Below are 57,671 nucleotides of genomic sequence, written 5' to 3' on the forward strand. Positions count from 1 at the left end.
CAACGGAGAAGCAGGCCTCCTGGACGTCGCCTTCGCCGCCCTGGACTGCATCCCCGGCATGAAGGGCCTCACCAGCCTCCGCGGCCTCGCCAAGGGCATGAAGGGCCTCAAAACCGGAATGAAGGGCCTGGCCCTCGGCGCCAAGGGCCTCGGTAAGGGCACCCGTGCGATGGGTCGGCAGATGAAGAAGCTTTTCACCTGCGGAGACCCCATCGACATGGCCACTGGCGAGATGGTCATGTCTGCCACCGACGTGGCTCTACCCGGTGTCCTGCCTCTTCTTCTGGAACGCCACCACCGCACCTCCACAAAGGCTGGCCGATGGTTCGGGCCGAGCTGGACCTCAACGCTTGATCAGCGTCTCATTCTCGACAAAGACGGCGTTCGGTTCATCAGCGACGACGGAATGGTCCTTCATTACCCGGTCCCGAACCCTGACGAGCCGGTCCAACCTGTCGAGGGGCCGCGCTGGCCACTGTTTTGGGATGGCGTCCCGGGGTCTGCAATGACCCTCCGCCAGCCGGAAAATAATCTCGTTCTGAACTTCAAGTCGGTGCCAGGGTGCTCGTCGTCCGAGCTTCCTCTTGCAGGCATGTCCGACCGCAATGACAACACCATCGCGATCAGCTACGGACAGAACGGTGAACCGCAAGAACTAGTTCACGATGGCGGCTATCGAGTAGGCGTCTCCACTGATCGAGGTCGTGTCACTGCCTTCACGCTTCTCAATGACGCCGATCAGCCAACACTCCTCCGCTATGCATACGACAACCGAGGGAATCTTGCCGAGATTTACAACTCTTCAGGGATTCCACTAAGGCTATTCTATGACGAACGTCGCCGAATCGATGGCTGGGAGGATCGAAATGGGACCTGGTATCGCTATGAATATGATGACGATGACCATTGTGTTCGTACAACCGGAACGTCCGGCATCCTCGACTACACCTACGTCTATAACACCGAGACGAATACCACCCTCGCTGTAAATTCCTTGGGACACACCACCACCTATCAATTCAGTGAGGCCCTTCAGCTTCATGCCGAAACGGATCCCCTTGGTCACACCACGACGCGCGAGTGGACCCGCTTCGATCAGTTGCTTTCTCTTACCGACCCGCTTGGCCGCACCACCTCGTACAATTACGACCTTGATGGAAATCTAACCTGTGTCACCCACCCCGACGGGGCGGAGGTCGTAGCCGAATACAATGAGTTGGGGCTACCGGCGAGGATTATTGATCCAGACGGTGTGCAGTGGTTGAGAGAGTATGACGGTCACGGGAATCTTACGAGGGAAACAGATCCTATCGGTGCAACGACGGAGTTGGATTACGACGATCGAGGTCATCTGAAGGCAGTGACTGATGCTCTGGGAAACACGCATGGCTTCCTTAATGATGCAGCAGGGTTGATTATTTCCACTACGAGCCCACTATCGGCCGTAACTCGAATCAGACGTGATTCATTCGGCCGTGTGTCATCAGTTTGTGAACCCTCTGAGGAGGAGACGCGATATGGCTGGACACTAGAAGGGGAGTCGGCGTGGCGCATCGACCCCGACGGATCGGAATCGCGTTGGACGTACGATGCTGAAGGAAATCTGCTTGAGCACGTTGACCCGGAATATGGAGTCACGCGATACGAAGTTGGTGGGTTCGATCAGCCCAGTCGCAGAGTAGATCCAGATGGGCGGATGAATGAATTCACCTACGACACCGAACTTCGCCTGACGAGTGTCACGACGCCACTCGGAACCTGGGTATACGAATATGACGCTGTCGGCAATCTTGTCAGAGAGAGCGACTTCAACGGCCGACCCGTTCACTATCAGTACGATGTGGCACGTCAACTCATCGCTCGTATCAACGGTGCCGGACAACGAGTTGAGTACGTATACAACCCGCGCGGTGCTACCGTTGAACAACGCGCCGGCGGGAAAGTCACCTCATTCGAATTTGACGTGAACGGGGTGATGATGCGTGCGTCCAACTCTGAATCAGAAATTGTATTCGAGCGGGACGTCTGTGGTCGCTCGCTAATTGAGACTTGCAATGGCCGCATACTTGAACGTGCCTACGATGGCCTGGGGCGTACAACTCTCCTGCGCACGCCAAGTGGCGTTTCAAACGAATGGACTTGGGGCCCAGGTGATCGTCCCGTGAGTCTTCAAGTTGCCGGACGCACTCTCACATTCGACTACGACACCGCAGGTCGTGAACTGGAACGACGTCTCGACACGGGTGTTACGTTGCGTCAAGAGTGGGGAACCGAGAACAGGCTCACGGCCCAGTCCTTGATCAATCCGGAAGGAGCGATCACCAAGCACCGCCAGTTCAGCTACCGAGCGGACGGTTATCTCACAGGAATCAGTGACTCGGGGAACGAATTCAGAAACTTCGCACTTGATTCCCAAGGGCGAGTTACTGCCGTCGATGCCGAATCATGGAGCGAGGACTATGCCTACGATGCCGCGGGTAACCTAAGCCGGGCCGTATGGGCAGATGGAACTGCCGGTACCGAACCTCAAGGGTCACGCAGATATGAGGGATCGCGTCTCCGGGAGACTCGCCGTGATCGCTATGAGTACGACGGCCAGGGGCGCGTGGTCCGACATGTCCGGAAACTTTTGTCGGGTGGGCGGCACGTCTGGAGCTACACGTGGGATGCGTACGACCGGCTCACGCATGTCATCACTCCGGATGGACGAAGCTGGCGCTACCTGTATGACGCGCTTGGACGTCGCATAGCGAAACAGCTCCTGGCCGATGACGCGGAGACCGTCTCTTCTCAAACCATATTCACTTGGGACGGGAGCCGACTCACAGAGCAAGAGCAGTTCGCGGAGAATTTGGAGAAGAGCACGATCACTTGGGGGTGGGAGCCGGAATCGCATCGCCCAATTACCCAGGTCGAACGCAGAGGTGCACGGGATATCTCGCAGGAGGAGGTCGATGAGCGATTCTTCGAAATTGTCACAGACCTTGTCGGTACTCCAACGGAACTTGTGGACGATGTCGGCGATATAGCTTGGCGTAGTTCGTCCAACATTTGGGGTAGTCCTATTGGGGACTCTCGCTGCAGCCATACTGATTGCCCGCTTCGCTTCCCTGGTCAATACTATGACGCCGAGAGCGGACTCCATTACAATCTGTTTCGCTACTATGACCCAGCCATCGGTCGATATTACACACCCGATTCGCTAGGCCTTGCTCCGGCCCCGAACCCGTACAGCTATCCAGTCAACCCTCTTCTCTGGGCTGATCCGCTCGGACTCACCCCCTGCGTAGCCAAGCAGCTCTCGAAGAGGGCATCTGACATACACGCACAAGCTGGGCATCCGATTGCTAAATCAAAATCTACGGTTGCCGTTATTCGAGCCCGGACCCCTTATGGCGAAATAGATGTCGTGGCTGGCAGCGGTCGTGGCCTCAACAAGACACAGGAGGGTATGCTTCGGAGAGGAGAACTGCTTGCGGATAACATTGACGGAATTCATGCAGAACAAAATGCGATGCTCCACATCATCAAGAACGGCTGGACCCCTGTCGCGGGCGGTGCTTCACGAAGCGTATGCGATGAATTTTGTGCACCACTGATCCGTGCATCTGGCGGGCGAATTACAGGCGACGTATTTCAGCGTGAATCCGGGACAAAGATTAGGACCTTCCTGTGGTAGATCTTCAGCATCGACTCACTGCTTTCGTGGAGAATGCATCACCCATCGCGTGCCAAATTTTTCTGGCAGGCTGTGTCGAGCGCGCATCAACGTCATTCTTCTGGGGTCTGAGCGGCAAAGAAGGACGCTCACAAGATGCCGACGTATATCTTTCGTCGTTGGATTCCTTGTGGCGGATTGGCTCGGAAACAGCAGGAAATTCCGAATATGAAGAGATTCGGCAACGGATCTATGCCTTTCCCGAGCTGATGCAGGAGGATGAGCCATCTGGAGTCGACGCCTACGTCTCAGATGCGCTATCAGCTCTATATTATGCGTACTCCTACATGGCGACTCGCGATACATCATGGGTCGAATATACCTCCTCCTGCCTGGTGGATTCTGCGCACTTCCTGGGTCGGGCGACAGGCAGTGGGGACTCTACTTGGGAATCCGAGGTCGCTGAACAACTCGAATACATCGATCTACTTTCATCCGATGTGGGAGCGGCCATCGCCTCGGTCGCCACGTTGAGGGAGAAGGCGCAGACGGTGGGTCGAGATCGAGTGGCACTTCTTCAGACGCTGAGCTTCAGGTGAACTGCGTCTGGTGATGGTCACGGAAGTCTGGGGGAAGTCAGAGTGTTCGGGTCGACCTCCGTCGATCCGACGGTCAAGATTCAGGCCGTGAACGACGGGTTCGACACCCTCCTGATCCTCAGAAAGCAGGAAACCGTTAACGCGGTGGATGTATCAGGGCCCGATACCGAGGGGGTGGACCTCCGATTGCTGTACGACGGAGTTGATGTATTCCGCACACCAGCAAGCCAGTTGCTCAAAATGTTTGGGGATCGCGGATATCGGATCGACGCCGCCGCCCCGGAGTCTCCTGCCGTCCTGGATCGCACCATCGCCGTCATACGCTGGACCTCGCAGGACGTCCCGTTGGACCCGGATGACGGGGTACCCCTCTACTTCACCTCGGCCCTTGTCTCGAACGAGAACCCGACATGGTGATGGCACGGCACTGGTACGCATCGGCCCCGGTCGTGGACGGCCTGCATCTGTTGGACGTTCCGGGCTTCTGGGCCGCTCATCTCGCGGATCTCAGCGAAGGCTTCCCGACGGAGGCGTTCGGTGTCGATGCCGCGGATGCCGGTGCCGCCCTTGAGCGGCTGCATGACCAGTCGGCCTGGCCGGTGTTCACCGTGCCGCTCGCCGGGGGCTTCGTGATTCTCTTGCATTACAACAGCGGCGAGGAGTTCACGACTACGGACTACTTCCTCATGCATCGGGACTGGTCGGCCTCCCGTGCCCTTGTCCTCACCTCCGGCGACCAGGACCGCATCGGCCCCGGCCTCTGCTGGCCGGAGCTCGCGGCCCTGCTCGACGCCCCAGCAGAAGCCGCCGGAGTCACCGATCCGCACGCTCGGTTGCTCCTTCTTCTCCCCGTGCTGGGAGACGCGGACGCGCCGCTCGCGGCCGTGGACGCCGTCGTCGAAGCGCTGGTCGCGCAAGGTGCCCCGCCCGACTGCGACGGCTTGGCCGCCCAGTTGCTGAAGGGCCACCCCATGTGGGGTGCCGAGACCTGGACGTACGACACCGATGAGCGGAGCTGGATCTGCGACGGCGAGCACAGCCCGCGGCAAGAGCCTCTCGGGGAGCGCTTGCCCGAGGTGCAGCGGGCCGCGCTTGAGACAGTGTTGGGCGGGTGAGGCTTGGAATGGGTGAGGCGCGAAATGGGTGAGATCTTGAAGAAGATGCGGGGGCAGCGGCGGCAGCATTTTGCGGGAGATGTGTTTGTTCTCCAATTGGAGGACGACAGCTACCGTTTCGGCCGAATTGTCAAAGTGGCCGACGACACCCGGGAGGCGCGGTTTCCCGGCGGCATCCTTGCGTACATCTACGACATTCCCTCGGTCGATCAGACCCCTGACCTCGCGCAGCTCACCCCCGACCGGCTGCTCATGCCGCCCTTTTTCACCATGGGCTGGGTTTGGTACAAGGGCTACTTCCGAACAGTGACGCACGCGGAATTGAATCCGGGTGATCTGTTGAAGCAGCACTGTTTCTACGACGCGTACTACAAGGACTACGTCGACGAGAACGATCGCCGTATAGGCGAACGTGCCGACCCCTGCGGCGTCTTCGCTCTCTCCAACTTCGAGTTCTTCCAGCACGAAGTTGACGAGGCGCTTGCCGGTCGGCCCATCGTGGGCCGTCTCGTAGGTCGGCAGCGGGCAGGAGACGAGTAACGCGGGCGGGGGAGTCTCAACCCCCGAGGGGTGCGGGCCTGCTCCCCGCCCGCGTGATCAGCGCGGCGGCTCAGGCTCAGCGCCGCCCCATCCCCCGCTTAACCTTCTTCCCCCCAGCCGACTCGTCCAACGTCTTCCACAGCTTCGACGAGCTCACCGACGTATAAACCCCCGGAGCCCCCTGCGCCCCGCACCCGTCCCCGTAAGAGACCACGCCGATCTGGATCGGGGCCCTGCGGCCGGGGACGTTGCGGAAGATGGGGCCGCCGCTGTCGCCCTGGCAGGAGTCCTTTGTTTCCACGCCCGCGCAGAAGTTGACCTTTGAGTCGTACTCCCCGTAACTCGTGCCGCATTCCGTGTGCGAGAGGATCGGGACCTTTACCTGGCGGAGGCGGTCCGGGGTGTTGGGGAGGTCCGTGTCCGTGTTGCCCCAGCCCGCGACCGTGGCCTTCTGGCCGGGGCGGATCAGGGCGTCCGTGCCCTGGGTGGGGAGCGCGATCGGCGCGATTCCCTTTACCGGCTTGCTCAGTTGGATGAAGGCCACGTCGTACGCCTCCTGGCCCTTCAAGTAGCGGGGGTGGACTACCACCCCGTCCCTCGCCACGTTGCGGATCTGGCCCTGGCCGGACTTGGAAAGGACCGTGCGGCCTACCGCCACCTGGAGCTTCTTCGGCTTCAGGGGCTTGCCCGCGTCGTTCACCAGGCAGTGCGCCGCCGTCATCACCGTGTCCGCGGTGACCAGGCTGCCGCCGCAGAACTGACGGTCAAGCGCGCTGCCGGAGCCCTTGTCCAGCACCGCCGCCATGAACGGGTAGGCGTCGTTGGAGACTTCGGTGCCGCCGATGATCGCGTGCGCGGCGGGGGTGCCGGCGGCCAGCAGGGCGAGCGTCGCCGTGGCTACGCCGGCCGCCGCCGCCATGGATGTGCGTGACGTCGCCGTCGCGGGTGAGGTGCGGCGGACGTACGAAGGAAAGGAAAGTCTCATGGGGGTTGAACTTCTCTTTCGTGCCGAATGTGGGCAGAGCAGAACGGAATAGAATGGAATAGAACGGAACGGAACGGAACAGAACCGGGAAATCACGTGCGGTACGCGACTCCTGCGGATCTCGGCGTTCCGGATGGTGAGAGGGGAGAGCGCGGGGCGGGGTTCATTGCGTGTGGCGGGGAACCAAGAGGGCCCACGCGAGCGCCGTATGCCCGTAGATGGCCGAACTCTGCCCAACCGGGAACCACTCCTGCCCCTCCCCGCGTCATCCGTGCGGCTGATGGAGCAGCTGTTCGTCGGCCGTCGGACAACGGGTGTTCCTCATCACCGCACCTCGCGGCACCTATTGAGCAAAGAGCAAATATTCGCGTACGCACATCATCATCTCCACCTGGAATCCCGGAATGCGTGGGAACCATGGAGTACGGATTGCGCGTGGGTAACGATGGCGGGAGCGGGCCGCAGCAGTCTCAACGCGCCTTGAGGGGCTTATGTGCTGCTGATACGGTGCGATGACTTGACACTGCGCCTGGGGCTGAATAGCCCGCCCGAGGCGGGCGAAGAGAGTCGCGAGTGTCTGAAAATGACCGAATCTTCTTGGGCGTACGGGGAGCAGTTGCGTGAAGATCCAAGAGCGTACGGGGGCGGGCAACAGCCGTTCCGCCGCACCGGTTCAGCCGGCGGTCGGTGAGCGCCTTCCCGCGCCGCCTCGCGAGCGCAAACCGGCACTCGCCGCCCTGGCCGTTCTGCTCATCCTCGTCGGCGCCCTCGGCGCCACCGTCCTCGTGCTGCGCGCGGGAGACCGTGTGGAGGTCGTGAAGGTGACGGCCGAGATCCCGGCGGGCGAGACGGTGAGCGGCGACAACGTCACCTCCGTCATGGTCGCCGACGACGCGAGCATCAACTACATCAAGTGGGATCAGCTCGACCAGTTGAGGAAGCTCAAGGCCACCAACACCATCCCCAAGGGCGCCGTGGCCGTCGGCGAGATGTTCTCCAGCAAGGGCGGCCTTCCCGCGGGCAAGTCCGCGGTCGGCGTCTCCCTCAAGGAGGGGCAGTACCCCGCGTCCGGCCTGAAGGCCGGCGACACCGTGGACGTCTACCAGGTCGGCGACGGCGCCTCCGGGTCCGGCGACAAGGGCAGCAGCGGCTCCGCCGGATCGAGCGCGAGCGACTCGCCCATCGTCTCGGGCGCCCGCGTCAGCACCGTCGCGGACAAGAGCGACGCCACCGTGAGCACCGGCGCCCTCGGCGTCACGCTCCAGGTGGACACCGCCGACGCGGCAGCCGTCACCAGGGCCGCTTCCGCCGGTGCCGTCTCCCTCGTCCAAGTGTCACCCAACGGCAACTAGAGGCGAGTAGAAGAGACATGGCGCTCATTGCTCTCGCTGCCGACAAGGGATCTCCCGGAGTCACCACCGCGGCCGTCGCGCTCGCAGCCGTATGGCCGCGGCGCGTGCTCGTCGCGGAGACCGACCCCGCGGGTGGCGACCTGGTCTACCGCAGTGCCGCCGCGCACGGCGGACCGCTCAACCCCAACACCGGGATGCTCAGCATCGCGGCCACCGCACGCCGCGGCCTCGTGCCCGACCAACTCTGGGACCACACCCAGCCGTTGAGCGGCGGCCTCGAGGTGCTCGTCGGGCTCGGAGTGGCCGAGCAGGCCGCCGGGCTCGCGGGGCTCTGGCCGACGCTCGGCCGTGCCTTCTCGCAGCTCGCCGACTCCCCGAACGCGCCCGCCGACGTCATCGCCGACTGCGGTCGCATCAGCGGGGACACCCCTGCCGTCGAGCTCTTCCCGCAGGCGGCCCTCGTGCTGCTCGTCTCGCGGACCGAGCCCGAGGCCATCGCGCGCGTACGTGACCGTGCCGCCGCCCTGGCCACCAAGCTGCACGGCGGATCGCGCGGCGCCGCGTCGCTCGCGACCCCGCTCATCGGCGTACTCCTGATCGCGGACCCCTCGACGTCCGCCAAGCTCGTCCACCAGGTCAACGACATGCTGATGGCCGCGCAGACCGGCGCCCGCGTAGTCGGCACGCTCGCCGAGGACCCGGCCGGAGCCGAGCAGTTGGCGGGGCGCAAGCGCGGGCGTCTCGACAAGTCCATGCTCATCCGCTCGGCCCGCAAGGTCACCGTCGACCTGTACCAGCAGTACGGCGCCGCCTGGGCCAACCCGAACGCGGGCGTCCAGGGCACGCACGGCGTGCACGGGGCGGGTACGCACGGGGCAGGCCGATGAGCGTTCCCGTCGATCACCAGCTCGTGAAGCGGTTCCGGCAGGACGCCGGTGACCGCATCGCCGAGCAGCGCCGCCTGGACCAGGTCTCCGGCGTCACCCCCATGTCGGGCGAGGACGAGCGGCAGTACGCCCGCGCCGTCATCGCCCAGATCCTGGAGGAGTACGCCCGGATAGAGATCAACGCCGGGCGCACCCCACTGGACGCCGACACCGAGGAGAAGTATGCGGCCGCCGTGCACGCCGCGCTCTTCGGCGTGGGACGGCTCCAGCCGCTGCTCGACGACCCGGACGTCGAGAACATCGACATCAACGGGTACGACCAGGTCTTCGTCGGTTACGCCGACGGCCGCGAGGTCAAGGGCGACCCCGTCGCCGAGACCGACGAGGAGCTCATCGAGCTCATCCAGATCCTCGGCGCCTACTCCGGTCTCTCCTCGCGCCCCTTCGACTCCGCCAACCCGCAGCTCGACCTGCGGCTGCCCGACGGTTCGCGTCTGTCGGCCGTCATGGACGTCACGCGGCGCCCCGCGCTCTCCATCCGACGTGCCCGCATGGGCAAGGTCTTCATGTCGGACCTGGTGGGCAACGGCACGATCACGCCCGAGGTCGCGCACTTCATGGCGTGCGCGGTGCGGGCCCGCAAGAACATCATGATCGCGGGCGCGACGAACGCCGGTAAGACGACGCTGCTGCGGGCGCTCGCCAACGAGATCCCGCCGCACGAGCGTCTGGTGACCGTCGAGCGGGCCCTTGAGCTCGGCCTCGACCAGTACGCCGACCTGCACCCGAACGTCGTCGCGTTCGAGGAGCGCCTGCCCAACTCCGAGGGCCAGGGCCAGATCTCGATGGCGGAGCTCGTGCGCCGATCGCTGCGTATGAACCCGTCGAGGGTCATCGTCGGTGAGGTTCTGGGCGACGAGATCGTGACGATGCTCAACGCGATGTCGCAGGGCAACGACGGCTCGCTCTCCACGATCCACGCCAACAGTTCGAGTGAGGTCTTCAACCGCATCTCGACGTACGCCCTCCAGGCCACCGAGCGGCTGCCCATCGAGGCCAGCCAGATGCTCGTGGCCGGAGCCGTCAACTTCGTCGTCTTCATCCAGCGGCGCAACAACTACCAGACCGGCGGCAAGCTCCAGCGCATGGTGACCTCGGTTCGCGAGGTCAACGGCGTCGACGGCCGCGTCCTGTCCAGCGAGGTCTTCGCGGAGGCCCCGAACGGGCAGATCGTCGCGCACGCGCCGATCGCCTGCATGGACGACCTGGCCGTCTTCGGCTACCGCCCCGCCGGGCAATGGGGGTGAGCACGACATGAACTCACTCGGCTCGATGGGCGGCCTTTTCTCGCTGCCCGTCCTGTACGCACTGGGCTGCGGCATCGCGGTCGGCGGTGGCATCGCGGTCCTCGCGATCGCGCTGCGCGGCCTGCCGGTCAAGCCCGAGCACGAGAAGCAGCGGGCCAGCGAGCGGGCGAGCGAACTCATCCGGTTCGCGGGCCAGCGCGGCTCCATGGCCATCGGCGTGGGCCTCGTGGTGCTGCTGCTCACGCGGTGGGCGGTGGCGGGCATCGCGTCCGGCATCCTCGTCTTCTTCTGGGACAAGCTGTTCGGCGGCGCGAAGGAGGAGCGCGCGCAGATGAAGCGCGTCGAAGCCCTCGCCGCCTGGACGGAGTCCCTGCGCGACACCATCGCGGGCGCGGTCGGCCTTGAGCAGGCGATCCCCGCTTCGGCGCGGGCGGCGGCTCCCGTCCTGCGTCCGCACCTGGACGCCCTGGTGGACCGCCTGCGTGCGCGTACGCCGCTTCCCGAGGCCCTTCAGGTCCTCGCCGACGAGATCGACGACGCGTCGGCGGACATCATCGTGGCCGCCCTCATCCTGAACGCGAAGCTGCGCGGTCCGGGTCTGCGGCAGGTCCTCGGCGCCCTGGCCAAGTCGGCGCGCGAAGAGGTCGACATGCGCCAGCGCGTGATGGCGCAGCGCGCGTCGACGCGGCGTTCGGTGCAGATCGTGGTCGCGGTGTCGATCTCGTTCGTGCTCGGCCTCTCGATCTTCAACCGCGACTTCGTCTCGCCCTACGGCACGGCGGTCGGCCAGCTCGTGCTCGCCTGCGTCTGCGGCCTGTTCGCACTCGGCTTCTGGTGGCTGCGCAAGCTCTCGACGGTGGAGACCCCGGACCGCTTCCTGGTCAAGGACGAGCCGGGCGTGCAGTTCGTACGTCCGCGGGGTCCGGGTGCTTCGGTTGCCGGTGCGGGCGAGCAGGCGCCGCTGACGGGCCAGGCGGGCCCGTACGGCCAGCCTCAGCCGGGTCAGCAGCAGCCGGGTCAGGCCTACGGGAATCCTGAGGGGGTACGTCGATGAGCCTGACGATGCCGATAGTGATCGGCGCCATCATGGGCCTGGGCATCTACGCCCTCGTACGGGCCCTGATGCCTTCCAAGCGCAGCGCGGTCGCGACGGTCGCGCGGATCGATGCGATGCGGGCGCGGGGGGCGGCGTACGAGTCGCATCGCGCCACGTCCGACGAGACCAAGGGCGACGCGGGCCGGTTCGGTTCCGCGCGTGCCCGGGTGGGTGTGCGCGTCGCCGAGTTCTACTTGCAGCAGGGCTGGGAACAGCGCTCGCTGCGGGCGGACCTGGCGGTGCTCGACCGCAGCTGGGAGAAGTTCCTGGCCACGAAGACGCTCCTCGCGGCCACGGGTGTCTTCTTCGGACCGTTCCTGTTCGCTGTCATCTGGACGCTGGGGGTCGGCAACAGCCCGATCATCCCGGTCTGGCTGGCCCTCATGTTCGGCGCACTGTTCTTCTTCCTGCCCGACCTCGAAGTGCGCAGGGACGCCGCGAACAAGCGGCGCGACCTGCGCCGCGTCATCGGCGCCTATCTGGACCTGGTGTCGATGAGCCTGGCGGGCGGGCGGGGACTCCCCGAGGCCCTGATGGCCGCTGCGGAGATCTCGGACGGGTGGGCGACGCGGCGCATCCGCGCGGCGTTGGCCGATGCCCGGATCACCGGCATCAGCCAGTGGCAGGCACTGGGCACCCTCGGCGAGGAACTGGGCGTCGAGGAGCTCAAGGATCTGTCGGCGTCCCTGGCGCTCGTGGCGGACGACGGCGCCAAGGTGCGCGAGTCGCTCGCCTCGCGTGCCGAGACGATGCGGCACCGCGAGATGGCCGAGATCGAAGGCAGCGCGGGCGAGAAGTCCCAGTCGATGCTCGTCGCCCAGCTTCTCCTGTGTGCCGGCTTCCTGGTCTTCCTCATCTTCCCGGCGGCCATGCGCGTGTTCCAGGTCTAGCGAACTCTACGGCGATGGACGGGCCGGCGGACGGCGGCGGCCCGGGACCCTTCCCCCCACTCCTGAAAGGACAACTCACCATGAACGGACGGAACTTCAGCACCGGCAACCCCGGTCTGGACCTCGTGATCACCTTCCTGCAGGGCCGCGTGCAGCGTGCCCGCTCCGGCGAGCTCGACCGTGGTGCGTCCGCGGTCGAGTGGGTCATCATCTCGGCGGTCGTCGTGGCGATCGTCGGCGTGGTCGCCGCGATCATCAACGAAGCCCTCGGTTCGGGCGCCAAGAAGGTCGGCGAATGCATCAAGGGCGCGGACGCAGGCAGCACCTGCTGATCGGTCAGTCGGCCGATCCATCGGTTACCGGGTAGCGAAGGCGGGGACGAGTGCGCGGGTGCGTGAAGCGATGGGTACGCCGCAGGGTGGAGGCAGCCTCCACCCGCGGTGAATCCGGCATGACCGCGATCGAGTTCGTGCTGCTCACTCCGGTCCTCTTCTTCATGATCTTCGCGACGGTGCAGTTCGCGCTGTACTTCTTCGCGGACCATGTCGCCCAGGCCGCGGCCCAGGCGGGCGCACGCAAGGCCCGCGCGACGGCCGACGAGAATCCGGGCGGCTGGCGGGGCAACTCGCGCGACGTGGTCGACGCCTACATCCAGCAGTTGGGGCCGCAGTTGGTGATCGGCCCCGACGTGAAGATGATCGAGCCGAAGGCGAACACCGTCGGGGTGGAGATCACCGCGAAGGTTCCCTCGGTCTTCCCCGGCCTCGACCTGACGGTGCACGCGCAGTCGTCCGGTCCGGTGGAGCGGTTCGTGCAGGACGGGGAGGGCGGCTGATGGAGAACGTACGGGTACGTACTGCTCTGCGTCGGTGCCGCGGCCTCGACTCCGGGACGCGTGACCGGGGGCTCTCGACCATCGAGGTGGTCATCCTCGCCCCCGTGATGATCCTCTTCATCCTGGTCCTTGTGGCCTTCGGCCAGCTCGTCGACGGCCGCGGCGCCATCGACGGGGCGGCGCGCGACGCGGCACGCGCGGGCTCGATCCAGAAGGACGCGGGCACGGCGATGGCCGAGGCGAAGGCGGCCGCGGAGGCCGACCTCGCCGACGTCTGCTCTGGGCCGGTCAGCATCAACAAGACCAGCAACGGCTTCAAGGCCGAGATCGACCCGTTCTTCACGGTCGAAGTGAGCTGCCAGATCCGGGGGTTGGACATGATCGGCCTTGACGTCCCGACGACCCTGAAGGCCAGCTTCAGCTCCTCGCTCGACCCGCTCCGGAGGTCGGCGTGAGCACCACCGCCTCCCTCCTGCGCGCCTGGCTCTCGGCCCGCCGGGAACGCCTCGACGACCGCGGCTCGGGCGCGGGCGCCGTCATCATCTTCGCTCTCGTCTTCCTCTCCCTCTCGGCCTTCGTCATCGACGGCGGCATGTCCATCTCCAAGCGGGAGCGGGCCGCCGACATCGCGGAGCAGGCCGCGCGGTACGCGGCGCAGGACATAGACCGCGAGGGCATATACGAAGGCGCCAAGGGAGCGCCCATCAATTACGAGAACTGCGGCGCACGCGCCCAGGCGTTCGCCCGCGAACTGGGCATGAGCGGCCCCGACGTGGCGGCGACCCACTGCGTGACGGCCAACGCCCAACAGGTCGAGGTCGAGGTCCAGATGACCTACAGCCCGGTCTTCACCGGAATGTTCTACGGCGGCGACGTGACGGTACGGGGCAGCGCGATCGCGGAGAACGAGGTCGGCTGACCGCCGCGCACCTTACGGCCGGGCGTGCTGCGCGGCCGTCATACGGCGTTGTGCAGGGTGAGGCGGTAGCCGTCGGGGTCGGAGACGGTGAACATGCGGCCGAAGGGGCCGTCCGCGGGCTCCGCCTCGGGCTTCGCGCCGCTCTCCGTCACCGCCTTGTGGAGGGCGTCCACGTCGTCCACGGCGATCCACAGCGTCACGCCGCGCCCTGCCGTTCCGGGCTCCGGCGTGATGTCGGTACGCAGCGCCATGAAGACCGGCCGGGAGGCGATGAGCTGGGCTCCGGGCGGGCTGGTCGGGGCGGCGGGCAGGCCCAGGGTTTCGCAGTAGAAGGCGCGGGACTTTCCCAGGTCGCTGACCTGCAGGGATACAAAGTCCACGCCGGTGGGGGCGATGGTGCCGTCGGCCGTGTCGGTGGTGCTCTTGGGGGTGGTGGCCATCGGGACTCTCCAAGGCGATCGGGCGGTCAACCATTAGGGCGCTAATGGTCGCCAACGTAGCATGCGGTCCATGGACGACGCGCACTTCGACCCATCGGTCTCGCTCGGATTCGCCGTCAAGCGCCTGCAGCAGGCCATGCGGCGCGAGATGGACGCCAGGCTGGCCGCACACGGGCTCACCATGCCGCAGTACTCGGCGCTGAACCTGCTGGCCAGGACCCCCGGCATGAGCAACGCGGAGCTGGCAGGGCGGGCCTTCGTCACGCCGCCCACCATGCTGCGCATCATCGACGGCCTGGTCGGCGCACGGCTCGTCCACCGTGCCGACATGACCGGCCGCCACCGCACCCTGTCCCTCACCGAGCAGGGCACCGCCACTCTCGCCAAGGCGTCCGCCGAGGTCGATGGCATCGAGGACACCCTGCGCGCCAAGGTCGACTCATCGGATCCGGAGCAGTGGCGGGAGATCCACGCGTGGCTCACGCGCGCCGCCGAGGCGTTCGAAACCCCGCTTGAGGAAGCCCCCTAGCCGACCGGGCGGCAGAGCAGCGGCTTCTCCAGTTCCGAGCAGGGGCGGTGGCCGTGCACCGGGAGGCTGTCCTTGCCCGCGCCCTCCGTGAGGTAGCGCAGGAATCCCGCGGCCACGGAGTCGGCGGGCGGCTCGCCGTAGGTGTAGGCGAACTCCGTCTGCCAGTACGGGTACGCGCCCGCGTCCGCGCCCTCCACCGTGGCGGGGTAACCGGCGATGCGGACCTGCTGGATGCCCTCGTGGGCGAGCGCGGCGCCCGCCTCGCTGTGGCCGAGGGCTCCGGGGATCGACGCCACGTTCTCCAGGAGGGTGTCGGTGTCGCCGACCTCGCAGCGGCCCGGCTTGCTCCGGTCCATGCCGGCGCAGTCCCCCGAGGTGACCTCGAGGAGTTCCTTGTCGGCGAGGACCTGGTGGACGAGCGTGGAGCGGGTGCCGGAGCCGGGGTGGCGGCTGACGAGGTGGACGGGGACGTTGTTGCCGTTCACCTGGCGCCAGTTGGTGATGTCCCCGGAGTAGATCTGGCGCAGCTGCTTGAGGGAGAGATCCTGGACACCGGCGTCCTTGTTGACGGCGAGGGTGAAGAGGGAGAGAGCGACGGGGCGGGGCAGGAGCTGGGGGCGGCCGTCGCCCTTGGCGCCGTCGGTGAAGGCGAGCCGGTCGGCGAGGCCGGGTCCGGTACTCGCGCTCTCTCCCTTGGCTCTCCTCTTGCCCGCCGCCTCCAGTGAGTCGAGGCCCGCGACGCTGCCTTTGAACGTGTCGTCCGTGATGGTGATGCGGGCGTCCGTGCACTTCGCGACGTACCGCTTCGCCGCGTCGGCGACGGCGGCCCTGAACGCGGTGGATCCGGAGAGGGTCAGCGTGCCCGCGGCGCAGTCCACCGGGGCGGCATGGGCGGGGGCGTCGTCCCTGGTGAAGGAGGTGAAGGACTGGGCGGCGGCGACGAGCACCAGGAGCGCGATGAAGACCATGACGGGCTTCGAGGCGAAGGTGTGGCTCTCGGTCTTCTTGATCCGCCCGCCGCGTACGCCGCCCTTTATGCCCGCGATGACCACGGGGTCGGGGAAGTCCTGGCCGGCCGGGAAGTCCCGGTCGCGTTCCAGGACGGCGAGGACCTTGTAGTGGGTGCCGCGGTTGAGGGGTACGCGGGGCAGCTCGATGTGGCCGTCGTCCATCCGCAGGCCGGTGGCGTCGTCGAAGCAGGGGCGCAGGTAGTCGTGGCTGAGCTCGGTGACGACCATGCCGTCGACGCGGCGGCCGGGGAAGTTGATCCGGATGCCGACCTGGTCGTCGTCGCGTACGACGTAGTCGGTGGCGTCGATATGGGTCCAGCCGCTGTTCTGGATCCTGAGCAGGACGAAGGAGGGGTCGAGGAGGGAGGTGTCGTTCTGCTGCATCTGCCGGAGGACTCCGGCGTGCGGGTGGGTGTCCGCGTTCTTCGCGGTGGTGTCCATCTGTACGCGGTAGCCGAGGCGTTTGCGCCCGGCGAAACCGAACTCCCACAGCGCGGCGCCGACGGGTATCGCGAGGCCGAGGACGGCGACCATCGACTCCCAGGAAAGACCACTCATCACCGAACCGACCCCCGTTTGTCCGTACCCCGTTGTGGGGGTGGGGCCAAATTACGAGGGAGGGGGTGGGGCTACGAGCCAACGCCCGTGCTTTCAGGCAGAGTTCACGCACCGGCCACTCGGGGGCGGGTGGCGTTCACCGGTTGTTGGGGGAGGGGGCGCGGGGCTGCGGCGCGGGGCGTCCGGCGTACAGCGCTCGGCGTCCGGTGTGCCGTGTACGGCGTGCGGTGTGCCGTGTACGGCATGCGGTGGATCAGCGGGGCCGCCGACTGGTCGCCCTCTAGCGGCCCTCTAGTCGCCCTCGCCCTTCCCCTTGCCGCCCTTGCCGCCCTTGTCCTTCACACCCTCGGAGACGTCCTTCGCCAGCTTGTCGTCGAGCTTCTTGAACTCGCGCACGACCGCGTCGGACATGTCGGCAAGGGCGTCCAGCTGCTGGGTGATGTCCTCGCGGCCGTCCTCCCAGTTGGACTCGAAGTCGTCGAGCGCGTCGTACACACCGCCGTCGCCGATGTCGTCCTTGTAGGACTCGAACGTCTTCTTCGTCCGGTTCATCCGATCCTTGACGGACCGCAACCGGCCCCCGTAGTCCTCAAGATCGCTGAGCGGAAGCGCGAGGTCGCTCTTGCCTTTACCACCCATGCCAGTTCCCTCTCAGCTCTGTCGAAGGTGCGCGCTGCGGAACGCCCCGGCCAGGTCGAGGACGGGCCCTGCCCTCCGGAGACGATTATGACCTGCTCCGTGGTTCCGGGGGCGGGGTTATGCGCGTGGGGCGGTGTCCGGCCAGTCTGGGCCGGTCAGTGTTGCCGTCAGGCGGTTCTCCTCCTGGGTCACTGCGACGTCCATGCCGGTTGCGGCGGCTGTGGTGAAGGCCGCTGGTGGGGTGGCGGTGAGGAGGAAGGTGAAGTGGAGGGTGAACGGGGGTGTGTCCTCGGCCGGGATTCCGTCTGCGTCCAGTTGGAGGTTGGCCCGCCACGCCGCCTGGCAGAGGACCGAGACGAAGCAGCCGAGGAATTCGGCGCCCAGTAGGCCGTCCGCCCTGTCGATCAGGATCGCGGCGTCCCGTGAATCACCCCCGTGGCCGTGCCAGTCGTGGAGGCAGTCCACCAGTGCGTCCCAGTTGTGGCCGAAGTAGGGCGGGAAGCCGAGCTGGCGGGCGAAGGTGGCGAACAGGGCTTGCGGGTCACGCAGTTCCTCGCCGTTCAGGCGGATTACTCGGCCGCCCTGCCTCTGGAGCTCGTCCGTCTCGGTGCTCAGCCATGGGTCGTCGTGGCGTGCGAAGACGACCCATGGTGAGCGGCGTTCGGTGAGGGTGGCGTGCGTGCGCATGGCGTGGAGCCCTGATCAGCGGTTGATCGACTGGACTTCCTGGACGTCCATGTCCTGGGTGGTCTCGAAGGTGCCGTCGGGCATCGTGTCGCCTGCGCCGCCCGTGCCTTCCCAGGAGATCTCCCAGGTGATCGACGCCTTCAGCTCGTACGGCTTTCCGTCGGTCGCCCGGAGGTATTTGATGCCGCACGGCGGATCCTGCTTCGGCCTGCCCTTGGCGTAAGGCGTACCGATGCTGCCGTCTTCGTTGATCTTGCATTCGCCGGATGCGGGGAAGGTTTCCGCGTCGTCCGTACCCGGCTCCAGGTGGAGACTCTTCGGCTTTGCCGTGGTCTCTGCCCAGAGCGGGGTGTTCGGGAGTTCCGCGCGGACCTTGACGTCCTTGAATGTCCCCTTGTCCAGCCAGGCCCAAGTAGGCAGATTCACCGTCGACTTGGCTTCGGGCTTCAGCTCCACCTTGGTGTCGGGCACCTTCACCTTGTCGTACGCGTACTCGGCGAGCATCTTGGGCGTCGGCGCGTTCGGGTCGTCCGGAATCTCGCCCGCGTCCACCCAGAACATGATGCGGCCGCAGTCCCAGGACTTGGGGTCGGAGGGGTCGGGAGCGACACCGCGCCAGAAGTAGCCCTTCTTCCCCTCGTTGTAGTCCTTGTAGCCCTCGGCGACGCTGTTCTTGGGGGAGTGGAGGTCGAAGTTGTCCTCCGGCTTCCCGTCGCGGTAGTGGTCGGTCCAGAGGCCGTTGCCGAACCAGGACTGGTGGATGCCGACGTCACCGCCGCCGTCGTTCTCCGCGAAATCCTTGAGCTGCGCGGGGGTGAAGGCCGGCTCGTACCAGCAGGCCGGCGGCTCCCAGTTGGGGTCGATGGGCGCGAGATTGCCCTTCTTGCCGTTGCCTCCCCCGCCGCTCACGTACTTGATCTTGATCTGGGAGGTCTTGGCCGACAGGTTGCCGTTGTTGTCCGCGCCGCCCTCGACCGGGGCGGGAGGTGGCTGCGTGGTGCCGCCGGGGATGTCGTCGGCCCGCGCTGTTCCTGCGGTCCCCAGCGCCAGGGCGGCCACGCCGGCCGCCGCGAGCCACTGTCGTACGCGAAGGTTCCTGGTCATCCGCGGCATTCCTTGACCCTCCCCTGGACCTCGATCGTCTGCGCTTTCCACACCTTGGCGTCACCCTGCGGCGGGCTCATGAGCACGCTGTACTTCTGGTAGCTGTCCAGCGATTCCTTGCCGTAATGAATCTTTTCGCCCTTGATGTCCTTGCTGAACGACTTCGCCTGGTTCCGGCAGAACGTGACGAGGACGGCCTTGCCGTCGCCCAGCTCGGTCGCCTCGGACTTGAAGTAGCGGTCCGTTCCCGTGGGGACCCAGCCGCCCTTGATCCAGGTGTTGATCTGGGTCTTCGCGTACTTGGCGGCCTGCGCGGACGAGTAGTACTTGTAGGCGGGGTCGTCCGCGTCCTGCTGCGCGATGCCGTGCTTCAAGGCGCGGATGTAGTTGGCTGCGTTGTCGACCGCCGCAGCGTGCTTCGGGTCCGACGGCTTGCTGAAGTCGAAGATCAGCTTCAGGTCCTTGGGCACGCTGACGTCCGGTCCTTCGCCATCGGTCGAGGGTGAGGCCGACGGCTTGCTCGATCCCTGCCCCGCACCCTCGATCTTGTCCGAGGAGTCCTCGCTCCCGCCGCTTCCACAAGCGGTCAACAGCAGAGCCGCGCCTGCCACCAGCGAGGTCACGACGGGCATAGTGCGACGGGCCACGGTTGCAGTCCCCCAGAGTTCGGCATGTGTGCAGGCGAGAATGAAGCTGAATGACGCTACCAGGCGTGGGTTACCAGCACTGGTGGGCCTTGTGAAGGTTCTCGCGTTCTGTGCGGTGACGGAAGCGAACGGTTCCAAAGTGCTACGGGGGCGCAGCGATTCCGTGCCGGAACTGTGACTCGCGGGGATGAATGCTGTCCGGGGCGGGGAATCGCGGCCCGGAAGCTCTACAGGGGGAGCGGTACGTACGTGGCAACTCGGGGAGAAACGGGCAACTGGAGAAGCCCGGTGGTGCCACAGACTGCCCCGGAAGCCGCTGCCCCTGTCTGACCTTCGGACCCTTCCGTACCATCGCCTCAGTACGCTCAGCTGATCTCCCTTGATCCCTATCCGCTCCCTCTCAGAGGACAACAGGACACCCGCCATGGCGCGCACCACTTCAAGTTCGACAGGCGGCCCTTCGGCTCCACGGAATCGGACGCCGCAGCCGCTGCCCCGGCGTCGACGTACGGCCGGGGACTTCGTCAAGGCGTTCCTCGCCTTTGTCGCGTTGGCCGTGCTCGTCTTCGGCGTGCCTGGCGCCCTCGCGTTCACCGTGGGGTGGCCGCTTCCGGGCGGTGCGCCCTCTCTCGACTGGTTGCAGCAGGAGATCACGGTCGGGACGTTCATCAACGTACTGACCGTCGTCGTCTGGCTCGCCTGGGCCCAGTTCACCGCCTGCGTGCTGGTCGAGGTCAAGGCCGCGCTCTCCGGCGTGGGCATGCCGGGCCGCGTACCCGGCGCCGGAGGCAGCCAGATCCTCGCCCGGCAACTCGTCGCCGCCCTGCTCCTGGTGGGCGCCACCGCCGCCAGCTTCGCGCCGGGCCTCTCGCAGTTCGGGCAGTCCCTGGAAGGGAATCAGAAGCCCGCGTCCGCCGCCTCCGCCCAGCAGACCCCCGGCGGTCTCTTCGGGCAGGAGCAGGCCGGGAGCGCCGCCAGTGCCGTCGCCGAGCAGGCCGAGCAGGCCGCCGCGCACGCGGGCGGCAGCACCGCCAAGGACGGGGACACCAAGTACTACCGGATCCAGCCGCCCGAGGGGCGTCACCACGATTCGATGTGGGAGATCGCCGAGCGGCACCTGGGAGACGGCCGCCGGTACAAGGAGATCTACCAGCTCAACAAGGACCGTGAGCAGCCCGACGGGTCCCGCCTGTCCGAGGCCAGCCTCATCCGGCCCGGCTGGATCATGGAGATGCCCGCGGACGCGCACGGCGGCGAACTCGTCGAGATGCCCGACGAGGCGCCCAAGGTCTCGCAGGACGTGAAGGAGCAGATCTCCGACTACGCCAAGTCCGGGGACCACCAGCAGGGCGGTGGCGCCAAGGAACAGGGCGGCGGCCAGCAGGGCGGCGGAGCCAAGGAGCAAGGCGGTGGCTCCGTCGACCGTGACACCGCGCACATCACCATCCCCGAGCAGCGCCCCTCCGAAGGCGCCGGCGCCGGGCACGGCCAGCAGGAAGCTCCCGTCGCGAGCAGCGGCAGCGAGTCCGAAGGGTTCTCCTTCGGGCTGCCCGAAGCGCTCATCGGTGCCCCTCTCCTGGCCGCCGGTCTCCTCGGCGCCCTCGGCCGCCGTCGCCGCCACGCGCTGTGGCAGTCGGCCATGGGCGCCGTCGGCGGACGCCGCGGCATGGAGCCGCCGACGCCGACCGGGGACGCGGCCGACGTGCAGGACGCGCTGCTCGTGGGCGCCGACCCCGAAGGCGTACGGCTTCTCGATCTGTCGCTGAGGGGGCTCGCCGCGTCCCTCGCCGAGGAATCGCGCGCCCTGCCCACCGTCTACGCCGCCTGGCTCAGCAACGGCGATCTGCACCTCCAGCTCGCCCAGCCCGCCGGACGGCCGCCCGCTCCGTGGCAGTTGGGTCAGGACCAGACGTTCTGGATGCTGGCCCGCACCGACGCCGAGCGGTACGAGGACGTCGACACCGCCGCTCCCTACCCGGGCCTCGTCAGCCTGGGCACGCTCGACGACTCGCGGCTGCTGCTCAACCTCGAAGCCGTGCCCGGTGTCGTGTCGCTGAGCGGCACCGAGGCCGACCGCGCCGCCGTCTTCGCGTCCGTCGCCGCCGAGCTCGCCACCAACGGCTGGTCGGACCGCATGACCATCACCCTCGTCGGCTTCGGGCAGGACCTGACGCCGCTCGCGCCCAACCGGCTGCGCCACCTCGACGACATCGAGGCGCTCATCGAGACGATGGAGGCGGAGACGCGGCAGCGGCGGGGGGCTCTCGGGGCCGCCGGGCATGACTCGGTCCTCACCGGGCGTACGGGGCCTGCCCAGCACACCCGCTGGGCGCCGCACCTGGTGCTGCTCGCCGCCGAGCCCACCGGCGACGACGCCGTGAAGCTCGCCGAGCTCGCCGCCGACGCCAGCCGCCTCGGCATCGGCTACCTCGTCGGCACGGAGTCCGGCGACCTGCCGGGTGCCGCCTGGGAGATGGAGATCACCTCGCAGGGCAAGCTGCTCGCGCCGCTGCTCGGGCTCGAGCTGGAGGCGCAGGCGCTGCCCGAGGCCCAGCAGCGGGCCGTCGTGGAGCTCTTCGTCGACGCCGCACCCGAGGGGGAGGGAGGAGCCGGTTCCGGTCGTACGGGCGCCACCCCGCCGTTCCTCGTCGACGTCACCGAGCAGGGGCGGCCCGCGGTGTACGCGCGCCTCGTCGGTACGTACGAGATCATCGGCCTCGACACGCCGGACGGTGACCGCAGCCCGCTGATGCACGAGGCGCTCGCGCTGCTCCTGCTGCACCGCGAGGGCGTGCACCCGCGGGTGCTCTCCTCCGCGCTGTGGCCGCGCGGTGTCACCGAGGACGTACGCGACGCGCTCGTCGAGCGGCTGCGGGAGTGGCTCGGCACCGAGCCCGACGGGTCGCCGCGGCTGCGGGCCGACCAGAGCGGGCGGCTCACGCTCGCCAAGTCCGTCGTCTCCGACCTGGACGTGCTGCGGTCGCTCTACCATGAGGCGACCCAGGGGCGCGGCGCCAACAGCCGTGCCGTACGCGGGCGGATGCTCACCGACGCCCTGGTGCTCGTACGCGGGCCGCTGCTCGAAGACCGGCCGCAGGGGCGGTACGGGTGGCTCACGCACGAGATCATCGACGCGCAGCTGCCGCTGCTCGTCGCCGACATCGGGCTCGCCCTCTCCGAGTTCCACCTGGAGAAGGGGCGTGCGGAGAAGGCCATCGAGGCGTTGAACGCTTCGCTGAATTCCGCGCCGGGGGATGAGCGGCTCTGGAACGAGTTGCTGCGGGCCACGCATGAGGTGGGGGATCCTGTGCGGCTTCAGCAGGTTGCCGCGGATCTTGTCTCCCGGAGTGGGGCGCGGGGCGTGCCGCCTCGTACGGAGGCGCTGCTTGATGAGCTGCTTCCCACCTGGCGCAGTGGGCTCACCGCTGTGAGCTGACGCCCGCTTCATCGGAACCCGGCATCCAGGCGTTGTGCCCACCCGTTCCGCCCTGCGGAACGCCTGCCCACAACGGGGGACGGACCTCTTGTACGAGACGCTCATCATCGGCGCCCTTCTCTGGGGCGCCGTCGCGGGGCTGTTCGTGCCCCGTGCCGTCTACCGGCTCTCCGTGCCGCCCGACGAGGCCTGGCGTGCCGAGAGCCCCGGGGGAGCGCCCCTCAGGTCGTGGGTGGGGCTCGCCCGGAGCGCGCGGGGCGAGTGGTACGGACCCCGGACCACGACCGTCGCCCTCGCCACCGCCCTCGTCTGCGCCGCCCTCGCCGCCGCCACGGGCACGCGGCCCGAGCTCGGGGTCTGGCTGCTGCTCGCGCCCTTCGGGGTGCTGCTCGCCGTCGTGGACTTCGGGGTGCACCGGCTGCCCGACGTCCTTACCCTGCCGCTCGCCGGGGCCGCGCTCGTGCTCCTCGGGGGCGCCGCGTTGTTGCCGGAGCACGCCGGGTCCTGGATCCACGCGCTGTACGGGGGGCTCGCGCTCGGCGGCGCGTACTTCGTGCTCTTCCTCATCAGCCCGAACGGCATGGGCTTCGGGGACGTAAAGCTGGCGCTCAGCCTCGGGGCCGTCCTCGGCTGGTACGGGTGGGGCGCGGTGCTGCTCGGCACGTTCGCCGGGTTCCTGCTGGCCGCGCTGTACGGCGGATTTCTCGTGATCGCCCGCCGCGCCGGGCGCAAGACGGCCATCCCGTTCGGGCCGTTCCTGATCGGCGGGGCGTTCCTCGGGCTCCTGGTCGGGGCGTACGCCGCCTGACGTCGGGTGACGGAATCGGCTGGCGTACGCTGAATCAGTCCGTCCAGAACCCTTACGAAAGGGACGCCCCGGTGACCGAGAAGGCCGACCTTCAGTCCGTGCTCGACCGTGCCGCCGCAGGTGGGCGGATCAGTGAGGAAGAGGCGCTCGACCTCTACCGCGACGCCCCGCTGCACGCGCTCGGCGCCGCCGCCGACGCCATCCGCCGCCGCCGGTACGCCGGGACCGAGCACATCGCGACGTACATCATCGAGCGGAACATCAACTACACCAACGTGTGTGTGACCGCCTGCAAGTTCTGCGCCTTCTACGCGGCCCCCAAGGACACCAAGAAGGGCTGGACGCGCGACCTCGACGACATCCTGCGGCGCTGCGCCGAGACCGTCGAGCTCGGCGGCACGCAGGTCATGTTCCAGGGCGGGCACCACCCGGACTTCGGCGTCGAGTACTACGAAGAGCACTTCTCGGCGATCAAGAAGAACTTCCCGCAGCTGGTCATCCACTCCCTCGGCGCCTCCGAGGTCGAGCACATGGCCCGCATCTCGAAGGTCTCCGCCGAGGAGGCCATCCAGCGGATCCACGCCGCCGGGCTCGACTCCTTCGCCGGCGCCGGCGCCGAGCTGCTCCCGGCCCGCCCGCGCAAGGCCATCGCCCCCCTCAAGGAGAGCGGCGAGCGCTGGCTGGAGATCATGGGGATCGCGCACGACCTCGGCGTCGAGTCGACGTCCACGATGCTCATGGGCACGGGCGAGACCAACGCCGAGCGCATCGAGCACCTGCGGATGATCCGTGACCTGCAGGACCGGACCGGAGGCTTCCGCGCCTTCATCCCGTACACGTACCAGCCCGAGAACAACCACCTCAAGGGCCGTACGCAGGCCAGCATCTTCGAGTACATCCGCATGATCGCGATCTCGCGGATCTTCCTCGACAACGTCGCTCACATCCAGGGCTCCTGGCTGACCACCGGCAAGGAGGCAGGCCAGCTCACCCTGCACTACGGCGCGGACGACCTCGGCTCCGTGATGCTGGAGGAGAACGTCGTCTCCTCTGCCGGTGCCAAGCACCGCAACAACCTGCGCGACATGATCGACATGATCCGCACCGCGGAGCGTGTGCCGGCCCAGCGCGCCACGACGTACGAGCACCTCGTCGTGCACGACGACCCGGCGAACGACCCGACCGACGACCGCGTCGCCTCGCACATCTCCTCCACGGCGATCGAGGGCGGCACGGCCCACCCCGAGCTCAAGCTCCTCGCCTCCAACTGAGGGCCGGTTTCCTGGAGAACTGAGGATGCCGTGCTGACGATTCATGCCGCGCCGCTGGTCCTGCCGGTCGGCGCGGCGCCCGTCCCCGAGGGCGCGGTGCTGGTCGACGCGGGGCGGATCGCCGCCATCGGGTCGTACGAGGATGTCGTGGCGGAGTCGCCGCGCGCACGCGTGCGGCAGTGGCCCGGCGTTCTCACGCCGGGGCTCCGGCAGTGGCACGGCCGGTGGCTGCTCACCCGCGTCTACCACCCCGATCCGCGCGAGGCCGACGAACTCGGCACCGAGCCGATCACCGACTTCGCGTCCGATGACGAGGGGCGCTGGGCGGGGAGTGTGCGGCGGGGGTTGCAGCGGATGCTGGCGCATGGCACCACGCATGTCGGCGGGGGTTTCCCCGACGGGGTGCGGCAGTCGCTGGCGCGGGCGGGGCTGCGGGAGGTGGCTAATGCGTGGCGGTTGGCGCCGCCACTGACCGGTGCGCCTGATCTTGACCCCTTTGTCGAGGGGGGCGATCTCGCGGGGACGGTTCACGGGCCGCTGGTCGTAGGGGGATCTGCCGATCTCGCTGCTTTTGATGTTCCGGACGAGGCCGCGCTGGTTGAGCGGGGTGGGGCGACTTGTGTTGCCACTGTGCTTGGCGGGCGGTTGGTGTATCGGCGGCGGTAGGGGGTTCGCTCTTCGCTGCGGGTCGGTGGGAGCTGGTCGCGCCCACGCGGCGGAGCCGCATACGTCACAGCCCCGCGCCCCTTACGGGGCACTGACCCGCGGCCCTTATGAGGCACTCCTCAGCCCGACAGCGCCTCCGCGAACGCCCCCGCCCTCTGCTCGACCCCGCTGCACGAGCTCTGTGCCTTGGTCGTCGACGTGCCCGACCCGCACTGCTTGTCGCGGGACGTCGCCCACATCGACAGCCACGCGACGCCCTTCTTCTCTGCGTACGAACGGAGTTGGGCCGCGTCAGCGAGGGTGAACGTCTCGCCCTTGACGTCGTTCACGCCGATCATCGCGGTGATCGCGAGCCCCCTCCACGCGTTCCTTTCCGAGAGGCCGAAGACCTTCTTGAGCTGGGCGTGCGCCTTGGTGGCCGACGTGATCGCGTAGTCGCCCATGTCGCCGGAGAAGGACGTGCCGTAGTTCATCGCCATGATGTTCACGGTCGCGACCCGCGCGCCGTGGTCGTTGGCGGAGTCGAGCAACGCCACGCTGGCCGCGTTAAGGCCGGACGGCATCACCGGCAGCGTGAACGTGGCCTTCAGGTCGCGCTTCTTCTGGAGCAGCGCGATCGCCTCGGAACGGCGGGCCACCGACGCGGAATCGGTGAGCGCGTCGCCCTCGATGTCGAAGTCGGCCTCGGTCGCGCCGGTGGCGTCCAGGACCTTCGCGTAGGCGGCGGCGAGTTCGGCCGCGCTGTCGCAGGCGAGCGCCAGTTCCTTGCCCGCGGCCCCGCCGAAGGAGACGCGGACGGCGCCGCCCGAGGACGTCAGCTTCGCCGTCCGGGTCGCCACCGCGTCGTCGTCGATGTCCGTGGTCCCGCCCCACACGGGCGTGCAGTCGCCGCCGTCCGCTACGGCGAAGGCCAGGTTGTACGCCGCCGGGGAGCCGGAGGTGTCGGAGTCCCCGGCGGTCGTGGCGCTCACGTAAGGGGCGAACGCGGTGGTGGCTTCGGGCGCCTCGGTCGTCGAGGGCTTTGCCGAAGATGTCGCCGATGACGTCGCCGAGGGGGAGGACGCGTTCGACGGCGCCGATCCGTCGGTGGACGTCTCGGCGGCGGACGAGCAGCCGGAGCACGCCAGCGCGGCCAGACAGACGAGACCGGCGGCCGGCTTCAGCAAGCGCCGGGAATTCCGCACGCCTCGTATATTCCGCACGTTCACTCGCTCACTCGGTCGGGAAAGGCTGACCTTTTCAACGTACCCGGAATGGGTCGTAGGGACGAACGACCGTCAAGTCTCCAAGACCAACGACTGGTTGGCGCGATTCTCGCGGTCGTCGCACAGGCCGTTCAGGGAATTTTGCGAAATTGCCCTGCTTACATCCCCGAATGCATTCCGATTCTGCCGTCGAAAAGCATGCCGCCCCGCGTCGCGGCCACCGCCGCAAACGCGGGCCCCGGCTGCTGCCGTGAGCCGCCTCTTCGTGCGGCTGCCGTGAGCCGCTTCCTGCGGCGGCTGTCCGTACTGCCACAATGGTCGGGTGACCCGCGCATCCCTGGACAAGCAGCCGCACGAAGTCGCCTCGATGTTCGACGACGTGGCGGAACGGTACGACCTCACGAACGACGTGCTGTCGTTCGGGCAGGCCCGGCTGTGGCGCAAGGCGGTCGCCAAGGCCGTCGACGCGCGCCCCGCGCAGAAGGTCCTCGACCTCGCCGCCGGGACCGCCACCTCGTCGCAGCCCTTCGCGCAGGCGGGCGCGTACGTCGTGCCCTGCGACTTCTCGCTCGGCATGCTCCAGGTCGGCAAGGGGCGCCACCCCTGGATGCCGTTCACGGCCGGTGACGCGACGAAGCTGCCGTTCAAGGACGACACGTTCGACGCCGTCACGATCTCCTTCGGCCTGCGCAACGTCCAGGAGACCGACCAGGCGCTGCGGGAGATGTACCGCGTGACCAAGCCCGGCGGCCGGGTCGTCATCAGCGAGTTCTCGCACGCCACGTGGGCGCCGTTCCGCACGGTCTACGAGGAGTACCTGATGCGGGCGCTGCCGCCGGTCGCGCGCGCCGTCTCCTCCAACCCCGACGCGTACGTCTATCTCGCTGAGTCCATCCGCTCCTGGCCGGACCAGCCGACGCTGGCCGCGATGTTGCAGGACGCGGGCTGGTCGAAGGTGGCGTGGCGGAATCTGACCGGTGGGATCGTGGCGCTGCACCGGGGCTTCAAGGCGTAGACCAGCCGCGGGACGTCTGCGGCGGGGAGCGTACAAATTCTTCCGCTGTGAACCGAGTTGACGGGAACCGGCCGCAGGGCAAGATGTGTCCGTTGTGATACGACTCCGCCGACGCGGCGGTGCCGAAGCGAAGCCGCTCTTTCGCGTCGGCCGCCACGGGACTGCTCGGCGCGGGTCGGTCTTTGGTCATCTCCCCAATGACGGAGCGTCCCCATGGCGTCGAACTGTCCTCACTGCGGGGCATCCACCCCCGACGAGGCCCGCTTCTGCATGAAGTGCGGGCGAGAGCGTCCGCGTGACACGTCCGTGGACGCGGGGCTCGCGGATCTGCCCGCGGCGGAACTCGGCGGTCCGACCGCCGCGGACACCGAAAAGCCCGCGGCCCCGGCGACACCCGAGTCCGGAGCACCCGAGTCCGGAGCACCCGAGTCCGGGGCGCCCGAGTCCCGAGCGCCCGAGCCCGGAGCACCCGAGTCCGGAGCTCCCGGCGGCGGGCAGGACGCGGGAGAGCCCGCCGGACCCGGATATACGGCAACTTCCCTCCCCGCGCCCGCACTTCCCGCATCGCCGCCCCCGCCCGCGTACGTTCCGGGAGCACCCTCGGCACCTTCGCCCGTGGGCGCCTTCTTCGGGCGGGCGTTCCGCGGGGACTGGGCCGGGGCCGCTCAAGCCGGCCTGTGGCCCGTGGGGTTGGTGCTCGTCGCGGCCGTCGCGATGGCCATTCCCTCGTACGGACAGGGCGACGGCGACGTCGTCGTCGGGTTCGGCACGCGGATGCGGATCGCCCTGGCGACTCTGCTCCAGGCCGTGGGCGGCGGCTTCGAGATCTCGGGGAGCGAGCGGCAGCAGGCGTCGGTCTTCGGCGGTGAGAGCTCCACCGTGGACGCGGCCTTCGACGGCACCGCCACCCTGCACCTCATTCCGCTCACCGCCACCGCCCTGTGGATCGGGGCCCTCTTCATCGGCGTACGCGTCCTGCGCGGCCGCATCCTCCTGCGCCACGGAGGCCAAGGCGGCCAAGGCGGCCACGGCGGCGGCACTGCGGGCCTCGAAGCGGCCGTGCGCGTCACGCTGCTGGTGACCGCGGGCACCCTCGTGCTCAGCCTCTTCGCGCAGCCCGAGATCGAGGGCATCGAGCTCTCCTCCTCGCCGGTGCTCGCCGCGCTCGGCGCGTTCGTGCTCGGACTCGCCGTTTCCGGCGGCGTGCTGCACCGCTACGACCTGGCACCCTGGCTGGCCCAACGGCCCGGCTGGCAGGCGGCGTTCCGCGCCACCGGGACCGCGCTGCGCGCCCTGGTGATCGTGCTGGCGCTCTGCTCGCTCGTCGCCTTCATCAGCCTCGCCCAGATCGACGACCTCGAACGCGCCGCCGACCTCGACGAAGCCGATGTGTCCCCGCTGGTCATCGCCCTGCTCCTGCTGCCGAACCTCGGCGCGGCGGCCCTCGGTCTCGGCTGGGGAGCACCGCTCGAAGCGTCGGTGCGGGGGAGCAGCACGGCGTACGGCAGCGGGGGTTACGAGAGCGAGTCCTTCGGGCTCTCCGAACTGGGAGACGTCACCAACGACTGGGCGATCGTGGGCGCGTTGGCGCTCGGGCTCGTCTGCGCGCTGACCCTCGGCATCCTCGCCGCACGCCGCTCGGCGCACCGGGGTGAGCAACTGCTCGCCGCCGGGATCTTCTTCGGGCTCTTCCTGCTGCTCGCCGGGGTCGGCGGGGTCAGCGTCGACGCCTCGGGACGCGCGTCCGCGGAGTTCGGGGGCGGCGGCTCGGGCGGTTCGGGCGACGGCACCTTCGCGGCGGGCGTGAGCGTGCCGGACGCGCTGCTCTTCGGGCTGCTCTGGGTCTTCGTCGCGGCACTGATCGCGCCGTTCCTGTTGCAGGTGGCGGGGCAGCAGCCGGGGGTCGCCGCGTTGCCGGTGCCGGGGGTGCCGCCGATGCCGTCGATGCCGGGCGGGCCGACGGGTGCGCCTGCGGCCTCCGAGGGTGTCGGGGTCTCCGAGACTGCCGGGGCCGCCGGGGCCTCTGATGCTGCCGGGGGCGGTGCAGGTGCTGTGGGAGCGGTGGGGCCCGTCACATCAGACGCCCCGGCGTCGGGAGTTGCCGCTCCCGCATCCCCGTCCGCTTCCTCCGCCCCGGCCGCCTCCATGCCCCAGTCCGCCCACGACCAGCCCACGTACGTCCCCACCGCGAACCCCGCCTACGCCCCGTACGGCCCCGGCCCCTACGACCCCCACGCCTACCAGCCGCAGCCGCAGCCCGCCGCCCCCGCACCCCGCCGCACCGCCCTCTGGGTCGGCACCCTCGCCGCCGCCCTGGTCATCGGCGGCGGCATCGCGGCCGGTGTCCTGCTCCTGCAGAACGACGACAGCAAGGCGGACAAGGCGGGCGGCAAGGACGACAAGCCCGCCATCAGCCGGACCGACGACACCGACGGCCCTGACGGCACCGACAGCACCGAGGACACCGAAGACATCGACGGCTCCGCGGATACGCCGTCCCCCTCGTCCACCCCGGAAGAGCCGAGCGACAGCCCGGACACCGTGGACGAGGACTCCGACGTGCCCACCGGCTTCGATCTGGTGTCCGACGTCAGCGGCTTCGAGTTCGCCGTGCCCGACGGCTGGAACCGGCAGGGCGAGGACCGTCCCGGCCAGACCGTGTACGCGGGGTCGACCGGCCGGGAGGAGTTCCTGGTCGGCGTGGTCCCGAACGCCACGTACACCTCGTACGAGAACTTCACGACCATCGAGAAGGACGCCAAGAAGGACCCCAAGAAGTCGGACTACCAGCGCATCCGCCTGGAGCCGAACACCTTCCAGGGCCGCAGCGGCGCGATCTGGGAGTACACCTTCACCGATACGGCGGGCCGCGAGATCCACGCCCTGAACCAGAGTTACGTCGCCGACAACGGCACCGAGTACGCCATCCAGCTCTCCTGGCGCGCGGACTTCTGGCCCGCGAGCGAGGGCGCGAAGATCCACCGGACCGCGCTCGACCACTGGCGCATCAACGGCTGAGGCACGGAACCTCGGGCCGGGGCTCGGCTACCAGACGGCGCCGACCTCCGGTCCCGGCTCGTCGAGCTCGCGGTGCAGCCCGCCGTCCGGTGGCTCCGGACGGCGCGGCTCGCGGACCCCGGCACCGCCGGCGTCGCCGGGGCCGAGCTCGAACCAGACGGTGACCACGGCATCGCGCGGGACCCACACGCCGGGTGTGGGGTACTGCCGGACCACGTAGTCGACGACGACTTGGTGGAAGTCGGGGCGGTCCGGCGCGGCGAGCAGCACGCCGTGCTTCGCCGCCGACTCGCGCGCGTCCACGGCCATGAGGCCGATGAGCCGTGGCACGCGCACTTCGTCTGGCATGGGCGTATTCGGCACAGATGTCACCCCCGGCGGCGGTATTGGCAGGGTAGCCCCGCCGGAGCTCCGGCCGGAAGCGGTGCGGCGCCTCTCCCTCGCCGCCCCCGGGTCGCTACAGCGTCAGCCCGAACTGGAGTGCCTCCACCTTGCCCACCGGCGTCGTGAGCGTCCGCGCCAGTTGCATGCCAAGGCGCCGGGTCACCGCCACGGAGCGTGCGTTGCGGGCGTCGACCATCGCCACCACGTCCCGTACGCCCGCCGCGCGCACCCGCTCCAGGGTGGCCTGCGCGGCGGCGGTCGCGTACCCCTTGCCCCAGGCGGCGCGGCCGAGCCGCCAGCCGATCTCGATCTGCCCCTTGGGGCCCCAGTCGTTCGGCCAGGGCTGTGCTCCGGTGAAGCCGATCGGCTCGCCGTCCGCGTCGAGCATCGTCCAGAAGCAGAAACCGAGTTCGGCGTCGTGTCTGCGCTGCCGGGCGGTCAGCTCCTCGTACACGGAGAGCTCGGCCGACGTGCCCCCGTGGAACTCCATGACGTCGGGGTCGTCGAAGAGCCGGTGCCAGACGAAGGCGTCCTCGTGGGTCGGGACGCGCAGGTGTACGACGGGCAGGGTCTTGGTCGGCAGTGCCTGCTTTGTCACGGGTGGCCCTTCGGCTGGCGGATCAGTACCGCTGCATAGACTGCCCATATCCCGTGCCTGCCGGCACACAGATTTCGAGCCTTGGGGAGAACCCGCCGTGACCGAGCCCCAGCCCCTCACCGAACACACCGCTGATGTGATCGTCGTCGGGGCCGGGCCAGCCGGTTCCACGACCGCCTATTACCTGGCGAAGGCCGGACTCGACGTACTCCTTCTGGAGAAGACCGCGTTCCCGCGGGAGAAGGTCTGCGGAGACGGTCTGACGCCGCGCGCCACCAAACAGCTCGTGTCCATGGGGATCGACATCTCCGAGGAGGCGGGCTGGCTGCGCAACAAGGGCCTGCGCATCATCGGGGGCGGCGTCCGGCTCCAGCTCGACTGGCCGGAACTCGCCGCCTACCCGAATTACGGCCTGGTCCGTAAGCGCGACGACTTCGACGAGCAGCTCGCGCGCCAGGCCCAGAAAGCGGGCGCCCGCCTGCACGAGCGCTGCAACGTCGGCGCCCCGATCATCGACGACCGCACGGGCCGCATCACCGGCGTGCACGCCAAGATGGGCGAGGAGAAGACCCCGGTCACCTTCCACGCCCCGCTGGTGGTCGCCGCCGACGGCAACTCGACGCGGCTCTCCCTCGCCATGGGTCTGCACCGCCGCGACGACCGTCCGATGGGCGTCGCCGTCCGTACGTACTTCACGTCGCCGCGCCACGACGACGACTACCTGGAGTCCTGGCTGGAGCTGTGGGACCGCCGCGGCTCCGAGGACAGGCTCCTTCCCGGCTACGGCTGGATCTTCGGCATGGGTGACGGCACGTCGAACGTCGGGCTCGGCATCCTCGACTCGTCCGCCGCGTTCAAGGAGCTCGACTGGCGCGAGGTCCTCAAGGCCTGGTGCGCGTCGATGCCGGAGGACTGGGGCTACACCCCGGACAACATGACGATGCCGATCCGCGGCGCCGCGCTGCCGATGGCCTTCAACCGCCAGCCGCACTACACCAAGGGCCTGCTCCTGGTCGGCGACGCGGGCGGCATGGTGAACCCGTTCAACGGCGAGGGCATCGCGTACGCCATGGAGTCCGGGCAGATCGCGGCGGACGTCATCGTCCAGGCGCACGCCCGCCAGACCCCCGGCCAGCGCGAACTGGCGCTCCACCGCTACCCGAAGGTCCTCAAGGACACCTACGGCGGTTACTACACGCTCGGCCGCGCCTTCGTGAAGCTCATCGGCAACCCGAAGGTCATGAAGATCGCGACGCAGCGCGGTCTGACCCACCCGATGCTGATGCGCTTCACGCTGAAGATGCTGGCGAACCTCACCGACCCGACGGGCGGCGACGCGATGGACCGCATCATCAACGGCCTGAGCAAGGTGGCCCCGAAGGCGTAAGGCCGCCCCGGACGCTCACGGACGCCCGGACGCTCACGGGCGTCCGGGCGTCCGCGCGTACGTACGGGCATGCAGAAGGGCCGGGAACCCCCGCGGGGGTTCCCGGCCCTTCTACGTGTCTGTGAGGGCCCTCAGAGGACGCGCACGGCACCGTCGGCGGGGTAGCCCGACAGGTCCTGGATGACAACGCCCTTGCCGGGGTTGGCGGCGTCGAGGTACTGGCCGTTACCGATGTACACACCCACGTGGTACGCGGAGCCCGCGCCACCCCAGTAAAGGATGTCGCCCACCTGGACGTTGGAGAGCGAGACCGGCGTACCGGAGACCGACTGGTCCTGCGAGACGCGCGGGAGGTCCACGCCGGCCTGCTTGAACGCGGCCTGGACGAGGCTGGAGCAGTCCCAGGCGTTGGGTCCGGAGGCACCCATGACGTACGCGTCGCCGAGCTGGGCCTTGAGGAAGCTGATGACCGTGCCAACGCTGCCGCTGGCCGGGGCGGGCGTGTCGGTGGAGGCGCTGGTGCCCGCGGCGCTGAGCGTCGTGCGCTCGGCGGAACGCGAGGCGCGCTCCTCCTCCGCCTTCTTCTTGGCGGCGGCCTCGGCCTTTGCCTTGGCCTTCGCCTTGGCTTCGGCCTTCGCCTGGTCTTCCTTGGCCTGCTTGGCGGCCTTCACGGCGGCCGCGTCCTGCTCGGCACGGAGCTGGTAGCTGTCGGCGGTCTGCTGGGTGGCCTCAGCGGACTGCGCGATCTGCGTGGAGAGATCCGTGGTGAGCGTAGGCATTTCGATGGTCTCGGTCACCGGCTCGGCGGCGGTCGCCGTGCCAGCAGCCGCGGCCACTGCCAGGGTGCTGAGGACGCCACCGGCAACTCCGGCGCGCAGGGCCTGCTTCGTGGCGCTGCGACGGGGCTTCCGGTGGCTGGGTATGTGAGCGGTGTGGGACATGAGAACAACCGCTATCAGGGAGTCAGGGTTCCCATCAAGAAACGTGGGCTGCGCCACAGTTACCCCCGAGGCCCCCGAATCTCGGGCGTGTCACTTCTTATTGACGCCGTAACGGGCAATGTGGACAACGCCGATCACGCCTGTGATCATGGGTTTTCTGCGATACGCCCGAATTGCCCATGGACTACCACCGGTTGAGTCGGTTGGCCAAGCCCGGTTTATTCACGCTCCGTCAGAATGTGGTGCAGGTCACACCGGCATCCCTAAGGGATCTCCCTGAGATCCGGCCGAGACCTTTCTGAGATATCCCGAAGAAATCAGGGGTGTTGCTCGCATGGGGGATTGGTGACGGATCGACGACGGATCGACGGGGAGGCGGTGCCGGGCCGGTGCTGATGCGTCCGTGCGGTGACGTCATGTCCCTCGTGTGCCCCTGGAGTGCTCATGACGTTCCCTGTGTGTCCCCGGGGTGCTGATGGCGTTCCTCGTGTGTCCTCGGGGTGCTGATGGCGCCCCTCGTCGCGCATTGCGCCCCGGGCTCCGCGCCGTCCCCTATATGGGGCCCGCCATGGGGCCCGCCATGGGGCCCGCGCGTGACCCTCGTTCGCCCCCCTGGGGGCCTCGCGGCGACCGCTCGTGAATCCGTGCACGCGGCCGCGGACGTCCGCGCTCGTTCACACCGCTCACCCGGGGGTGTGAATGAGCCGCCACTATCAAGCCGCCGTGTCCAGCGCCAATTTGCCTGCGGCGACCATCGCTTGATAGAGCGACCCGCTCTCGACCAGGGGTAACTCGCTGAGATGTCACCTCTGGTGATCACTCAGGCGCTTCGCGTATGAAGATCACCGCTCATCCGACTTCATGATCCTTCGTCAGGTGGTGGAGATCACAAAGCTGTTGTCGCACCCCGTGTCGCAGATCACAGACCGGCGGGCATAGGATGCGGGGCAGTTGGGCTTGTGACCTGCTTCACATGTACGCGATCTTCGTGAGCGCGGGCCGCAGTCCGATGCAACCGCCAACAGTCAGTGCCGACTGAGAGGAGCGAGGAGCGTGAACGCCTATGCGCCCATCCTCGTGCTGGGAGCCCTCGGGGCAGGCTTTGCGATCTTCTCCGTGGTCATGGCCACGCTTATCGGTCCAAAGCGGTACAACCGCGCCAAGCTCGAGGCGTATGAGTGCGGTATCGAGCCGACGCCGACTCCGGCCGGCGGCGGGCGATTCCCGATCAAGTACTACCTGACGGCGATGCTCTTCATCGTCTTCGACATCGAGATCGTCTTCCTTTACCCCTGGGCCGTCACCTTCGACGCGCTGGGGATTTTCGGGCTCGTGGAGATGCTGCTCTTCGTGCTCACCGTCTTCGTCGCATACGCGTACGTATGGCGGCGTGGCGGCCTGGAATGGGACTAAAGGTCTGAGGGGCCAAGAGCATGGGACTCGAAGAGAAACTGCCGAGCGGATTTCTGCTGACCACCGTCGAACAGGCCGCGGGCTGGGTGCGCAAGTCATCCGTCTTCCCCGCGACCTTCGGCCTGGCGTGCTGCGCCATCGAGATGATGACGACGGGAGCCGGGCGCTATGACCTGGCTCGCTTCGGCATGGAGGTCTTCCGCGGCTCGCCGCGGCAGGCCGATCTGATGATCGTGGCAGGCCGCGTGAGCCAGAAGATGGCGCCGGTCCTGCGGCAGGTCTATGACCAGATGCCCAACCCCAAGTGGGTCATTTCCATGGGGGTTTGCGCTTCATCGGGCGGGATGTTCAACAATTACGCGATTGTGCAGGGCGTGGACCACATTGTCCCTGTTGACATCTATTTGCCCGGCTGTCCGCCGCGGCCGGAGATGTTGATGGACGCGATCCTCAAGCTCCACCAGAAGATCCAGGGCGGAAAGCTCGGGGTCAACGCGGAGGAAGCGGCCCGCGAGGCGGAGGAGGCGGCCCTCAAGGCGCTCCCCACCATCGAGATGAAGGGGCTGCTGCGGTGAGCGACGCACCTGACGAACACCTGAACGGAAACGGTGTCCCCGCCCCCCGGGACGAGGCCGGCAAGGTCATCGGCGTACGCAAGGGCATGTTCGGCGCCAACAACGGCGGCGACACGTCCGGTTACGGCGGCCTCGTACGGACGGTCACCCTGCCGGGCGCCTCCGCGCGCCCCTACGGCGGCTGGTTCGACGAAGTGGCGGACGAGCTGGAAGGAGCCCTGGAAGAGCAGGGCCTCGTCCCGGAGAACGCGATCGAGAAGACGGTCGTCGACCGCGACGAGCTCACCTTCCACATCGCGCGCGAGCACCTCGTCCGGGTCGCGCAGACCCTGCGCGACGACCCGGCCCTGCGCTTCGAGCTCTGCACGGGCGTCTCGGGGGTGCACTTCCTCGAGGACAAGGGTCGCGAGCTGCACGCCGTCTACCACCTGCGCTCGATCACCCACAACCGCCTGATCCGGCTCGAAGTCAGCGCCCCTGACGCCGATCCGCACGTCCCCTCGCTGGTCACGGTCTATCCGACGAACGACTGGCACGAGCGCGAGGCGTACGACTTCTTCGGCCTGATCTTCGACGGCCATCCGGCCCTTACGCGGATCATGATGCCGGACGACTGGCAGGGCTTCCCGCAGCGCAAGGACTACCCGCTCGGCGGCATCGCCGTCGAGTACAAGGGCGCCCAGATCCCGGCTCCGGACCAGCGGAGGTCGTACAGCTGATGTCCACTTCTCATGCTTCCGCCCGCGAAACGACCGAGGGGACCGTATATACGGTCACCGGCGGCGACTGGGACGAGGTCGTCCAGTCCGCGGCCCGGTCCGACGACGAGCGCATCATCGTCAACATGGGTCCGCAGCACCCCTCCACCCATGGTGTGCTCCGGCTCATCCTGGAGATCGAGGGCGAGACCGTCTCCGAGGCCCGCTGCGGCATCGGCTATCTGCACACGGGCATCGAGAAGAACCTCGAGTACCGCACGTGGACGCAGGGCACGACGTTCGTCACGCGCATGGACTATCTGACGCCGTTCTTCAACGAGACGGCGTACTGCCTCGGGGTCGAGAAGCTTCTCGGCATCGAGGACCAGATCCCGGACCGCGCCTCGGTCATCCGCGTGCTCCTGATGGAGCTCAACCGGCTCTCCTCGCACCTGGTGTGCATCGCCACCGGCGGCATGGAGCTGGGCGCGACGACGATCATGATCTACGGCTTCCGGGATCGTGAACTCGTTCTCGACATCTTCGAGCTGATCACCGGCCTGCGCATGAACCACGCGTACATCCGGCCCGGCGGACTCGCCCAGGACCTGCCGCCCGGTGCGGTGGACCAGATGCGCGAGTTCGTGAAGAAGATGAAGAAGAACCTCGGCGAGTACGACAAGCTCGCCACCGGGAACCCCATCTTCAAGGCCCGCATGCAGGACGTCGGCTATCTCGACCTGGCCGGCTGCATGGCGCTCGGCGCCACGGGCCCGGTCCTGCGCTCGGCGGGCCTGCCGCACGACCTGCGCAAGGCACAGCCCTACTGCGGCTACGAGAACTACGAGTTCGACGTCCCGACCGCCGACACCGCCGACTCCTACGGACGCTTCCTGATCCGCCTGGAGGAGATGCGCCAGTCGCTGCGCATCGTCGAACAGTGCCTCGACCGCCTCGAGCCGGGCCCGGTCATGGTCGGCGACAAGAAGATCGCCTGGCCCGCGCAGCTCGCGCTCGGCCCGGACGGCCTCGGCAACTCGCTCGACCACATCAAGAAGATCATGGGCACCTCCATGGAGTCCCTGATCCACCACTTCAAGCTGGTGACCGAGGGCTTCAGGGTCCCGGCCGGTCAGGCGTACACCGCGGTCGAGTCGCCCAAGGGCGAACTCGGCGTGCACGTCGTCTCCGACGGCGGCACCCGCCCCTACCGGGTCCACTTCCGCGACCCGTCCTTCACCAACCTGCAGGCCATGGCGGCGATGTGCGAGGGCGGCCAGGTCGCCGACGTCATCGTCGCCGTCGCGTCCATCGACCCCGTGATGGGAGGCGTCGACCGGTGACCACCACTCCCTCTTCAGAGCAGGGCACGGGCGTCAGCCTGGGCATGCCCCAACTCCCCGCCCCCGACTTCCCGGCCGACGTACGGGCCAGGCTCGACGCGGACGCCAAGGAGGTCATCTCCCGCTACCCGGACTCCCGGTCCGCGCTGCTCCCGCTGCTGCACCTGGTGCAGGCGGAGGAGGGCCACGTCACGCGCACGGGCATGGCCTTCTGCGCGGAGGTGCTCGGCCTGACCACCGCCGAGGTCACCGCGGTCGCGACCTTCTACACGATGTACCGGCGCAAGCCCTCCGGGGACTATCAGGTCGGAGTCTGTACGAACACGCTGTGCGCCGTCATGGGCGGCGACGCGATCTTCGAGCAGCTCCAGGAGCACCTGGGCGTCGGCAACGAGGGGACCACAGAGGACGGCAAGGTCACGCTGGAGCACATCGAGTGCAACGCGGCCTGTGACTTCGCTCCCGTCGTGATGGTCAACTGGGAGTTCTTCGACAACCAGACTCCCGAGACCGCCAAGCGGCTCGTCGACGACCTGCGCGCGGGAGTGCAGGTCGAGCCGACCCGCGGCGCCCCCTTGTGCACGTACAAGGAGACGGCCCGGATTCTGGCCGGGTTCCCGGACGAGCGCGCCGGCGCCGTCGAGGCGAGCGGCGGCGCGGGCCCGGCCTCGCTGATCGGACTGCGCCTGGCCAAGGGCGATCTGCCCCAGCCGCGCGTGGTCCACCCGCGCACGGGCGGCCCGCAGGACGAGACGCCTGCCGAGCACCTCAGCTCGCACGACGCACCGCAGGAGACCTCGGCATCCGACCCGGCCCACCCGGCCGGACCGACCGCCGAGGAGGGGGAGTGATGACCTTGGCAGCCGAGATCGACAACGAGACGAGCCCCGAGAAGCTGCTCGCGCCGGTCCTTTCGGCGTTCTGGGACGAGGAGAAGTCCTGGACGCTCGACACCTACCGCCGGCACGAGGGGTACGAAGGCCTGCGCAAGGCCCTGGCCATGGCGCCGGACGACCTCATCGCGTACGTGAAGGACTCTGGTCTGCGCGGCAGGGGCGGCGCCGGATTCCCCACCGGAATGAAATGGCAGTTCATTCCGCAGGGAGACGGAAAGCCGCACTATCTAGTTGTCAACGCCGACGAATCGGAGCCGGGGACCTGCAAGGACATCCCGCTCCTCTTCGCGAACCCGCATAGCCTCATCGAGGGCATTGTGATCGCGTGTTACGCGATCCGTTCTTCGCATGCCTTCATCTACCTGCGCGGTGAAGTCGTCCCCGTGCTCAGGCGGTTGCACGAGGCCGTGCGTGAGGCGAAAGAGGCGGGATTCCTGGGCGAGAACATCCTGGGCAGCGGCCTCGACCTCGAACTCACCGTGCACGCGGGCGCGGGCGCGTACATCTGTGGTGAGGAGACCGCGCTGCTCGACTCGCTCGAAGGCCGCCGTGGCCAGCCGCGACTGCGTCCCCCTTTCCCGGCCGTCGCGGGCCTCTACGCATGCCCCACTGTTGTCAATAACGTCGAGTCCATCGCGTCGGTTCCCGCGATCCTGAATCGCGGAAAAGACTGGTTCAAATCGATGGGAAGCGAGAAGTCCCCCGGCTTCACGCTCTATTCGCTGAGCGGCCACGTCACCAGCCCCGGCCAGTACGAGGCCCCGCTCGGCATCACGCTGCGCCAGCTGCTCGACATGAGCGGCGGGATGCGGGCGGGCCACCGGCTCAAGTTCTGGACGCCGGGCGGTTCGTCGACGCCGATGTTCACCGACGAGCACCTCGACGTCCCCCTGGACTACGAGGGAGTGGGCGCCGCCGGCTCGATGCTCGGCACGAAGGCGCTCCAGTGCTTCGACGAGACGACCTGCGTCGTACGGGCGGTCACCCGCTGGACCGAGTTCTACGCCCACGAGTCCTGCGGCAAGTGCACGCCCTGCCGCGAAGGCACGTACTGGCTCGTGCAGTTGCTCCGTGACATCGAGGCCGGCAAGGGCGTCATGGCCGACCTCGACAAGCTGAACGACATCGCCGACAACATCAACGGCAAGTCGTTCTGCGCCCTCGGCGACGGCGCCGCATCGCCGATCTTCTCCTCGCTCAAGTACTTCCGCGAGGAGTACGAGCAGCACATCACCGGCAAGGGCTGCCCCTTCGACCCGGCCAAGTCGACGCTCTGGGCCGACAGGCCCTCCGCACATTCGGAGGTGAACGCATGACAGTACTGAATTCGAATAGCGGCTCCGCCGCGGGCCAAAGCGCTCCCTCCGGGGGCGGCGAGGCGGCGGTTCCGCCGGAAGACCTCGTGTCGCTGACGATCGACGGCATCGAGATCAGCGTCCCCAAGGGAACGCTGGTCATCCGGGCCGCCGAGCTCCTCGGCATCGAGATCCCCCGGTTCTGCGACCACCCGCTGCTCGACCCGGCGGGCGCCTGCCGCCAGTGCATCGTCGAGGTGGAGGGCCAGCGCAAGCCGATGGCCTCCTGCACCATCACCTGCACCGACGGCATGGTCGTGAAGTCGCAGCTCACCTCGCCGGTCGCCGAGAAGTCGCAGCGCGGCGTGATGGAGCTGCTCCTCATCAACCACCCGCTGGACTGCCCGGTCTGCGACAAGGGCGGCGAGTGCCCCCTGCAGAACCAGGCGATGCAGGTCGGCGACCCGGACAGCCGCTTCGAGGGCAAGAAGCGGACGTACGAGAAGCCGGTGCCGATCTCCACGCAGGTGCTGCTCGACCGCGAGCGCTGCGTGCTGTGCGCGCGCTGTACCCGGTTCTCCAACCAGATCGCGGGCGACCCGATGATCGAGCTGATCGAGCGCGGTGCGCTCCAGCAGGTCGGCACGGGCGAGGGCGACCCCTTCGAGTCGTACTTCTCCGGGAACACCATCCAGATCTGTCCGGTCGGCGCGCTGACCTCGGCGGCGTATCGCTTCCGCTCGCGGCCCTTCGACCTGGTGTCCTCGCCCTCGGTCTGCGAGCACTGCGCGGGCGGCTGCGCGACCCGCACCGACCACCGGCGCGGCAAGGTCATGCGCCGCCTCGCCGCGGACGACCCCGAGGTCAACGAGGAATGGCTCTGCGACAAGGGGCGCTTCGGCTTCCGTTACGCGCAGAAGCCGGACCGCCTCACGACGCCGCTGGTGCGCAACTCCGAGACGGGCGAACTGGAGACTGCCAGCTGGCCCGAGGCTCTCGAAGCCGCGGCCGCCGGGCTCGCCGCCGCGCGCGGCCGGGCCGGTGTACTGACCGGCGGGCGCCTCACCGTCGAGGACGCCTACGCGTACAGCAAGTACGCGCGCGTGGCGCTCGACACGAACGACATCGACTTCCGCGCGCGCGTGCACAGCAGCGAGGAGGCCGACTTCCTCGCTGCGCGTGTGGCGGGCCGTGGCCGGGACCTGGACGGCTCCGGCATCACGTACGCGGAAGTGGAGAAGGCGCCCGCCGTCCTGCTCGTCGGATTCGAGTCCGAGGAGGAGGCGCCCGGCATCTTCCTGCGGCTGCGCAAGGCCTGGCGCAAGCACGGCCAGCGGACGTTCTCCCTCGCCACGTTCGCGAGCCGGGGCCTGGAGAAGGCGGGCGGCACGCTGCTGCCCGCGGCTCCCGGCACCGAGACGGAATGGCTCGACGCCCTGGCCGGCGAAGTCGGCCTGGAGGGCGAAGGAGCCGCGGCGGCCGAGTCGCTGCGCTCCCCGGGAGCGGTCATCGTGGTCGGCGAGCGTCTCGCCGCCGTGGCGGGCGGGCTCACCGCCGCCGTACGGGCCGCTGCCGCGACCGGTGCGCGCCTGGTGTGGATTCCGCGCCGGGCGGGGGAGCGCGGTGCCATCGAGGCGGGCGCGCTGCCCTCGCTGCTTCCCGGCGGGCGGCCCGCCACCGACCCGCGCGCCCGGGACGAGGTCGCTGCCGCCTGGCGCGTCGCCGAACTCCCGCACCGCTACGGCCGCGACACCGGGCAGATCATCGAGGCCGCCGCGACCGGCGAACTGGGCGCGCTCCTGGTGGCCGGCGTGGAGGTCGCCGACCTTCCCGACCCGGCACGCGCGCGTGAGGCACTCTCCGAGGTCGGGTTCCTGGTCTCCATGGAGCTGCGGCCCAGTGAGGTCACCGACCACGCCGACGTGGTGTTCCCCGTGGCCGCGGTCGCGGAGAAGCCCGGCACCTTCCTCAACTGGGAAGGCAGGGCGCGGATGTTCGACGCCGCGCTCAAGCCCGACCACATGACGCGCACGCTCGCCCCGACGGACGCGCGCGTGCTGCACATGCTGGCCGACGCCGGAGACGTACATCTGGGCCTGCCCGACCTGGCGACCGCCCGGCGCGAGCTGGACCGGCTCGGCGGCTGGGAGGGCACGCACGCCACCGAGCCCCTGGAGACAGCCGCACAGCCGCCGAGGCCCGCCTCCGGAGAGGCCGTTCTCGCGGGGCACCGGATGCTGCTCGACCGGGGCCGCCTCCAGGAGGGCGACGAAGCGCTCGCCGGTACACGGCACGCTGCCGTCGCCCGGCTCTCGGCGGCCACCGCTGCGGAGGCGGGCGTCAAGGACGGCGACGTCCTGACCGTCACCGGGCCCGCGGGAGCGACCGAACTGCCGCTCCTGGTCACCGAGATGCCCGACCGCGTGGTGTGGCTGCCGCTGAACTCGACCGGGGGAGGCGTCACGTCCGACACCGGCGCGCGCCCCGGCGACCTCGTCCGCATCGGCCCGGCGCTCCTGCCGGAGCCCTCACAGGCCCCGGAGGTGACGTCGTGATGCACACCGTGGTGCCGCTTGCGGCGGAAGACCTGTCCATGTTCGGCCGTGACCCGTGGTGGCTGATCGCCGTCAAGGCGGTCTTCTGCTTCGCGTTCCTGATGGTGACGGTGCTCTTCTCCATCGTCTGGGAGCGCAAGGTCGTCGCCTGGATGCAGCTGCGCATCGGCCCCAACCGGCACGGCCCCTGGGGCATGCTGCAGTCCCTCGCGGACGGCATCAAGCTGATGCTCAAGGAAGACCTCATCGTCAAGCGCGCCGACAAGGTGGTGTACATCCTCGCGCCGATCGTCGCGGCCATCCCGGCCTTCATGGCGATCGCGGTGATCCCCTTCGGGCCCGCGGGCAACGAGATCTCCATCTTCGGCCAGCGCACGACGATGCAGCTCACCGACCTGCCGATCGCGATGCTCTACATCCTCGCGGTCGCCTCGGTCGGCATCTACGGCATCGTGCTCGCCGGCTGGAGCTCCGGATCGACCTATCCGCTCCTCGGCGGACTGCGCTCCTGCGCCCAGATGATCTCGTACGAGATCGCGATGGGCGCCGCGTTCGCCTCGGTGTTCCTCTACTCCGGGTCGATGTCGACCTCGGCGATCGTGGAGGCGCAGGCCGACCGCTGGTACGTGCTGCTGCTTCCCGTCTCGTTCCTGATCTACATCGTGACGATGATCGGTGAGACCAACCGCGCTCCGTTCGACATGCCGGAGTCCGAGGGCGACCTCGTCGGCGGCTTCAACACCGAGTACTCGTCGATCAAGTTCGCGCTGTTCATGCTCGCCGAGTACGTCAACATGGTCACCGTCTCGGCGGTCTCCGTCACCCTCTTCCTGGGCGGCTGGCGGGCCCCGTATCCGATCAGCACCTTCTGGGAGGGCGCGAACCACGGCTGGTGGCCGATGCTCTGGTTCGTGATCAAGGTCCAGCTGCTGCTGTTCTTCTTCATCTGGCTGCGCGGCACGCTGCCACGCGTCCGCTACGACCAGCTGATGAAGCTCGGCTGGAAGGTTCTGATCCCGGTCTCGGTCGTCTGGCTGATGCTCGTCGCGACGGTCAGGGCGATGCGGAACGAGGAGTACGACTTCACCTCGATCGCGCTCTATGTGGGCGGCGGAGTCATCGCGCTCCTGCTGCTCTCGGTCGTCGTCGACATCTTCCGCGACAAGCGCGAGAAGGAAGCGGCACGGTCCGAGAGCGAGGAGCCGGTCGCCTTCGACCCGATGGCGGGCGGATTCCCGGTCCCGCCGCTGCCCGGACAGAGCCTGCCGCCCGTACCGCGCCGACGCCCGCGCCGCGAGCGCGAGTTGATTGTCAGTGGTGGGCCGGATACTCAAAGTGACGGAACCGGAAGTGACGGAAAGGAGGCGTCCGATGGCTGAGTCGAAGAACGAGCCCAACCAGTCGCAGCACGAGTCGAACCAATCGAAGCAGGGGTTCCAGAACCCCGTCGCGGGCTTCGGCGTGACCTTCAAGGCCATGTTCAAGAAGCGGCTGACCGAGCAGTATCCGGAGCAGGAGAAGATCACCGCTCCCCGCTTCCACGGCAGGCACCAGCTCAATCGCCATCCGGACGGCCTGGAGAAGTGCGTCGGCTGCGAACTCTGCGCCTGGGCCTGCCCCGCGGACGCGATCTATGTGGAGGGCGCGGACAACACCGAGGAGGAGCGCTACTCCCCCGGTGAGCGCTATGGCCGCGTCTACCAGATCAATTACGCCCGCTGCATCCTGTGCGGCCTGTGCATCGAGGCGTGCCCCACGCGCGCGCTGACGATGACGAACGAGTTCGAGCTGGCCGACAGCAGCCGCGAGAACCTCATCTACACCAAGGAGCAGCTGCTCGCCGGCCTGGAGGAAGGCATGGTCGAGTCCCCGCACTCGATCTTCCCCGGCACGGACGAGCAGGACTACTACCGCGGTCTGGTGACGGAGGCCGCGCCCGGCACGGTGCCTCAGGTGGCCCTCTCCAAGGGCGAGACGCCCCAGGAAGCCGCCTCCACCTTCGGGGACTCCGAACCGGCGTCGGGGGAGGTGATCAACCGATGACCCAACTCGCCGCCTACACCACCTCCACCGGTGAGGCCGTCCAGTTCTGGGTGCTCGGCACGGTCGCCGTGATCGGCGCCCTGTGCACGATCCTCATGAAGAAGGCCGTGCACAGCGCGCTCTGTCTCGCCGGGACCATGATCATCCTGGCGGTCTTCTATCTCGCCAACGGGGCGTACTTCCTGGGCATCGTCCAGGTCGTCGTCTACACGGGCGCGATCATGATGCTCTTCCTCTTCGTGGTCATGCTCGTCGGCGTCACCGCCGCCGACTCCCTGAAGGAGACCATCAAGGGCCAGCGCTGGCTGGCCGGTCTCTGCGGCTTCGGCTTCGCCATCCTGCTCTTCGCGGGGATCGGGAACGCCTCGGTGAACGAGTTCACGGGGATGGGCAAGGCGAACGCCGGCGGCAACGTGGAGGGCCTCGCCGAGAGCATCTTCACGAAGTACGTCTTCGCCTTCGAGATCACCGGCGCACTGCTCATCACCGCCACCGTCGGCGCGATGGTGCTCACCCACCGCGAGCGCACGGAGCGCGCCAAGACGCAGCGCGAGATGTCCGAGGAGCGCGTGCGCTCCAACCACCTCCCGCCGCTGCCCGCCCCCGGTGTCTACGCCCGGCACAACGCCGTGGATGTCGCGGGCCTGCTCCCCGACGGCACCCCCTCCGAGCTCACGGTCAACAAGACGCTGCGTGAGCGCGGCCAGATCCGCGACGTGTCGAGCGAGGCACTGGACGATCTGCGGGCCCTGGAGCAGCGCTCCGAGGACCGTCTCGAGCGGTCGTCCAAGACCGAGGAGGCGTCGAAGTGAATCCGGTCAACTACCTGTATCTCGCGGCGCTGTTGTTCGCGATCGGCGCCACCGGCGTGCTGATCAGGCGGAACGCGATCGTGGTCTTCATGTGTATCGAGCTGATGCTCAACGCGTGCAACCTGGCCTTCGTCGCCTTCTCCCGGCTGCACGGCAACCTCGACGGCCAGATCATCGCCTTCTTCACGATGGTCGTCGCCGCTGCGGAAGTCGTGGTCGGCCTCGCGATCATCGTGTCGCTGTTCCGCTCCCGTCACTCGGCCTCGGTCGACGACGCCAGCCTGATGAAGCTGTAAGGGGTCGCTGAAAAGTGGAGAACCTGATCGCGCTGCTGGTGGCAGCGCCTCTGCTCGGAGCGGCTGTACTGCTGTGCGGCGGTCGGCGGTTGGACCGTGTCGGCCACTGGCTCGGCACGCTGCTCGCGGCCGCCTCCTTCGTCGTCGGTGCGCTGCTCTTCGCCGACATGCTGGGCAAGGGCGCCGAGGAGCGCACCCTGTCGCAGCACCTGTTCAGCTGGATTCCCGTGGAGGGTTTCCAGGCGGACGTCGCCTTCCAGCTCGACCAGCTGTCGATGACGTTCGTGCTGCTGATCACCGGTGTCGGCACACTGATCCACATCTACTCCATCGGGTACATGGAGCACGACGAGCGGCGCCGCCGCTTCTTCGGCTACCTGAACCTCTTCCTCGCGGCGATGCTCATCCTGGTCCTCGCCGACAACTACCTCCTCCTGTACGTCGGCTGGGAGGGCGTCGGCCTCGCCTCGTACCTCCTGATCGGCTTCTGGCAGCACAAGCCCAGCGCGGCCACCGCCGCGAAGAAGGCCTTCCTGGTCAACAGGGTCGGCGACATGGGCCTCTCGATCGCGATCATGCTGATGTTCACCACCTTCGGGACCTTCGCCTTCGGGCCCGTCCTGGAGGCCACGGGTGAGACCTCGGAGGGCAAGCTGACGGCCATCGGCCTGATGCTGCTGCTCGCGGCGTGCGGCAAGTCGGCCCAGGTGCCGCTGCAGTCCTGGCTCGGCGACGCGATGGAGGGCCCGACCCCGGTCTCGGCCCTGATCCACGCGGCGACGATGGTGACCGCCGGTGTGTACCTGATCGTCCGCTCCGGCGAGATCTTCAACGCCGCACCGGACGCCCAGCTCGTCGTCACCGTCGTCGGTGCGGTCACGCTCCTCTTCGGTGCGATCGTCGGTTGCGCGAAGGACGACATCAAGAAGGCCCTCGCCGGGTCGACGATGTCCCAGATCGGCTACATGATCCTGGCCGCGGGCCTCGGCCCCATCGGCTACGTCTTCGCGATCATGCACCTGGTGACGCACGGCTTCTTCAAGGCCGGGCTCTTCCTCGGGGCCGGTTCGGTCATGCACGGCATGAACGACGAGGTCGACATGCGCAAGTACGGCGGCCTCAGGAAGTACATGCCGGTCACCTTCGTGACCTTCGGTCTCGGCTATCTGGCGATCATCGGCTTCCCCGGTCTGTCCGGCTTCTTCTCCAAGGACAAGATCATCGAGGCGGCGTTCGCCAAGGGCGGCACGGAGGGCTGGATCCTCGGCTCGGTCGCACTGCTCGGCGCCGCGATCACCGCGTTCTACATGACGCGCGTGATGCTGATGACCTTCTTCGGCGAGAAGCGCTGGCAGCCGGACGCGGAGGGCAACGAACCGCACCCGCACGAGTCGCCCCGGTCCATGACGATCCCGATGATCGTGCTCGCCTTCGGGTCGGTCTTCGCGGGCGGCTTCTTCAGCATCGGCGACCGCTTCATGCACTGGCTGGAGCCGGTCACCCACCACGACCACGGTGACTCGCCGCTGAGCGCCGCCACCGTCACGGGCGCCACCATGGTCGTCCTGGTCATCGGTGTGGCCCTCGCCTACGTCCAGTACGGCCGCCGTCCCGTCCCGGTCATCGCCCCGCGCGGTTCGCTGCTCACCCGGGCGGCCCGGCGCGACCTCCTCCAGGACGACTTCAACCACGTCGTCCTGGTCCGCGGCGGAGAGCACCTCACCCGCTCCCTGGTGTACGTCGACCACACCCTGGTCGACGGAGTCGTCAACGGCACGGCGGCCTCGGTCGGCGGCCTCTCCGGACGGCTGCGCAAGATGCAGAACGGCTATGCCCGCTCCTACGCGGTCTCGATGTTCGGCGGCGTTGCGGTACTCATCGCCGCGACCCTGCTGATGAGGGCGGTCTGATACCGATGTCCTTTCCCCTCCTGACAGCGACGGCGGTCCTGCCCGCGGTCGGCGCGATCGCCACGGCAGCCGTCCCGGCCGCCCGGCGTACCGCCGCCAAGTGGCTCGCGCTGCTCGTCTCGCTCGCCACGCTCGCGCTCGCCGTGACCGTGCTCGTGCGGTTCGACCCCGACGGGGCCCGCTATCAACTGACCGAGTCGCGTTCCTGGATCGCGGAATTCGGCGTGCGCTACGAGCTGGGTGTGGACGGCATCGGTGTCGCCCTCATCGCGCTCACCGCGCTCCTGATGCCCTTCATCATCCTGGCGGGCTGGCACGACGCCGACCCCCTGGAGACCAAATCCTCCCGCTGGCGGCCGACCCAGGGCTTCTTCGCCCTGATCCTCGCCGTCGAGGCGATGGTGATCATCTCCTTCGCGGCCACCGACGTCTTCCTCTTCTACATCTTCTTCGAAGCCATGCTCATCCCGATGTACTTCCTCATCGGCGGCTTCGGGGACCGGGCCCACTCGGGCACGGACGGGAACGCCTCGGCGCAGCGCTCGTACGCGGCCGTGAAGTTCCTGCTCTACAACCTGGTCGGCGGCCTCATCATGCTGGCCGCGGTGATCGGGCTCTATGTGGTGGCCGGGAACTTCTCGCTCCAGGAGATCGCCGAGGCGCGGGCCAACGGCTCGCTGGAGATGGCGACCAACACCGAGCGGTGGCTCTTCCTCGGCTTCTTCTTCGCCTTCGCGGTGAAGGCGCCGCTGTGGCCGCTGCACACCTGGCTGCCGAACGCGATGGGCGAGGCCACGGCCCCGGTCGCCGTACTGATCACGGCGGTCGTCGACAAGGTCGGCACCTTCGCGATGCTGCGGTTCTGCCTCGGCCTCTTCCCCGAGGCGAGCAAGTGGGCGACGCCGGTCATCCTCGTGCTCGCGCTGATCAGCATCGTCTACGGCGCGCTGCTCGCGGTCGGCCAGCGCGACATCAAGCGCCTGGTGGCGTACGCGTCGATCTCGCACTTCGGGTTCATCATCCTCGGCATCTTCGCGATGACCTCGCAGGGCCAGTCCGGCGCGACGCTCTACATGGTCAACCACGGGATCTCGACGGCCGCGCTGATGCTGGTGGCCGGCTTCCTGATCTCGCGCCGCGGTTCGCGCCTCATCGCGGACTACGGAGGGGTGCAGAAGGTCGCACCGGTGCTCGCGGGCACCTTCCTGATCGGCGGCCTGGCGACGCTCTCGCTGCCGGGGCTCGCCCCCTTCGTGAGTGAGTTCCTGGTCCTGGTCGGCGCGTTCGCGCGCTATCCCGTGGTCGGGATCATCGCCACCATCGGCATCGTGCTCGCCGCGCTCTACACCCTCGTCCTGTACCAGCGGACGATGACGGGCCCGGTGAAGCCGGAGGTCTCGGCCATGCCGGACCTGCGGGCGCGTGAGCTCCTGGTCGTCGCCCCGCTGATCGCGCTCCTGATCGGCCTCGGCGTCTACCCGAAGCCGCTCACCGAGCTGGTGAACCCGGCGGTCAAGCACACCATGTCCGACGTTCAGCAGAAGGACCCGAAGCCCGACGTGGAGGCGGCCAAGTGAGCGCATCAGCCGTCCACAGCCTGTGGACAATGGCGTCGGCCGCGGCGCCCCAGGACGCGATCGACAAGATCGACACTCCCACCATCGAGTACGCGCAGCTGTCGCCGACGTTGATCGTCATCGGCGCGGCGGTCCTCGGGATCCTCATCGAAGCCTTCGTGCCGCGCAAAATCCGGTACTACGCGCAGGTGTTCGTGGCCGTCGTCGCCCTCACCGCGGCCTTCGCCGCGGTCGTCGGCCTCGCCGCCACCGGGTACGGCACGACGAAGGCGCACATCGCCGCCATGGGCGCCATCGCGGTCGACGGACCCGCGCTGTTCCTCCAGGGCACGATCCTCCTCGCGGGGCTCGTCTCGATCTTCACCTTCGCGGAGCGACGGCTCGACCCCGTGGCGCACGGCAACCACGTCGACTCGTTCGCCGCGCAGGCCGGCTCCGTGCCGGGCAGCGAGGGCGAACGAGCCGCCACGAAGGCCGGGTTCACCACCACCGAGGTGTTCCCCCTCGCGCTCTTCGCGATCGGCGGAATGCTCGTCTTCCCGTCGGCGAACGACTTCCTGACGCTCTTCATCGCCCTTGAGGTCTTCTCGCTCCCGCTCTACCTCCTGTGCGCGCTCGCCCGCCGCAAGCGCCTGATGTCGCAGGAAGCCGCCGTCAAGTACTTCCTGCTCGGCTCGTTCTCCTCGGCGTTCCTGCTCTTCGGGATCGCCCTGCTCTACGGATACGCGGGCTCGGTGTCGTACGGCACCATCGCGAAGGTCGTCGACGGCAGCATCCAGGAGGTCAACCCCGCGCTCGCCGACACCATGGGCAACGACGCGCTGCTCCTGATCGGCGCCGCGATGATCGTCATGGGTCTGCTCTTCAAGGTCGGCGCGGTGCCGTTCCACATGTGGACGCCCGACGTGTACCAAGGCGCGCCCACCCCGGTCACCGGCTTCATGGCCGCGGCGACGAAGGTGGCCGCCTTCGGGGCGCTGCTCCGCCTCCTCTACGTGGTCCTGCCGGGCCTGCGCTGGGACTGGCGGCCCGTGATGTGGGGTGTCGTGATCCTCACGATGCTGGCCGGCGCGATCGTCGCGATCACCCAGACCGACATCAAGCGGCTGCTCGCGTACTCCTCGATCGCGCACGCGGGCTTCATCCTCGCCGGTGTCATCGCCATGAACCCGGACGGCATCTCGTCGGTCCTCTTCTACCTCGCGGCCTACTCCTTCGTGACGATCGGCGCGTTCGCGGTGGTCACGCTGGTGCGGGACGCGGGCGGCGAGGCCACGCACCTGTCGAAGTGGGCGGGGCTCGGACGGCGCTCGCCGCTCGTCGCCGCCGTCTTCGCCGTCTTCCTGCTCGCCTTCGCGGGCATTCCGCTGACCTCCGGGTTCGCCGGGAAGTTCGCGGTCTTCAAGGCGGCTGCGGAGGGCGGCGCCGGTGCGCTCGTCGTGGTCGGTGTGATCTCGTCGGCGATCGCGGCGTTCTTCTACATCCGCGTGATCGTCCTCATGTTCTTCAGCGAGCCGAAGGCGGACGGCCCGACCGTCGCCGTGCCCTCGCCGCTGACGATGACGGCGATCGGCGTGGGCGTGGCGGTGACGCTGGTCCTGGGCGTGGCCCCGCAGTACTTCCTGGATCTGGCGAACCAGGCGGGGGTCTTCGTCCGGTAGCCCGCCTGCCCGCTCGCCTTCTCTTGACCGCCGCCCGGCACCCCGTCCGACAGGGGTGCCGGGCGGCGGCCTGTGGATAACTCCGGAGGTGTCGGTGCGGAGCCCTATCGTGGAGTCAGCGGTCGAAGCGCGACGTACGAGATGTACGCGAGGTACGGGGGCAGGGCGATGGATGGGAACAGTGGCATGAGCGAGGTGACCGTACCGAGCGCGGTGGCGGAGAGTGACGCGCTGCGGACACTCCACCGCGTCTTCGGGTACGACGCGTTCCGGGGCGAGCAGGAAGCGATCATCGAGCACGTGGTCGCGGGCGGTGACTCCGTCGTGCTGATGCCCACCGGCGGCGGCAAATCGCTCTGCTATCAGATCCCCGCCCTGGTCAGGCCTGGTACGGGCGTGGTGATCTCCCCCCTCATCGCACTCATGCAGGACCAGGTCGACGCGCTGCGGGCACTGGGCGTGCGGGCCGGGTTCATCAACTCCACGCAGGACTTCGACGAGCGCCGGGTGATGGAGGCCGAGTTCCTCGCGGGGGAGCTCGACGTGCTCTACCTCGCGCCGGAGCGGCTGCGCCTGGAGGCGACGCTCGATCTGCTCTCCCGCGCCAAGATCTCCGTCTTCGCGATCGACGAGGCGCACTGCGTGGCGCAGTGGGGCCACGACTTCCGTCCGGACTATCTGGCGCTCTCCCTGCTCGGCGAGCGCTGGCCCGACGTCCCGCGGATCGCCCTGACGGCCACGGCGACGCACGCCACGCACCGGGAGATCACCGAGCGGCTCGGCATGCCGGACGCCAAGCACTTCGTGGCGAGCTTCGACCGGCCCAACATCCAGTACCGCGTCGTGCCGAAGGCCGAGCCGAAGAAGCAGCTCCTGGCCTTCCTCAAGGAGGAGCACGCGGGCGACGCGGGCATCGTGTACTGCCTCTCGCGCAACTCGGTCGAGAAGACCGCCGAGTTCCTGTGCAAGAACGGAATCGAGGCCGTTCCGTACCACGCGGGTCTGGACGGCGGGACGCGCGCCGCCCACCAGTCGCGCTTCCTGCGGGAGGAGGGCCTGGTCGTCTGCGCCACGATCGCCTTCGGCATGGGCATCGACAAGCCGGACGTCCGGTTCGTCGCCCACCTCGACCTGCCGAAGTCCGTCGAGGGGTACTACCAGGAGACGGGCCGCGCCGGACGTGACGGACTGCCCTCCACGGCCTGGATGGCGTACGGCCTCCAGGACGTGGTCCAGCAGCGGAAGCTGATCCAGGGCAGCGAGGGCGACGAGGCGTTCCGGCGCCGGGCGGCCTCGCACCTGGACTCGATGCTGGCGCTGTGCGAGACGGCCCAGTGCCGCAGGGCCCAGCTCCTGACGTACTTCGGCCAGGACGCCGACGGGCAGTCCTGCGGGAACTGCGACACCTGCCTCACACCACCCGAGACCTGGGACGGCACGGTCCCGTCCCAGAAGGTCCTCTCCACGGTGGTGCGACTCCAGCGCGAGCGCGGACAGAAGTTCGGCGCGGGGCAGATCATCGACATCCTGCTCGGCAAGAAGACCGCCAAGGTCATCCAGTTCGACCACGACCAGCTCTCGGTCTTCGGCATCGGCGAGGAGCTCGCGGAAGCCGAATGGCGCGGTGTGGTGCGACAGCTGCTGGCGCAGGGCCTGCTCGCGGTCGAGGGGGAGTACGGCACGCTGGTCCTGACCGAGCAGAGCGGTTCAGTCCTCGGCCGGGAGCGGGAGGTGCGGTTGCGCAAGGAGCCGAAGCGGCCCGCCGCGGCGAAGGCGCCCAAGGGGGAGCGGAAGGCGAAGGCCGCGGCTGCCGTCGCCGAGCTGCCTCAGGAAGCGGTGCCGGTGTTCGAGGCGCTGCGGGCGTGGCGCGGTGCGCAGGCCAAGGAGCTGGGCCTGCCGGCGTACGTGATCTTCCACGACGCCACGCTCCGTGAGATCGCCACGCTCCGGCCCTCGTCCCTGGCGGAGCTCGGCGGCATCAGCGGCCTCGGCGAGAAGAAACTGGCGACGTACGGGGAGGGCGTCCTGGAGGTCCTCACGGAACTGGACGGAGGAGCGCCCTCGCAGGCCCCGGAGCCCCAAGAGGAGGACTGGCCGGAACCCCCGGAGGACTTCTGAGCGGCAGGGTGAGGAGCGCCCCAAAGGGGCGCGGGGAACTGCGCGACAAGCCACGACGGCGCAGCAGCCGAATCCGAGGCGCTGAGGGGCCGCTGAGGGGCCGGGGGCGGTCCCACCCCCGGCCCGCAGATTCAGTGGCCCGAGGCGCCCCCGCCAGCCGAGGCGACCCTGCCAGAAACCTCGCCGAGCCCCACCCGGGTCCCGTCAGGCCCCGGAGCCCACGCCGTGAGCGTGACCTCGTCGCCGTCCTCCAGGAACGTCCGCTTGCCGTCGGGGAGTTCGAGGGGATCCCGCCCGTTCCAGGTGATCTCGATCAGGGAGCCGTACTGACCCTCCTCGGGCCCGCTCACCGTGCCCGAGCCGTACAGGTCTCCCGTGCGCAGGGAGGCGCCGTTGACCGTCATGTGGGCGAGCTGCTGGGCGGCCGTCCAGTACACGGTGGAGAAGGGCGGCTCGGAGATGACCTGGCCGTTGAGGGTCACGGTGATGCGCAGGTCGTAGCCGCCGGGTTCGTCGGCGACGGACTCCGCGGAGTCGTCCAGGTAGGGCAGGAGTTCATGCGTGCGGGCGGGAGGGGAGACCCGCGCCGAGTCCAGGGCTTCGAGGGGGGTGATCCAGGCCGAGACCGAGGTGCAGAAGGACTTTCCGAGGAACGGTCCGAGCGGGACGTACTCCCAGGCCTGGATGTCGCGCGCCGACCAGTCGTTGAGGAGGGTGAGGCCGAAGACGTGCTCCCGGAAGTCCGCGAGCGGCACCGGGGTGCCCATTTCGGAGGGCGTACCCACGACGAAGCCGACCTCGGCCTCGATGTCCAGGCGGACGGAGGGCCCGAATACCGGCGCCGTCTCCGCGGGGGCCTTGCGCTGACCCGAAGGGCGCGCCACGTCGGTCCCGGAGACCACTACGGTGCCCGACCGGCCGTGGTAACCGATCGGCAGGTGCTTCCAGTTGGGGGTCAGCGGAGTCGGCGCATCCGGGCGGAAGATCTGCCCCAGATGCGTCGCGTGGTGCTCGGAGGCGTAGAAGTCCACATAGTCGGCGACCTCGAAGGGGAGGTGCAGCGTCACGTCGGACAGGGGGTGCAGCAGGGGGCGTACGACCTCGCGGTGCGCCGGGATCGTCACCCACGCGGTGAGTGCGCGACGCACGTCGGACCAGGCGGTGCGGCCCGCGGCGAGCAGCGGGTTGAGCGTGGGCCCGGCGAGCAGTGAGACGTAGGGCGAGCCGAGCGCGGCGGCCGCGGCGCCCGCGTCCAGGACGTGATCACCGAGCCGTACACCGACGCGGCGTTCCCCGGTCGCGCCCCCGATGAGGGAGAAGACGCCGTACGGGAGGTTGTGCGGACCGAAGGGATCGCCCTCCGCAAGAGCGAAGGGGTCGCTTACGGAGCGGACGGAAGGGTCGCTTCCGGCCGGGTCGAGCGGGGTGTGCTCGGACATGCGTACCTGCCTCGCTTTCCATATGGGTGTGCCACACGTTACGTGGGAACCCCCCGTGGGGGCAGTGTCTAAAGAGTTCGCAATGTCCGAATAAGCCTTGCTAGAATGGTCAATTCCGGCTTAGCGTCCTTTGGGGGGCGCGGACGGGGTGGGTCCGGGTCATACGGCGGGACACGTGGGGGGACCCGTGGCCATGACGAACGACAGCATGCCCTTCGCGGTCGACCGTGAGGTGCCCGGCCTGATCGTGAAGTTCGGCAACTACCCGCTGCATCACGGCGGCGTCGGCGCGATCCGCAGCCTCGGGCGGCTCGGCGTGCCCATGTACGCGATCACGGAAGACCGTTACACACCGGCCGCGGCCTCACGCCATCTCACCCGTGCCTTCCCCTGGCCGACCACCGGGGCGGAGGAGCCGCAGCGGCTCGTCGAGGGGATGCTGCGCCTCGCGCGCCGGATCGGCAGACCCACGGTCCTGATCCCGACCGACGAGGAAGCGGCCGTGCTCATCGCCGAGCACCAGGAGCCGCTGAGCGACGCGGGTTTCCTCTTCCCGCGCGTGGAGCCGGAGTTACCCCGCCGCCTCGCCAGCAAGCAGGGCCTGCACGAGCTGTGCGTGGAGCACGGAATCGCCTCGCCGGCGGCGTCCTTCCCCGAGAGCTACGGGGACATCGAGGAGTTCGCCTCCGCCGCCGTCTTCCCGGTGGTCGCCAAGAACCGAGAGGCGTTCACGCGCCGCTCCCGGCCCGCGGTGAACGGCACGACGCGCATCGAGACCCCGGAGGGGCTGCTCGGGCTCGCCCGCGACTGGGGAGAGCGGCCCGGAGTGATCATCCAGGAGTATCTGCCGCGGGAGCAGGCCGAGGACTGGATCGTGCACGCGTACTTCGACGCGGACTCGACACCGCGGGCGATGTTCACCGGCGTCAAGGTCCGCTCCTGGCCGCCGCACGCGGGAATGACGGCGAATGCGTACGTCGTCGACAATCCGGAACTCGCGGACCTCGCCGCACGTTTCATCAAGCAGATCGGCTTTTCCGGCGTCATCGACCTCGACCTGCGATATGACCGGCGCGACGGTCAGTACAAACTGCTCGACTTCAACCCCCGCATGGGCGCACAGTTCCGGCTCTTCGAGAACGAGTCCGGGATCGATGTGGTCCGTGCGATGCACCTGCACCTGACGGGACGCCCGGTTCCCAAGGGGGAGCAGCGAGCCGGTCATCGGTATGTCGTGGAGAACATAGACCTGCCCGCCCTCCTCGCCTACCGCCGCAGCGGCTACACCACACCGCACGCGCCGCCGCACGCCAGCGGCACGGAACTGGCGTGGCTCGCCGCGGACGACATGAAGCCGTTCTTCACGATGCTCGCGCGATTCGTACGGCCGGGCGCGAAGCACCTGTATCAGCTCTGGCGGACCCAAAGGCGTGGCGGCAGCAGGCACACGAAGTAAGTGACGTCCTGGGGAGGGACTTCGTGATCCATCCAGTGGCAATCATCGGTGCGGGGCCGTTCGGCCTCTCCACCGCGGCCCATCTGCGGGCCCGGGGCATTCCGGTACGGGTCTTCGGCGACCCCATGGTGAGCTGGCGTTCCCACATGCCCGCGGGGATGCTCCTGAAGTCGACGCCGGTGGCGTCGAACATCGACGCGCCGCAGCGCGGCCACGACCTCGTCGACTACTGCGAAGCGGCGGGGATACGGCGCCTGGTTACCGACGAGGACATCATCCCGATCGAGACCTTCATCGCCTACGGGGAGTGGTTCAGGGAGAAGCTGGTGCCCGACCTGGAACAGGTGCGGGTGGTCTCGGTCGACCGCAGGGGCACGGCGGGCTTCGACCTGAAGCTGGACTCGGGCGAGCAGTTCACGGCCCGCGCGGTCGTCGTCGCGACCGGACTCTCGGGCCTCGCGCAACTGCCGCCCTCGCTCGCCGCGGCGGTGCCGGACGGGCCGTCGCCCGCGGGGCCCGTGTCGCACAGTTCGCAGCACAGCGACCTGTCGCGGTTCGCGGGGCGCGAGCTGGTCGTGGTCGGCGCCGGGCAGTCGGCCCTGGAGACGGCGGTGCTGGCCGCCGAAGCGGACGCGAACGTGAAGGTCGTGGCGCGCGGCAAGGGGTCGGTGGCCTTCGGGGCGCCCCCGTGGAAGCAGCCGAAGCTGCGCCCCGAGTCGCCGTTCGGCCGCGCCTGGTCGCTCTACGCCATCAGCTACTACCCCCACCCGTACCGCTATCTGCCCCCGCAGGCGCGCCACTTCCTGGTCCGCCGCATCCTCGGACCGCTGGGCGCGTGGTGGCTGCGCGAACGGTACGAGGGCAGGGTCGAGACGCGTGAGGTCCGCCGTGTCATCGCGGCGGACGTCCGGGACGGCAGCCCGTCCCTGAGGGTGGAGACTCCGAGGGGCCGCTTGCGTGAACTCTCCGCGGATCACGTCATCGCGGCGACGGGCTATCGCGTAGACGTCGCCGCGATGGACTTCCTCGGCCCGGCCCTCCGCGCCCGCCTCGCCACG

The 57,671-nt window shown here is 68.4% G+C and carries 51 protein-coding genes (1 of these 51 running past the window's edge); 39 read left to right on the forward strand and 12 right to left on the reverse strand.

Annotation, left to right across the window (positions count from 1 at the left end; translation table 11 throughout):
* The first annotated feature begins 58 nt into the window (after nucleotides 1-58).
* Genes ABZ906_RS45025 through ABZ906_RS45045 form a run of 5 tightly spaced genes read left to right on the forward strand, consistent with a single transcriptional unit; the run spans nucleotide 59 to nucleotide 5,912 of the window.
* Nucleotides 59-3,679, forward strand: coding sequence for a DUF6531 domain-containing protein (locus ABZ906_RS45025; protein WP_361393046.1), 3,621 nt, complete (start codon nucleotides 59-61; stop codon nucleotides 3,677-3,679).
* A gap of 26 nt (nucleotides 3,680-3,705) precedes the next feature.
* Nucleotides 3,706-4,257: a hypothetical protein gene (locus ABZ906_RS45030; RefSeq protein ID WP_361393048.1), complete on the forward strand. Its 552-nt coding sequence runs from the start codon at nucleotides 3,706-3,708 to the stop codon at nucleotides 4,255-4,257.
* A gap of 42 nt (nucleotides 4,258-4,299) precedes the next feature.
* Entirely contained in the window at nucleotides 4,300-4,674 is a 375-nt protein-coding gene (locus ABZ906_RS45035) for a hypothetical protein (RefSeq protein ID WP_361393050.1), read from the forward strand.
* Complete coding sequence (locus tag ABZ906_RS45040) at nucleotides 4,668-5,372, forward strand: hypothetical protein (RefSeq protein ID WP_361393052.1); 705 nt, start codon at nucleotides 4,668-4,670, stop codon at nucleotides 5,370-5,372. Before ABZ906_RS45035 ends, ABZ906_RS45040 begins: the two co-directional genes overlap by 7 nt.
* Before the next feature lie 24 nt (nucleotides 5,373-5,396).
* Nucleotides 5,397-5,912, forward strand: a complete 516-nt coding sequence (locus ABZ906_RS45045; RefSeq protein WP_361393054.1) for an immunity 26/phosphotriesterase HocA family protein — start codon at nucleotides 5,397-5,399, stop codon at nucleotides 5,910-5,912.
* A gap of 76 nt (nucleotides 5,913-5,988) precedes the next feature.
* On the opposite strand, the gene ABZ906_RS45050 is transcribed toward ABZ906_RS45045, so the two are convergent.
* Nucleotides 5,989-6,897 carry a serine protease gene (locus ABZ906_RS45050; protein ID WP_361393056.1) on the reverse strand — a complete coding sequence of 303 codons (909 nt, stop codon included), beginning with the start codon at nucleotides 6,895-6,897 and terminating at the stop codon, nucleotides 5,989-5,991.
* Between the two features lie 620 nt (nucleotides 6,898-7,517).
* Here ABZ906_RS45050 and ABZ906_RS45055 point away from each other — a divergent pair.
* The 9 genes from ABZ906_RS45055 (at nucleotide 7,518) to ABZ906_RS45095 (ending at nucleotide 14,183) form a co-directional block, all read left to right on the forward strand.
* Complete coding sequence (locus ABZ906_RS45055; protein ID WP_361393058.1) at nucleotides 7,518-8,249, forward strand: RcpC/CpaB family pilus assembly protein; 732 nt, start codon at nucleotides 7,518-7,520, stop codon at nucleotides 8,247-8,249.
* A gap of 17 nt (nucleotides 8,250-8,266) precedes the next feature.
* Complete coding sequence (locus ABZ906_RS45060) at nucleotides 8,267-9,136, forward strand: hypothetical protein (protein ID WP_361199816.1); 870 nt, start codon at nucleotides 8,267-8,269, stop codon at nucleotides 9,134-9,136.
* The gene (locus ABZ906_RS45065) at nucleotides 9,133-10,443 is read left to right on the forward strand and encodes an ATPase, T2SS/T4P/T4SS family (RefSeq protein ID WP_361199813.1); all 1,311 of its coding nucleotides are present in this window, start codon (nucleotides 9,133-9,135) and stop codon (nucleotides 10,441-10,443) included. The genes ABZ906_RS45060 and ABZ906_RS45065 overlap by 4 nt, the downstream gene beginning before the upstream one ends.
* A 7-nt stretch (nucleotides 10,444-10,450) precedes the next feature.
* On the forward strand, nucleotides 10,451-11,497 hold the full coding sequence (locus tag ABZ906_RS45070) for a type II secretion system F family protein (protein ID WP_361393060.1): 1,047 nt from the start codon (nucleotides 10,451-10,453) through the stop codon (nucleotides 11,495-11,497).
* Entirely contained in the window at nucleotides 11,494-12,429 is a 936-nt protein-coding gene (locus ABZ906_RS45075) for a type II secretion system F family protein (protein WP_361393062.1), read from the forward strand. Before ABZ906_RS45070 ends, ABZ906_RS45075 begins: the two co-directional genes overlap by 4 nt.
* Nucleotides 12,430-12,509: 80 nt before the next feature.
* Complete coding sequence (locus ABZ906_RS45080) at nucleotides 12,510-12,761, forward strand: hypothetical protein (RefSeq protein ID WP_249588426.1); 252 nt, start codon at nucleotides 12,510-12,512, stop codon at nucleotides 12,759-12,761.
* A gap of 50 nt (nucleotides 12,762-12,811) precedes the next feature.
* Complete coding sequence (locus tag ABZ906_RS45085) at nucleotides 12,812-13,264, forward strand: TadE family protein (RefSeq protein WP_361199804.1); 453 nt, start codon at nucleotides 12,812-12,814, stop codon at nucleotides 13,262-13,264.
* Entirely contained in the window at nucleotides 13,264-13,719 is a 456-nt protein-coding gene (locus tag ABZ906_RS45090) for a TadE/TadG family type IV pilus assembly protein (protein ID WP_361199802.1), read from the forward strand. Before ABZ906_RS45085 ends, ABZ906_RS45090 begins: the two co-directional genes overlap by 1 nt.
* A complete protein-coding gene (locus tag ABZ906_RS45095; RefSeq protein WP_361199799.1) occupies nucleotides 13,716-14,183 on the forward strand; it encodes a pilus assembly protein TadG-related protein in 468 nt (155 codons plus the stop codon). The genes ABZ906_RS45090 and ABZ906_RS45095 overlap by 4 nt, the downstream gene beginning before the upstream one ends.
* 38 nt (nucleotides 14,184-14,221) lie before the next feature.
* On the opposite strand, the gene ABZ906_RS45100 is transcribed toward ABZ906_RS45095, so the two are convergent.
* A complete protein-coding gene (locus tag ABZ906_RS45100) occupies nucleotides 14,222-14,623 on the reverse strand; it encodes a VOC family protein (RefSeq protein WP_361393064.1) in 402 nt (133 codons plus the stop codon).
* A 70-nt stretch (nucleotides 14,624-14,693) separates the two neighbouring features.
* Here ABZ906_RS45100 and ABZ906_RS45105 point away from each other — a divergent pair, with 70 nt between their 5' ends.
* Complete coding sequence (locus ABZ906_RS45105) at nucleotides 14,694-15,152, forward strand: MarR family transcriptional regulator (protein WP_361393066.1); 459 nt, start codon at nucleotides 14,694-14,696, stop codon at nucleotides 15,150-15,152.
* Here the strand turns inward: ABZ906_RS45105 and ABZ906_RS45110 are convergent.
* The 5 genes from ABZ906_RS45110 to ABZ906_RS45130 all read right to left on the reverse strand — a co-directional run bounded on the left by ABZ906_RS45110 (nucleotide 15,149) and on the right by ABZ906_RS45130 (nucleotide 19,797).
* Entirely contained in the window at nucleotides 15,149-16,720 is a 1,572-nt protein-coding gene (locus ABZ906_RS45110) for a substrate-binding domain-containing protein (RefSeq protein WP_361393068.1), read from the reverse strand. The genes ABZ906_RS45105 and ABZ906_RS45110 overlap by 4 nt on opposite strands.
* A gap of 291 nt (nucleotides 16,721-17,011) precedes the next feature.
* On the reverse strand, nucleotides 17,012-17,359 hold the full coding sequence (locus ABZ906_RS45115) for a hypothetical protein (RefSeq protein ID WP_361199788.1): 348 nt from the start codon (nucleotides 17,357-17,359) through the stop codon (nucleotides 17,012-17,014).
* Between the two features lie 117 nt (nucleotides 17,360-17,476).
* Nucleotides 17,477-18,046, reverse strand: coding sequence for a barstar family protein (locus ABZ906_RS45120; protein ID WP_361393070.1), 570 nt, complete (start codon nucleotides 18,044-18,046; stop codon nucleotides 17,477-17,479).
* 15 nt (nucleotides 18,047-18,061) lie between these two features.
* Entirely contained in the window at nucleotides 18,062-19,159 is a 1,098-nt protein-coding gene (locus tag ABZ906_RS45125) for a hypothetical protein (RefSeq protein ID WP_361393072.1), read from the reverse strand.
* Nucleotides 19,147-19,797 carry a hypothetical protein gene (locus ABZ906_RS45130; protein WP_361393074.1) on the reverse strand — a complete coding sequence of 217 codons (651 nt, stop codon included), beginning with the start codon at nucleotides 19,795-19,797 and terminating at the stop codon, nucleotides 19,147-19,149. The genes ABZ906_RS45125 and ABZ906_RS45130 overlap by 13 nt, the downstream gene beginning before the upstream one ends.
* A gap of 424 nt (nucleotides 19,798-20,221) precedes the next feature.
* Between ABZ906_RS45130 and ABZ906_RS45135 the strand changes: the two genes are divergently transcribed.
* From ABZ906_RS45135 to ABZ906_RS45150, 4 genes are all read left to right on the forward strand, one after another.
* The gene (locus tag ABZ906_RS45135; protein WP_361393076.1) at nucleotides 20,222-23,233 is read left to right on the forward strand and encodes a BTAD domain-containing putative transcriptional regulator; all 3,012 of its coding nucleotides are present in this window, start codon (nucleotides 20,222-20,224) and stop codon (nucleotides 23,231-23,233) included.
* A gap of 88 nt (nucleotides 23,234-23,321) precedes the next feature.
* Entirely contained in the window at nucleotides 23,322-24,041 is a 720-nt protein-coding gene (locus ABZ906_RS45140) for an A24 family peptidase (RefSeq protein WP_361393078.1), read from the forward strand.
* Between the two features lie 71 nt (nucleotides 24,042-24,112).
* Nucleotides 24,113-25,312 carry a cyclic dehypoxanthinyl futalosine synthase gene (mqnC, locus tag ABZ906_RS45145; protein ID WP_361393080.1) on the forward strand — a complete coding sequence of 400 codons (1,200 nt, stop codon included), beginning with the start codon at nucleotides 24,113-24,115 and terminating at the stop codon, nucleotides 25,310-25,312.
* 30 nt (nucleotides 25,313-25,342) lie between these two features.
* Nucleotides 25,343-25,978, forward strand: coding sequence for a hypothetical protein (locus ABZ906_RS45150; protein WP_361393082.1), 636 nt, complete (start codon nucleotides 25,343-25,345; stop codon nucleotides 25,976-25,978).
* Nucleotides 25,979-26,097: 119 nt separating this feature from the next.
* Here ABZ906_RS45150 and ABZ906_RS45155 read toward each other — a convergent pair whose 3' ends face one another.
* Nucleotides 26,098-27,144, reverse strand: coding sequence for a chitinase (locus ABZ906_RS45155; RefSeq protein ID WP_361393084.1), 1,047 nt, complete (start codon nucleotides 27,142-27,144; stop codon nucleotides 26,098-26,100).
* Between the two features lie 361 nt (nucleotides 27,145-27,505).
* On the opposite strand from ABZ906_RS45155, the gene ABZ906_RS45160 reads away from it, so the two are divergent.
* Both ABZ906_RS45160 and ABZ906_RS45165 read left to right on the forward strand, forming a co-directional pair.
* Nucleotides 27,506-28,198 (forward strand): demethylmenaquinone methyltransferase, encoded by a 693-nt coding sequence (locus tag ABZ906_RS45160; RefSeq protein ID WP_361199763.1) that lies wholly within the window; start codon nucleotides 27,506-27,508, stop codon nucleotides 28,196-28,198.
* 213 nt (nucleotides 28,199-28,411) lie between these two features.
* Complete coding sequence (locus ABZ906_RS45165) at nucleotides 28,412-31,216, forward strand: zinc-ribbon domain-containing protein (protein ID WP_361393086.1); 2,805 nt, start codon at nucleotides 28,412-28,414, stop codon at nucleotides 31,214-31,216.
* A gap of 27 nt (nucleotides 31,217-31,243) precedes the next feature.
* On the opposite strand, the gene ABZ906_RS45170 is transcribed toward ABZ906_RS45165, so the two are convergent.
* Nucleotides 31,244-31,564 carry a PASTA domain-containing protein gene (locus ABZ906_RS45170; protein WP_361393088.1) on the reverse strand — a complete coding sequence of 107 codons (321 nt, stop codon included), beginning with the start codon at nucleotides 31,562-31,564 and terminating at the stop codon, nucleotides 31,244-31,246.
* Nucleotides 31,565-31,673: 109 nt separating this feature from the next.
* Nucleotides 31,674-32,198: a GNAT family N-acetyltransferase gene (locus ABZ906_RS45175; RefSeq protein WP_361393090.1), complete on the reverse strand. Its 525-nt coding sequence runs from the start codon at nucleotides 32,196-32,198 to the stop codon at nucleotides 31,674-31,676.
* A 97-nt stretch (nucleotides 32,199-32,295) separates the two neighbouring features.
* Between ABZ906_RS45175 and ABZ906_RS45180 the strand changes: the two genes are divergently transcribed.
* Entirely contained in the window at nucleotides 32,296-33,585 is a 1,290-nt protein-coding gene (locus ABZ906_RS45180) for a geranylgeranyl reductase family protein (RefSeq protein WP_361199752.1), read from the forward strand.
* A gap of 131 nt (nucleotides 33,586-33,716) precedes the next feature.
* Here ABZ906_RS45180 and ABZ906_RS45185 read toward each other — a convergent pair whose 3' ends face one another.
* A complete protein-coding gene (locus ABZ906_RS45185) occupies nucleotides 33,717-34,526 on the reverse strand; it encodes a C40 family peptidase (RefSeq protein WP_361393092.1) in 810 nt (269 codons plus the stop codon).
* A gap of 1,053 nt (nucleotides 34,527-35,579) precedes the next feature.
* Here ABZ906_RS45185 and ABZ906_RS45190 point away from each other — a divergent pair.
* From ABZ906_RS45190 to recQ, 15 genes are all read left to right on the forward strand, one after another.
* Complete coding sequence (locus tag ABZ906_RS45190) at nucleotides 35,580-35,939, forward strand: NADH-quinone oxidoreductase subunit A (protein ID WP_003992243.1); 360 nt, start codon at nucleotides 35,580-35,582, stop codon at nucleotides 35,937-35,939.
* 20 nt (nucleotides 35,940-35,959) lie between these two features.
* Nucleotides 35,960-36,514, forward strand: a complete 555-nt coding sequence (locus ABZ906_RS45195; protein WP_160506582.1) for an NADH-quinone oxidoreductase subunit B — start codon at nucleotides 35,960-35,962, stop codon at nucleotides 36,512-36,514.
* Entirely contained in the window at nucleotides 36,511-37,233 is a 723-nt protein-coding gene (locus ABZ906_RS45200; protein ID WP_361199746.1) for an NADH-quinone oxidoreductase subunit C, read from the forward strand. Before ABZ906_RS45195 ends, ABZ906_RS45200 begins: the two co-directional genes overlap by 4 nt.
* Nucleotides 37,233-38,555: an NADH-quinone oxidoreductase subunit D gene (locus ABZ906_RS45205; RefSeq protein WP_361199743.1), complete on the forward strand. Its 1,323-nt coding sequence runs from the start codon at nucleotides 37,233-37,235 to the stop codon at nucleotides 38,553-38,555. Before ABZ906_RS45200 ends, ABZ906_RS45205 begins: the two co-directional genes overlap by 1 nt.
* Before the next feature lie 44 nt (nucleotides 38,556-38,599).
* Nucleotides 38,600-39,406, forward strand: coding sequence for an NADH-quinone oxidoreductase subunit NuoE (gene nuoE, locus ABZ906_RS45210; protein ID WP_361393114.1), 807 nt, complete (start codon nucleotides 38,600-38,602; stop codon nucleotides 39,404-39,406).
* Nucleotides 39,406-40,767, forward strand: coding sequence for an NADH-quinone oxidoreductase subunit NuoF (gene nuoF / locus ABZ906_RS45215; protein ID WP_361393094.1), 1,362 nt, complete (start codon nucleotides 39,406-39,408; stop codon nucleotides 40,765-40,767). Before nuoE ends, nuoF begins: the two co-directional genes overlap by 1 nt.
* Nucleotides 40,764-43,301, forward strand: a complete 2,538-nt coding sequence (locus ABZ906_RS45220) for an NADH-quinone oxidoreductase subunit G (RefSeq protein ID WP_361393096.1) — start codon at nucleotides 40,764-40,766, stop codon at nucleotides 43,299-43,301. The genes nuoF and ABZ906_RS45220 overlap by 4 nt, the downstream gene beginning before the upstream one ends.
* Complete coding sequence (gene nuoH / locus ABZ906_RS45225) at nucleotides 43,301-44,680, forward strand: NADH-quinone oxidoreductase subunit NuoH (protein ID WP_361393116.1); 1,380 nt, start codon at nucleotides 43,301-43,303, stop codon at nucleotides 44,678-44,680. Before ABZ906_RS45220 ends, nuoH begins: the two co-directional genes overlap by 1 nt.
* Entirely contained in the window at nucleotides 44,673-45,344 is a 672-nt protein-coding gene (gene nuoI / locus ABZ906_RS45230) for an NADH-quinone oxidoreductase subunit NuoI (protein ID WP_361199732.1), read from the forward strand. The genes nuoH and nuoI overlap by 8 nt, the downstream gene beginning before the upstream one ends.
* Nucleotides 45,341-46,156 carry an NADH-quinone oxidoreductase subunit J gene (locus tag ABZ906_RS45235; RefSeq protein WP_361199729.1) on the forward strand — a complete coding sequence of 272 codons (816 nt, stop codon included), beginning with the start codon at nucleotides 45,341-45,343 and terminating at the stop codon, nucleotides 46,154-46,156. The genes nuoI and ABZ906_RS45235 overlap by 4 nt, the downstream gene beginning before the upstream one ends.
* Nucleotides 46,153-46,452, forward strand: a complete 300-nt coding sequence (nuoK, locus tag ABZ906_RS45240; RefSeq protein WP_016640174.1) for an NADH-quinone oxidoreductase subunit NuoK — start codon at nucleotides 46,153-46,155, stop codon at nucleotides 46,450-46,452. Before ABZ906_RS45235 ends, nuoK begins: the two co-directional genes overlap by 4 nt.
* A 14-nt stretch (nucleotides 46,453-46,466) precedes the next feature.
* Entirely contained in the window at nucleotides 46,467-48,362 is a 1,896-nt protein-coding gene (gene nuoL, locus ABZ906_RS45245) for an NADH-quinone oxidoreductase subunit L (protein WP_361393098.1), read from the forward strand.
* A gap of 5 nt (nucleotides 48,363-48,367) precedes the next feature.
* Nucleotides 48,368-49,939 carry an NADH-quinone oxidoreductase subunit M gene (locus tag ABZ906_RS45250; protein ID WP_361393100.1) on the forward strand — a complete coding sequence of 524 codons (1,572 nt, stop codon included), beginning with the start codon at nucleotides 48,368-48,370 and terminating at the stop codon, nucleotides 49,937-49,939.
* Nucleotides 49,936-51,600 (forward strand): NADH-quinone oxidoreductase subunit NuoN, encoded by a 1,665-nt coding sequence (gene nuoN / locus ABZ906_RS45255; RefSeq protein WP_361393102.1) that lies wholly within the window; start codon nucleotides 49,936-49,938, stop codon nucleotides 51,598-51,600. Before ABZ906_RS45250 ends, nuoN begins: the two co-directional genes overlap by 4 nt.
* A gap of 186 nt (nucleotides 51,601-51,786) precedes the next feature.
* Nucleotides 51,787-53,718, forward strand: a complete 1,932-nt coding sequence (gene recQ, locus ABZ906_RS45260) for a DNA helicase RecQ (protein ID WP_361393104.1) — start codon at nucleotides 51,787-51,789, stop codon at nucleotides 53,716-53,718.
* Between the two features lie 131 nt (nucleotides 53,719-53,849).
* Here the strand turns inward: recQ and fahA are convergent, their stop codons facing one another.
* A complete protein-coding gene (gene fahA / locus ABZ906_RS45265; RefSeq protein ID WP_361393106.1) occupies nucleotides 53,850-55,157 on the reverse strand; it encodes a fumarylacetoacetase in 1,308 nt (435 codons plus the stop codon).
* A gap of 208 nt (nucleotides 55,158-55,365) precedes the next feature.
* Here fahA and ABZ906_RS45270 point away from each other — a divergent pair, with 208 nt between their 5' ends.
* Nucleotides 55,366-56,613, forward strand: coding sequence for an ATP-grasp domain-containing protein (locus ABZ906_RS45270; RefSeq protein WP_361199837.1), 1,248 nt, complete (start codon nucleotides 55,366-55,368; stop codon nucleotides 56,611-56,613).
* A gap of 23 nt (nucleotides 56,614-56,636) precedes the next feature.
* Nucleotides 56,637-57,671, forward strand: partial view of an NAD(P)-binding domain-containing protein gene (locus ABZ906_RS45275; protein WP_361393108.1) — the 5' portion only. 168 nt of this gene lie beyond the right edge of the window; 1,035 of the gene's 1,203 nt are visible here — the first part of the coding sequence; its start codon is at nucleotides 56,637-56,639; its stop codon lies beyond the right edge, outside the window.

Origin of the sequence: Streptomyces sp. NPDC046925 (assembly GCF_040644915.1) — a bacterium.
Classification (GTDB): Bacteria; Actinomycetota; Actinomycetes; order Streptomycetales; family Streptomycetaceae; genus Streptomyces.

Bases quoted from the DNA above. Each gene is read 5' to 3' on its own strand.
- ABZ906_RS45025 (WP_361393046.1), top strand. From the start codon at position 59: ATGAAGGGCCTCACCAGCCTCCGCGGCCTCGCCAAGGGCATGAAGGGC.
- ABZ906_RS45040 (WP_361393052.1), top strand. From the start codon at position 4,668: ATGGTGATGGCACGGCACTGGTACGCATCGGCCCCGGTCGTGGACGGC.
- ABZ906_RS45045 (WP_361393054.1), top strand. From the start codon at position 5,397: ATGGGTGAGATCTTGAAGAAGATGCGGGGGCAGCGGCGGCAGCATTTT.
- ABZ906_RS45050 (WP_361393056.1), bottom strand. From the start codon at position 6,897: ATGAGACTTTCCTTTCCTTCGTACGTCCGCCGCACCTCACCCGCGACG.
- ABZ906_RS45060 (WP_361199816.1), top strand. From the start codon at position 8,267: ATGGCGCTCATTGCTCTCGCTGCCGACAAGGGATCTCCCGGAGTCACC.
- ABZ906_RS45065 (WP_361199813.1), top strand. From the start codon at position 9,133: ATGAGCGTTCCCGTCGATCACCAGCTCGTGAAGCGGTTCCGGCAGGAC.
- ABZ906_RS45070 (WP_361393060.1), top strand. From the start codon at position 10,451: ATGAACTCACTCGGCTCGATGGGCGGCCTTTTCTCGCTGCCCGTCCTG.
- ABZ906_RS45075 (WP_361393062.1), top strand. From the start codon at position 11,494: ATGAGCCTGACGATGCCGATAGTGATCGGCGCCATCATGGGCCTGGGC.
- ABZ906_RS45080 (WP_249588426.1), top strand. From the start codon at position 12,510: ATGAACGGACGGAACTTCAGCACCGGCAACCCCGGTCTGGACCTCGTG.
- ABZ906_RS45090 (WP_361199802.1), top strand. From the start codon at position 13,264: ATGGAGAACGTACGGGTACGTACTGCTCTGCGTCGGTGCCGCGGCCTC.
- ABZ906_RS45100 (WP_361393064.1), bottom strand. From the start codon at position 14,623: ATGGCCACCACCCCCAAGAGCACCACCGACACGGCCGACGGCACCATC.
- ABZ906_RS45105 (WP_361393066.1), top strand. From the start codon at position 14,694: ATGGACGACGCGCACTTCGACCCATCGGTCTCGCTCGGATTCGCCGTC.
- ABZ906_RS45110 (WP_361393068.1), bottom strand. From the start codon at position 16,720: ATGAGTGGTCTTTCCTGGGAGTCGATGGTCGCCGTCCTCGGCCTCGCG.
- ABZ906_RS45115 (WP_361199788.1), bottom strand. From the start codon at position 17,359: ATGGGTGGTAAAGGCAAGAGCGACCTCGCGCTTCCGCTCAGCGATCTT.
- ABZ906_RS45120 (WP_361393070.1), bottom strand. From the start codon at position 18,046: ATGCGCACGCACGCCACCCTCACCGAACGCCGCTCACCATGGGTCGTC.
- ABZ906_RS45125 (WP_361393072.1), bottom strand. From the start codon at position 19,159: ATGCCGCGGATGACCAGGAACCTTCGCGTACGACAGTGGCTCGCGGCG.
- ABZ906_RS45135 (WP_361393076.1), top strand. From the start codon at position 20,222: ATGGCGCGCACCACTTCAAGTTCGACAGGCGGCCCTTCGGCTCCACGG.
- ABZ906_RS45165 (WP_361393086.1), top strand. From the start codon at position 28,412: ATGGCGTCGAACTGTCCTCACTGCGGGGCATCCACCCCCGACGAGGCC.
- ABZ906_RS45170 (WP_361393088.1), bottom strand. From the start codon at position 31,564: ATGCCAGACGAAGTGCGCGTGCCACGGCTCATCGGCCTCATGGCCGTG.
- ABZ906_RS45185 (WP_361393092.1), bottom strand. From the start codon at position 34,526: ATGTCCCACACCGCTCACATACCCAGCCACCGGAAGCCCCGTCGCAGC.
- ABZ906_RS45195 (WP_160506582.1), top strand. From the start codon at position 35,960: ATGGGACTCGAAGAGAAACTGCCGAGCGGATTTCTGCTGACCACCGTC.
- ABZ906_RS45205 (WP_361199743.1), top strand. From the start codon at position 37,233: ATGTCCACTTCTCATGCTTCCGCCCGCGAAACGACCGAGGGGACCGTA.
- nuoE (WP_361393114.1), top strand. From the start codon at position 38,600: ATGCCCCAACTCCCCGCCCCCGACTTCCCGGCCGACGTACGGGCCAGG.
- nuoF (WP_361393094.1), top strand. From the start codon at position 39,406: ATGACCTTGGCAGCCGAGATCGACAACGAGACGAGCCCCGAGAAGCTG.
- ABZ906_RS45220 (WP_361393096.1), top strand. From the start codon at position 40,764: ATGACAGTACTGAATTCGAATAGCGGCTCCGCCGCGGGCCAAAGCGCT.
- nuoH (WP_361393116.1), top strand. From the start codon at position 43,301: ATGCACACCGTGGTGCCGCTTGCGGCGGAAGACCTGTCCATGTTCGGC.
- nuoI (WP_361199732.1), top strand. From the start codon at position 44,673: ATGGCTGAGTCGAAGAACGAGCCCAACCAGTCGCAGCACGAGTCGAAC.
- ABZ906_RS45235 (WP_361199729.1), top strand. From the start codon at position 45,341: ATGACCCAACTCGCCGCCTACACCACCTCCACCGGTGAGGCCGTCCAG.
- ABZ906_RS45250 (WP_361393100.1), top strand. From the start codon at position 48,368: ATGTCCTTTCCCCTCCTGACAGCGACGGCGGTCCTGCCCGCGGTCGGC.
- recQ (WP_361393104.1), top strand. From the start codon at position 51,787: ATGAGCGAGGTGACCGTACCGAGCGCGGTGGCGGAGAGTGACGCGCTG.
- fahA (WP_361393106.1), bottom strand. From the start codon at position 55,157: ATGTCCGAGCACACCCCGCTCGACCCGGCCGGAAGCGACCCTTCCGTC.
- ABZ906_RS45270 (WP_361199837.1), top strand. From the start codon at position 55,366: ATGCCCTTCGCGGTCGACCGTGAGGTGCCCGGCCTGATCGTGAAGTTC.